This is a genomic window from Pseudomonas sp. GM50, assembly GCF_000282375.1.
Classification (GTDB): Bacteria; Pseudomonadota; Gammaproteobacteria; order Pseudomonadales; family Pseudomonadaceae; genus Aquipseudomonas.
On the sequence record NZ_AKJK01000105.1, the window covers coordinates 1 to 53,880 of the forward strand.

The 53,880-nt window shown below is 61.2% G+C and carries 26 protein-coding genes; 11 read left to right on the plus strand and 15 right to left on the minus strand.

Going from position 1 to position 53,880, the window contains the following annotated elements:
* On the plus strand, positions 1 to 424 hold a 424-nt coding region (locus PMI30_RS31825; RefSeq protein WP_238542029.1), incomplete at its 5' end, for a hypothetical protein.
* A gap of 45 nt (positions 425 to 469) precedes the next feature.
* Here PMI30_RS31825 and PMI30_RS05160 read toward each other — a convergent pair.
* Positions 470 to 1,795 (minus strand): aminotransferase-like domain-containing protein, encoded by a 1,326-nt coding sequence (locus tag PMI30_RS05160; RefSeq protein ID WP_008013484.1) that lies wholly within the window; start codon positions 1,793 to 1,795, stop codon positions 470 to 472.
* Positions 1,796 to 1,884: 89 nt separating this feature from the next.
* Here PMI30_RS05160 and PMI30_RS05155 point away from each other — a divergent pair, with 89 nt between their 5' ends.
* Entirely contained in the window at positions 1,885 to 2,514 is a 630-nt protein-coding gene (locus PMI30_RS05155) for a LysE family translocator (protein WP_008013486.1), read from the plus strand.
* Between the two features lie 26 nt (positions 2,515 to 2,540).
* Positions 2,541 to 2,870, plus strand: a complete 330-nt coding sequence (locus PMI30_RS05150; RefSeq protein WP_008013488.1) for an antibiotic biosynthesis monooxygenase family protein — start codon at positions 2,541 to 2,543, stop codon at positions 2,868 to 2,870.
* A gap of 37 nt (positions 2,871 to 2,907) precedes the next feature.
* Here the strand turns inward: PMI30_RS05150 and inhA are convergent, their stop codons facing one another.
* A complete protein-coding gene (gene inhA, locus PMI30_RS05145) occupies positions 2,908 to 3,594 on the minus strand; it encodes an isonitrile hydratase (RefSeq protein ID WP_008013489.1) in 687 nt (228 codons plus the stop codon).
* A gap of 91 nt (positions 3,595 to 3,685) precedes the next feature.
* Here inhA and PMI30_RS05140 point away from each other — a divergent pair, with 91 nt between their 5' ends.
* Positions 3,686 to 4,678: a GlxA family transcriptional regulator gene (locus PMI30_RS05140; RefSeq protein ID WP_008013491.1), complete on the plus strand. Its 993-nt coding sequence runs from the start codon at positions 3,686 to 3,688 to the stop codon at positions 4,676 to 4,678.
* 95 nt (positions 4,679 to 4,773) lie between these two features.
* On the opposite strand, the gene PMI30_RS05135 is transcribed toward PMI30_RS05140, so the two are convergent.
* The 12 genes from PMI30_RS05135 to idi all read right to left on the minus strand — a co-directional run bounded on the left by PMI30_RS05135 (position 4,774) and on the right by idi (position 17,784).
* A complete protein-coding gene (locus PMI30_RS05135) occupies positions 4,774 to 5,163 on the minus strand; it encodes a hypothetical protein (protein ID WP_008013493.1) in 390 nt (129 codons plus the stop codon).
* 463 nt (positions 5,164 to 5,626) lie between these two features.
* On the minus strand, positions 5,627 to 7,450 hold the full coding sequence (locus PMI30_RS05130; protein WP_008013496.1) for a glycoside hydrolase family 15 protein: 1,824 nt from the start codon (positions 7,448 to 7,450) through the stop codon (positions 5,627 to 5,629).
* An 89-nt stretch (positions 7,451 to 7,539) separates the two neighbouring features.
* Complete coding sequence (gene ispG, locus PMI30_RS05125) at positions 7,540 to 8,850, minus strand: flavodoxin-dependent (E)-4-hydroxy-3-methylbut-2-enyl-diphosphate synthase (protein WP_008013498.1); 1,311 nt, start codon at positions 8,848 to 8,850, stop codon at positions 7,540 to 7,542.
* A gap of 24 nt (positions 8,851 to 8,874) precedes the next feature.
* On the minus strand, positions 8,875 to 9,804 hold the full coding sequence (ispH, locus tag PMI30_RS05120; RefSeq protein WP_008013499.1) for a 4-hydroxy-3-methylbut-2-enyl diphosphate reductase: 930 nt from the start codon (positions 9,802 to 9,804) through the stop codon (positions 8,875 to 8,877).
* 39 nt (positions 9,805 to 9,843) lie between these two features.
* Positions 9,844 to 10,884 carry an aromatic ring-hydroxylating oxygenase subunit alpha gene (locus tag PMI30_RS30905; RefSeq protein ID WP_081501305.1) on the minus strand — a complete coding sequence of 347 codons (1,041 nt, stop codon included), beginning with the start codon at positions 10,882 to 10,884 and terminating at the stop codon, positions 9,844 to 9,846.
* Entirely contained in the window at positions 10,859 to 11,908 is a 1,050-nt protein-coding gene (locus PMI30_RS05115) for a terpene synthase family protein (protein ID WP_008013502.1), read from the minus strand. Before PMI30_RS05115 ends, PMI30_RS30905 begins: the two co-directional genes overlap by 26 nt.
* Before the next feature lie 3 nt (positions 11,909 to 11,911).
* On the minus strand, positions 11,912 to 12,847 hold the full coding sequence (locus tag PMI30_RS05110; protein WP_008013504.1) for an SAM-dependent methyltransferase: 936 nt from the start codon (positions 12,845 to 12,847) through the stop codon (positions 11,912 to 11,914).
* Complete coding sequence (locus tag PMI30_RS05105; protein ID WP_008013506.1) at positions 12,844 to 14,019, minus strand: Rieske 2Fe-2S domain-containing protein; 1,176 nt, start codon at positions 14,017 to 14,019, stop codon at positions 12,844 to 12,846. The genes PMI30_RS05110 and PMI30_RS05105 overlap by 4 nt, the downstream gene beginning before the upstream one ends.
* Before the next feature lie 130 nt (positions 14,020 to 14,149).
* Positions 14,150 to 15,097 (minus strand): SAM-dependent methyltransferase, encoded by a 948-nt coding sequence (locus PMI30_RS05100; protein WP_008013508.1) that lies wholly within the window; start codon positions 15,095 to 15,097, stop codon positions 14,150 to 14,152.
* On the minus strand, positions 15,060 to 16,955 hold the full coding sequence (gene dxs, locus PMI30_RS05095) for a 1-deoxy-D-xylulose-5-phosphate synthase (protein ID WP_008013510.1): 1,896 nt from the start codon (positions 16,953 to 16,955) through the stop codon (positions 15,060 to 15,062). Before dxs ends, PMI30_RS05100 begins: the two co-directional genes overlap by 38 nt.
* Before the next feature lie 51 nt (positions 16,956 to 17,006).
* Entirely contained in the window at positions 17,007 to 17,204 is a 198-nt protein-coding gene (locus PMI30_RS05090) for a hypothetical protein (protein ID WP_008013511.1), read from the minus strand.
* A 16-nt stretch (positions 17,205 to 17,220) separates the two neighbouring features.
* Positions 17,221 to 17,784, minus strand: coding sequence for an isopentenyl-diphosphate Delta-isomerase (gene idi, locus PMI30_RS05085; RefSeq protein WP_008013512.1), 564 nt, complete (start codon positions 17,782 to 17,784; stop codon positions 17,221 to 17,223).
* A gap of 342 nt (positions 17,785 to 18,126) precedes the next feature.
* Between idi and PMI30_RS05080 the strand changes: the two genes are divergently transcribed.
* Positions 18,127 to 19,299 carry an MFS transporter gene (locus PMI30_RS05080; RefSeq protein WP_008013513.1) on the plus strand — a complete coding sequence of 391 codons (1,173 nt, stop codon included), beginning with the start codon at positions 18,127 to 18,129 and terminating at the stop codon, positions 19,297 to 19,299.
* A gap of 181 nt (positions 19,300 to 19,480) precedes the next feature.
* Here PMI30_RS05080 and PMI30_RS05075 read toward each other — a convergent pair whose 3' ends face one another.
* Entirely contained in the window at positions 19,481 to 20,614 is a 1,134-nt protein-coding gene (locus tag PMI30_RS05075) for a cupin-like domain-containing protein (protein WP_008013514.1), read from the minus strand.
* A 142-nt stretch (positions 20,615 to 20,756) separates the two neighbouring features.
* Between PMI30_RS05075 and PMI30_RS05070 the strand changes: the two genes are divergently transcribed.
* The 6 genes from PMI30_RS05070 (at position 20,757) to PMI30_RS05055 (ending at position 53,703) form a co-directional block, all read left to right on the plus strand.
* Positions 20,757 to 21,494, plus strand: a complete 738-nt coding sequence (locus tag PMI30_RS05070; RefSeq protein ID WP_008013515.1) for a thioesterase II family protein — start codon at positions 20,757 to 20,759, stop codon at positions 21,492 to 21,494.
* Between the two features lie 248 nt (positions 21,495 to 21,742).
* Entirely contained in the window at positions 21,743 to 30,454 is an 8,712-nt protein-coding gene (locus PMI30_RS0129960) for a non-ribosomal peptide synthetase (protein ID WP_008013516.1), read from the plus strand.
* The gene (locus PMI30_RS32245; protein WP_443216318.1) at positions 30,451 to 34,122 is read left to right on the plus strand and encodes an amino acid adenylation domain-containing protein; all 3,672 of its coding nucleotides are present in this window, start codon (positions 30,451 to 30,453) and stop codon (positions 34,120 to 34,122) included. The genes PMI30_RS0129960 and PMI30_RS32245 overlap by 4 nt, the downstream gene beginning before the upstream one ends.
* Positions 34,122 to 47,654, plus strand: coding sequence for a non-ribosomal peptide synthase/polyketide synthase (locus PMI30_RS05065; RefSeq protein WP_008013519.1), 13,533 nt, complete (start codon positions 34,122 to 34,124; stop codon positions 47,652 to 47,654). Before PMI30_RS32245 ends, PMI30_RS05065 begins: the two co-directional genes overlap by 1 nt.
* Entirely contained in the window at positions 47,651 to 50,881 is a 3,231-nt protein-coding gene (locus PMI30_RS05060) for a non-ribosomal peptide synthetase (protein WP_008013521.1), read from the plus strand. The genes PMI30_RS05065 and PMI30_RS05060 overlap by 4 nt, the downstream gene beginning before the upstream one ends.
* Positions 50,882 to 51,222: 341 nt before the next feature.
* The gene (locus PMI30_RS05055) at positions 51,223 to 53,703 is read left to right on the plus strand and encodes a TonB-dependent siderophore receptor (RefSeq protein WP_008013526.1); all 2,481 of its coding nucleotides are present in this window, start codon (positions 51,223 to 51,225) and stop codon (positions 53,701 to 53,703) included.
* The last annotated feature ends 177 nt before the right edge of the window (positions 53,704 to 53,880 follow it).

Genomic DNA, 53,880 nt, shown 5'->3' on the forward strand with positions numbered 1-53,880 from the left:
GCGAGGCTTGCCCGCGAAGGGAGCATCGCGCTGTCTCAAGCAGGACCGCGTCATCGTTCATCGCGGGCAAGCCTCGCTCCTACGGCACAGGAAGTGCTCCAGGGGCACGGATGATCGACCATGGCAAGGATCGCTGCCGACAGGGAGTCGATATGGTCTTGGGAAAAACCCGCTTCGGCGGGTTTTTTTTCGTCTGCAGAAAACTGCAATCTGGTTTCTTGTAGCAGCTGACAGCTGCTACAAATGCAGGTTTCAGGCATTGAATGGTCAATGGCTTACACGTAGCCAGTGGTATGTCGTCTTTTTAAGCTTCACCGATGCGTTTAATCTGGATCCATCAACTGAAGCACAGGACGTGCTCAGGATCACGGATGATCGACCATACGCCAGGATGGCTGCCGACAGGATGTCGCAATGGTCTTGAGAAACCCGCTTAGGCGGGTTTTTTTATGGGCGTCAGAAAAGTCCGTCAGATGTCCACGACTTCACGCAGTGTCTCCAGGGCGCGTTTCAACACGTCGAGGCTGATCGATCCCATGGCCACCCGCAGTGCAGAAGGCACGTGAGTGGTCGTGGCAAAGGGTTCGGCGCTGGTCACCTGCACACCTTTACGTTCCAGCTCGGCAACCACCGTTTCGGCCCGCAAGCCTTCGGGCAATCTGAGCCAAAGGTAGTAGGAACCGGGATGCGCCACCAGTTCGCAATTACTCAGGATTTGCCGAGCCAGGTCCTGTCGCTGCCGGGCGTCCAGGCGTTTTTGCTCTTCGAGGTTGTCGACTTCGCCGCTATCGATCCAGTGGCAGGCCAGTGCGACGGTCAGCGACGGGGTGCTCCATGTCGACACGCGGATGGCTTGTTCCAGCACCGGCATCATCGCTTTCGGTGCAACGATGAAACCAATGCGCAGGCCCGAGGCAACGCTTTTCGACAGACCGCTGATATACAGCGTGCGCTGCGGGGCCAAGGTAAACAGCGGTTTGGGCGCCGGTTCTGCGAGGAATGCATAGGCGCCGTCTTCGATGATCAGAAAGTCGTAGCGTTCGGCCAATTGCACCAGGCGTTCACGGTCGGCGATGGACATCACCGTCCCCAACGGATTGTGCATCGTCGGCATGCTGTAGAGCGCCCGCACGGGGCGCCGCTTGCACAGCGCTTCCAGGGCGTCGAGATCGGTGTGCCCGGCGATTTGCGGCAGGGCTTCGAGGTCCAGCCGATGGGCCTGGGCCAGGGTTTTCAGGCCAGGGTAGGTGAGGGCGTCGAGGGCCAGAATATCTCCCGGTTTGAGCAGTGCCATCAGCGTCACGGCAAGACCTTGCTGAGCGCCGTTGACGATCAGCACCTGATCGCCTCCCACCCGAATGTCCCGATTGCGTAAATGTCGGGCCGCCGTCTGCCGTTCATGTGCCCGCCCGCCCTGAGGCGCGGAATGCAATAGCGCATCGATATCGCCGGAGGCGGCAATCGCTCGCAAACCCTCGCGCAATAACTCGTCCTGACCGGGTACCGACGGGTAATTGAAGGTCAGGTCCACCATGCCGACGCCCAGTGGTTGCTGTTCCAGCCCCAGTCCGCGTGGCAAGGACGTGTCGCGTACAAAGGTGCCACGGCCGGTTTCGCCGACCACCAGGCCGATCGCCTCCAGCTCGTGATAGACCCGCAATGCAGTGGCCAGGGCAATCCGCTCGCTCTGCATCAACGCACGAATGGTCGGCAACTGTGTGGCGGGTGGCAGTTCACCGCTGCGAATCCTCCCGGCGAACTGATCCACCAGGCGTTTGTAGCGAATACGGGTCATGGGTGAGTGCTCTTTGTATCTGGATCAATTTTTTGTTTGTATCAGATTGGCGTTCTAATCTACAGGCTTTCCAGGACGGAGACTTCGCTGTGATTGACCCTGCGACCTTATCGATTTTCGTTGGCGCGGTGATGTTGTTGCTGCTGTCACCGGGACCGAACATGGCCTTCGTGATCAGTCATGGCGCCAGTTATGGCTGGCGTGGTGGTGTGGCGTCAGGATTGGGCATTGGCCTGGCCGATCTGATCCTGACGGCGCTGACTGCGATGGGCGTGACGGCACTGGTTGCCAGCTGGCCGCCGGCCTTCGACCTGATCCGTTATGCCGGGGGCCTGTACCTGCTGTGGCTGGCGTTCAAGGTGTTGCAAAAAACATCGGCCAGCGACACGTCGGATGTGGCGCAGGTGCCGCTCAAGACCCTGCTGATCCGGGCGATGCTCAACAGCCTGTTGAACCCCAAGGCCTTACTGTTTTTCATGGTGTTCCTGCCGCAATTCGTTAACGCGCAGCGGGGGTCGATTGCCGTACAACTGGTGCTGCTGGGCATGGTGTTGACCTTGGTCAGTGGCGTGTTTCACACCCTGCTCGGGGTTTTCGGCAGTACGGTCAGCCGGCTTGTTTCCAGTACTTCGACATTCGCCAAATGGCAGTCATTGGGGCTGGCCGCAGTACTGCTGTTGCTCGCCGTCCGGCTAGTCCTGATGACTCGTCCGGCCTGACTCATTAGCTGAAAAGGAACCTCTGCATGTACATCGCATCGTTTATCTACAAACCCGGGCAACGGGACGAGGAGTTCAACCGGTTGAGCGCGTTGATCGACGAAGTCGCGATCAGCATCGAAGGGTTTGTCGGCACCCAATCCTGGTGCTCGGCCGATGGCGAGTTGGTCAACGCCAGTTACTACTGGCAGGACGAAACCTCTATACGGGAATTCGCCAGCCATCCCAGGCACCTGGAGGCCAAGCGTCAGTACCGCAAGTGGTACGCGGGTTATCAAGTGGTGATCGCTAAAGTGGAGCGGGCTTATGGTGATGACTCGTTCGAGCTGTTTGTGCCCAATGGTCGACCTGAGTGACTGGCTGCGGGGGCGATAGCGCCCGCAGCCGTTTCTTTCACTGGCGGGCGAGTTTCGCCGCTGCACGTTCGGTGATTTCCGAGCGCAATTTCAACGACGCGGCAGCGCGTTTGCGGGCTTCATCCAGCACGCTGACCGGCGCTGTCTCGGGGCTGCCCGAAGCAAACGGTGGTGCCGGCGCGTATTCCAGTTGCAACTGCACCAGTTGCGCCGTGTCCTTATCGAACAATTCAGCCGCCAGGGTCAGGGCAAAATCGATCCCCGCGGTGATCCCGCCACCGGTCAGCAGATTGCCGTCGCGCACCACCCGATCGTTCACCGCAATCGCTCCCAAAACCCCAAGCAATTCGTGATACGCCCAGTGCGTGGTAGCGCGCTTGCCCTTGAGCAACCCCGCCGCGCCAAGCACCAGCGCGCCGGTGCAAACCGAAGTGACATACTTTGCGTTAGCGGCCTGAGCCTTGATGAAGGCCAGGGTTTCGTCATCCTCCATCAACGGCCCGACGCCGCCGCCACCGGGAACGCAGATCACATCCAGCGGCGGGCAATCGTCGAAGGTGGTGGTCGGTTTCAACACCAGCCCGGTACTCGCGGTGACTGGCATCAGGTCCTTCCAGATCAGGTGCACTTTCACGTCCGGCAGCGAGGCCAGCACGTCATAAGGGCCGGTCAGGTCCAGTTGTTGAAGCTGTGGAAACAACAGAAAACCGATCTGCAACGTCATGGCGTTTTTTCTCCTGGTTGGGGTGGACGACTTCACTGTAGGCTCGTAGGATCTGGCGCATACGCCAATAACCCCACGAATTACGCCAAATATGCCTAGCAACCCGAAAACCATTCATGTGCTGGCCTTTGCCAACGTGCAAGTGCTCGACGTCACCGGGCCGTTGCAGGTGTTTGCCTCGGCCAACGACATTGCCCGCCAGCAAGGTTTGCCGCCGCCCTATACGCCGTCCGTGATTGCCAGCGGTGGCGGGGCGGTGATGTCGTCGGCGGGGTTGGCGCTGTTGGCAGAGCCGCTGGCGAAACAGGGCAGTGACACGTTGATCATTGCCGGTGGCTGGGGCGTTTACGCGGCGGCGAAAGACGAGTCACTGGTGGCCTGGGTGCGTGAGCATGCGACGGGGTGTCGGCGGGTGGCGTCGGTGTGCACCGGGGCGTTTTTGCTGGCGGCCAGCGGTTGGCTCGATGGCAGGCGGGTGGTCACGCACTGGACCCGCTGCGAGCAATTGGCGCAGCAACATCCCAAACTACAGGTCGAACCCAACCCGATTTTCATCAACGATGGCCCGGTCTGGACCTCGGCCGGGGTCACCGCGGGCATTGACCTGGCCTTGGCGATGGTCGAGGAAGATCTCGGCCGAACCATGGCTCTGGACGTCGCCCGCCAACTGGTGGTGTTTCTCAAGCGTCCGGGGGGCCAGTCGCAGTTCAGCGTGACCCTGTCCCTGCAAAAGGAAGGCAACCGATTCGACGACCTTCACGCCTGGATCAGCGAAAATTTAACCAAAGACCTCGGCATCCCGACCTTGGCCTTACAGGCCGGCATGAGCGAGCGCAGCTTCGTTCGTCACTACCGCGCCGACACCGGCCAGACCCCGGCGCGGGCCATCGAACTGATTCGGGTCGAGACCGCCCGGCGCTTGCTCAGTGACACCGGTGTGCCGATCAAACGGGTAGCGGTGCAATGCGGGTTTGGCAGCGAAGAAACTTTGCGCCGCAGTTTTCTGCGAGCCATGGGCGTGACGCCGCAAGCCTACCGCGAGCGCTTTTCCGTCAGCCCTCCAGCAGATCCAGTAATGCCTTGAGGGTCGCTTCGGGCGCTTCTTCGGCAATGTTATGCCCGACACTCCAGAGTGGCTGTTTTGAGAGGGCTGATCCAATTCGACCTGAGTCCTTCTCCTCAGACTTCCACGTCCGCGACCTGATTAAAGTACTTCGATCGATCCGGCGTAAACGTCACGGCCATTCTGGTCCTGGAGCAGGTCAACGCCCGTTCTGTGCTCAGATCAATGTCCAGATCTTCTCCGCGCAATCCCTGCCATTGGGCGAGGTATTTCAGAGATCCGTATTTTTCGAGTTTTTTCAGGCTGCGGCTGACGCCACCTTTCCAGCCCAGCACCGGGAGTTCGCCGGTGAGGCATTGTTGGGCGAGGTCGGGGAAGCGGGCGGCGCGTTGGCGGCCGATTTCCCAGCATTTGATCAGGCCTTTGTCATGGCCCTCCCACAATTCATCCCGGTTCAGGCCTGATCGGAGTGGGGTGTCGATGCTGCGATGGATACGCTGAGTCATTCTGGTTCCTTGAATTCGGGTTTTGTTGGACAGCTCCGCTGTACCCGTTGAGCGTGGATGTTAGGGAGGGAAGCAGGCGCTGGCAACAAGGTATTTCCGGATGTAGGAATGCGTTACCGCGTGTTGATTGGACTGGTTTTGTTTAGTGATTGTAGGTTCGGCCTACCTGGTTCTGTGGCGAGGTGGCTTGCCCCTGTTCGGCTGCGCAGCGGTCGCAAAGCCAGCAAATGCGGTGCTTCTGGAGGAATGGGGTTGTGCATTCAAGGGGTCGCTGCGCGCCCCAACGGGGGCAAGCCCCCTCACCACGGAGGGACAGTAGTGGCTGACAGTGCGTGTTTAAGTTCATCGGGCGTAGCCTCGGTCCTACAAAAAACGTCGTAAAAGGGGATATTTCCGACGAGTTTTGGCGGTTGTGGATGATCTTGCAGGAGCGAGGCTTGCCCGCGAAGCAGGCGCCTCGGTCTCAAGGCTGCCAGAAGTTTTTCTCCCCGCTCAATTTCCGATCCAGGAAACTCGCCGCGCTGATCAGCGCCAGATGCGTCAGCGCTTGCGGTGTGTTGCCCAAGTGCCGGGCATGGCTGTCGAACTCTTCGGCATACAGCCCCAGCGGGTTGGCGTACTTCAGCAATTGCTCGAACTCCAGGTGCGCCTTCTCCACTTGGCCGGCCCGGGCCAGGCATTCGACGTACCAGAACGAGCACGCGGCGAAGGCGCCTTCGGTGCCGGGCAGGCCGTCGATCTGGCTGTCGTCATTGCGGTAGCGGTAGACCATGCCTGCGCGCACCAGGGTTTTCTCGATGGCTTCAAGGGTCGCGATCCAGCGCGGATCCTTGGCGCTGACGAAGCGCACCAGCGGCATCAGCAGCATCGAGCCATCGAGGCCGGTGCCGCCGATGTGCTGGACGAAATGCCCGCGTTCTTCGTTCCAGAAGTTGCTCCAGATGTCGGTGTAGATCGCTTGACGGGTCTGGTCCCAGCGGGCGAACGGGGCGGGCAGCGAGCGTTTGGACGCCAGGCGGATGGCCCGGTCCACGGCCACCCAGCACATCAGTCGCGAGTGCAGGAAGTGATACTGCTCGCCGCGCATTTCCCAGATGCCAACGTCTTTTTGCTGCCAGGTTTCGCAGACCTGATCGACCACTTCCACAGTGTGTTTCCAGCCATCATGGGAAATCGCTTCACCGTGCTTGTTGACCAGATACACAGCGTCCATCAGCTCGCCAAAGATATCGAGCTGGACTTGATCGTAAGCCTGATTGCCGATGCGTACCGGCGCCGCGCCGCCATGGCCGGATAGATGCGAGAGTTCGGTTTCCGGCAGTTCCTGACGGCCATCGATGGCGTAGAGGATGTTGAGTTTCATGGGCTTGCCGTGACAATCCCTGACCCGACCGCGCAACCAGCGCGTGTAGGCGTTGGCTTCCTCGACGAAGCCCAGGCGCATGAAGGCATAGACGGTGAACGAGGCGTCGCGGATCCAGGTGTAGCGGTAGTCCCAGTTGCGTTCGCCACCGGGCGTTTCCGGTAGGCCGAAGGTGGCGGCGGCGAGGATGGCGCCGTGTTTGCGTGAGGTCAGCAGCTTCAGGGTCAGGGCCGAGCGATTGACCATTTCCCGCCAGCGACCGCGATAATTGGACTGGCCGATCCAGTCGCGCCAGAACTTCAGGGTGCGCTCCAGGCACAATGCGGCGGCGCCTTCCTTGAAGCGTGCATCGTCAACGCCGCCGAGCAGGAACTCGGCGCCCTGGCCCTGTTCGAGGGTGAACTCGGCAAGCGCTGCATTGCCCTCAATGCTCAAGGGCTGATCCGAACACAGTTGCAGGGCCGGCTGACCGGAGGCCTCGAAATACACACTCTGACCGCGTGCCCGGGCCTTGGTGTGAGCCCGGGCATAGTCATGACGCACGGCACAATGCATGCGGATCGTCGCTTGACCACTGACCACCCGCACCCGGCGCATCAACATCGGCCAATCATCTTCGCTGTCGCCGATGGGCAGCAGGTCGGTGACTTCAACCACTGCGTGATCGCTGAGCCAGCGGGTTTGCAGGACGTTGGTGTCGGGCAGGTAAATCTGCTCGCGACGGGCATCGGGCAGGTCCGGGGCCAGTTGGAAGATGCCGGCTTCGGGGCTGTCCAGCAGCGCGCAGAAGATCGACGGACTGTCGAATTCCGGCCAGCAGAAAAAGTCCACGCTGCCCTTGTCGTTGACCAGTGCGGCGCTGCGCATGTCGCCAATGATGCCGTGGGCGTCGATGGCGCTTTGTCGTTCGGAATGATCAGCCATTACCGCGGAGCTCCGGGAACCGAGGGCCTAACCAGCTGACCGATGCGATCGGGCAGGAGTTCACTGGTGAGTGAGTTTTCTGGCGTCGATCACTTCAAAGACCTGGGATTTTGCAGTTCGTCGGACGCGACTGAAGGAGCAGGCTTCAACAGTTCCAGCAGTCTTGATCGGGCTTGTGGGTGCTGGCCATACCGGGCAGCCACGTAGGCGTCGAGCAACTGAGTGAAGTCCGTTGCAATGCTGCTGCCCTTGAGCGTCATCACCCGCTCGCCGTCCATGTACACCGGTGCCGAAGGATGTCCCCCGGCGCCAGGCAGCGAGATGCCAATGTCTGCCAGGCGGCTCTCGCCGGGACCGTTGACGACGCAGCCCATAACCGCGACGTGCATCTGTTCGACACCGGGAAATTGCCCTTTCCAGGTCGGCATCCGCGCCTGGAGAAAGCCTTCGATCTGCTGAGCCAGTTCCTGAAAGAAACTGCTGGTGGTGCGTCCGCAGCCAGGGCAGGCGACCACTGTGGGCGTAAATGCGCGCAAGCCCATGACTTGCAGAATTTGCTGCGCAACCAGCACCTCACGGGTGCGGTCGCCCTTGGGTTCCGGCGTGAGGGAAATTCGTAGCGTGTCACCAATGCCTTCCTGCAACAGCACCGCCAGCGCGGTGGATGAGGCGACGATGCCTTTGGAACCCATGCCGGCTTCGGTCAACCCCAGGTGCAGCGGAAAATCGCAACGTGCCGCAAGGTTGCGGTACACCGCGATCAAGTCCTGCACATGGCTGACTTTTGCCGACAGCACGATCCGGTCTGCCGGCAAGCCGACGTCGATGGCCCGCTGCGCATTTTCCAGCGCCGACACCACCACCGCTTCACGCATCACCGCATCGGCCTCCAACGGCAGGGCCAGTGCGGCGTTGGCGTCCATCATCCGGGCCAACAGGTCCGGGTCCAGGCTGCCCCAGTTGACGCCGATTCTCACCGGTTTGTCGTAGCGGCAGGCGACCTCGATCATGCTGCAGAACTGTTCGTCACGCTTGGCACCCTTGCCGACGTTGCCGGGGTTGATGCGGTACTTGCCCAGCGCCTCGGCGCATTCGGGATACGTCGCCAACAAGCGATGACCGTTGAAGTGAAAGTCGCCGACCAGCGGCACATTGATGTTGCGCCGGTCCAATAGATCGCGAATGTGTGCCACCTGAGCGGCGGCGTCGTGGCTGTTGACCGTGATCCGCACCAGTTCGGCACCGGCCAGCGCCAGGCTTTCGACCTGCAAAGCCGTGGCTTGGGCGTCGGCGGTATCAGTGTTGGTCATCGCCTGCACAACAATGGGCCCATCGCTGCCCACGGTGACGGGGCCGATGGTGACTTGCCGGGTTTTGCGTCGAGCGATTGCGCTGTCCATGGATTCGACTCCTGTGGTCGCGGCTTACTGACGAGCGATCAACCCGTCGGGAAGGCGGAAGTGAACATGTTCTTCGCGTCCCGGCAGGTTCTCGATCTCGAGCGGGGCGATCCTTTTCAGGGCATCGAGTACGTCGTCGACCATGGCCTCGGGGGTTGAGGCGCCGGCAGTAATGCCCACGGTAGACTTATGTTTGAACCATTTGCGACGAACAGAGTGGCCATCGGCGATCAGGTAACTGGGCTTTCCGGCTTGCGCGGCGATATCACGCAACGTCACGGAGTTGGCGCTTTGGGGGCTGCCGATCACCAGCACCACATCGACGCACTGGCTCAGTTCACGCACGGCCGTCTGGCGATTCTGCACGGCGTAGCAAATGTCACGGATGTCCGGCCCGATGATCCGAGAATAACGCCGCTTGAGTGCCAGGACCACCGCACGGGTGTCATCGACACTGAGGGTGGTTTGGGTGATATAGGCGAGCGCAGTGTCCTGGGTAAACTCAAGGGCTGCGACTTGCGCTTCGGTTTGCACGACTACCACCGGGGCGGGAATGTGCCCCAAAGTGCCGATTACCTCGGGATGATCCGGTTCGCCGATCAGGATCACTTGATAACCTTTGGCGGCGTACTGACGGCCATGGTTGTGCACCTTGGTCACCAGCGGGCAGGTGGCATCCAGTATCTGTAATCCCCGGTCGCGAGCCTCGTTTTCCACCTCTTTGCCAACACCGTGGGCGCTGAATATGGTGACGGCATTGGCTGGCACTTCATTCAGGTTTTCGACGAACCTCGCCCCTTTGGTTCGTAAGTCATCGACCACGTGCTGGTTATGGACGATTTCGTGCCGCACATAGACGGGGGCGCCGTGGTATTCGAGGGCCTGTTCGACGGTATCGACAGCGCGAATGACACCGGCGCAGAAACCTCGGGGTTGGGCGAGGATGACTTTCATGGTGGTTTCTCACGTGACTGACTCTGGCTCCGTGACATTTCAAGTGTGTATGTCGCGGGTAGAAGCAATGAGTGTTTCCGTTACCGTTTGCTTTTCGGGCGCGGCTTCATGGGGCGGATAAAACTGCGTCGCCCAATTGCGGAACATCATGATCGGGCCTTCGTTGACGGTGAGTTTCGGTTTTGCGCCGTAATATCTGTGGTCCCAAATGAATATGTCTTTTTTCAGTTCAGGGGTGAACCAGAAACGGTAAGCCGCTGCTGCCAGGGCCATATTCAATGTGTTTCTGATCCAGCGTGGGAACGTCGAAAGCCTCGTGACCCGAAGCACCATAAAGTCTTGAAACGCCCATTGCTGCGGCCCGATCTGCCTAGGAGTTACCATCAACTTGATCTGCAGACCCAGTCGTTTCTGGGTCAGTTCCGCAACCATTATTCCGAGCCCATAAAGGTTGATTTTGATCTGAGCGGCGAGCCCGAGCACTTCCATGGTGTGCTGGACTGTCAGTTGATGGCCTTCGGCTTCAGGAGGCTGCATTACCGCCTTCAGCCAACCATGAATAGATTCGAAATGGTTCACGTCAAAGGCATTTTCGGTGATGTTCTGGAGGTTGCCACATACGTTGTAGTGACCTCTGAGGGGAGTGGAAAATCCTGCCAATTCAAGGTTGGGCAGTTTCCATATTGCGTGAGGTAAATCGGGTCCTTGCCACACGAGTATCAGTCCGTTCCATTCTTGTACTTGGCGGCGAGCAAGCCTTGCCTGTGGCGGTTTGAGCCTGCCGGGAGTGTGCAGGCAATGACCATCGGCAGCGAAAGCGAAATGATGAAAGGGGCACACAATAGTTTCGCCGACGATCTTTCCTCCCCTTCCGAGATGGGCACCAAGGTGCGGACAAAAGGGTTCGACAGCTCGGGCAACGCCTGACTCCGTGCGGTAAAGCACTAACTCCTCACCCATGAATGGCACCGTTTTCACTGCTTTGGGTTTGAGGTCACTGACGAAGCACAGTGCGAACCAGCCGTTGGGATATGACGTTGATGGAGTTGTCTTTTCATGAGGAAGGTTTGACATTGTCATAATGTGATCCCCCTATGGCTGAATGGGCCGGTGCAGGGTCGGGATCGAGAACAATGAGCCGTGAGCGGGTCCAGTCCCAACCATTACCGTGGCTGTCCACGTACCGGTCGTTTTCCAGCAGCCAGCGTAAATTGCCCGCGCAGATCCGACCCAGGCCATCCAGGTACATGCCGATACGATCGGCATCCGGGCGATCGGCGTAGCGGCGACGCAGCACCTCGCAGAGTTCGACGCGGGTGCGGTCAGCCTTGCGGATGCGTTGGCACAGGATGTCAGCAGCTTCCTGCGGGCTGTGGCCATGCGCAATGCGCAGGCTTTCCATCGCATTGAGGGTCACGCCGATGGCGTGCTCCTTGCGGTGAGAAAGGATGTCGTTGACCAGACCGACGTGTTCGTTGGTGACCCGGATGGCCAACTGCAGTTCGCGGTCTTGCGCCAGTAGCTCGGTCAGATCGAGGCCGTACAGAAACTCGGCCACAGGAAAAGAGGGCAAGAGGCCTGTGTTCCAGTGGCGCAACTCGAGGAATTCGTCGAATGGCAGCACCTTGCCGGTGGCGACCAGCCTGGCTTCTTCCTCCACGCTTTCGAACCAGGCCTGCCACGCTTGGCAATAGCGGCGATACACCGGTGCGGGCATGTGCTGCCGCAGTTTGCCAAAGATGTCCTGTGCGGCAGGGGCGAAAGGATGCCCTTCCAGCAACGCGACTTCACCGTCATGGAACATCGCATGCCGGCCCAGAGGCATATCGTCGATGGCCAGGATCAGGCTTGTCACGCATGAGGTATGGACGAGGCGATCGGCCGGTCCAATAGGGAATATCAGACTGTCCCACATGGGAAGATGAAGCCGCAGGAAGTGAAGTCGCGCGGCCTCGTCGGTGAACGGAAGGAACTCCCGGACCCAGGCGGCATTGAGCTCGTCGATGATGGGATAGTCCGGGTGAATTCTCGGGAGCTCGCTGCAGTGCATCTCCGGGATGTAGAAGCTCACCTCGGACGCAAGGGACTGTGCAGAATGGTTCATGGCTCACTCCTTTCCCTGGCGCCTGCGCGCGATGAAACTGTATGAAGACGCCTTGTTCTTTCGCAAAGCGTCCGAAAAGTTGATTGCGATATCTCGCAGCTCGGAGAAATTGGGATTACTGCTGTCGGGGTAGTGCGCGTCAAGGTTGCCCTTGACGAGCGCGTACCAGCGAAGCACATCTTCGTTGGAGGGGGTGACGCGACTGTCGATAACTTCAAAGCCGTTGTCCTCCAGAGCTTTGTGCAGGCTATCCGGCGTCTTGCGATGGCCGGAGGCGGCGCGATCCACCTTGTCGGGGATGAACGACTGGTAGGTCGCCAAGTCCACGTTGTAGAGACTCTCGGAAATGATCACCGTGCCGTTGGTGCGCATGCGTTGCGCCAGTGACTGCATGGTTTTCTGCAGCACCTGCGGTGTGAAGTGGAAGAGACTGCCTCGGAAAATGGCGAGGTCGTAGGGCAGCTTCGGGTCAGGCAGAGCGCCAATGTCCTTGGCATTGCAAAGGTACAGCCGAATCCGGTCAGCCAAGCTCTTGCGGGTGATCACCTGGCTGGCGTACTCCAACTGAGGGCGGCTGACGTTGACACCGTCAATGCGCTCGCAGTCTGGGTAGCGATTGGCCAGGAAGCTCAGCACAGGCCCCCAGCCGCAGCCGATGTCGATGGCCCTTCGGATGGATTGCGAAGAGACGTCTGCACCAGCCTGTTCGGCCAGCTCGAATTGGTACTCCATGTGCCGCCGCCCGGACGCGTCGAGCGGAAGACTGCACGGGTCCATCTTCTCGTCGAACACGCCGTACTGATACCAGAACTCGTTGCCGATCACCTTCCGCCATTCTTCTGGAGGATCGGCGTAGACGCTTTCGATCTTGCTCTGATAGTGGTCGGCAGTGGTGCTGCGGATGACGTCGATAGCGATCGTACTCTTGTGTACTTTCATAGCGGGCTCTCCTGGAAGAATGGTGAATGCATGAATTCGGTCGATGCGATCGGGGGGATGGAATCTCCTTGCACGTTGGTGGACTGCGTCGGATAGAACCGGGTCGCCCACCGACGAAAGGTTGCGATCCCTTTGTCGCCCGTCATCAGCCGCGGGTGATCGAGGTAGGCGCGTGCGTTCCAGATTGGGTTGTCGGCCTGGGTGAAGGTCACCAGCCAACGTTTCGCGAGGGGAGCCAGCACGGCATATGCCACTTTCCTGATCGGTATGGGCCAGCGTTCGAAGAGCTCGAGCTCCATCATGTCGATCCAGCTCATGGTCCACTTCATCGGCGCGGTCGGGGTGGAATACAGCATCGTGGTGAGGCGAAAACCGATCCGAGTCATCTCACTGACGGCTTGCACATGACCCAGGCCAATCTGCCGCATGCGCATGCGCATCGGCTGCCCCTTCCAACTGGCGGTGAGGGTGGTTTCGAACCAGTAGTCTCCCACCTCATGGGTCATTGCGGGTTCCGTGAGGCCATGCAACCAGCTGAAATGGATCAAGTCGACGCTGTTTTCCCCGGTATCCTGGCAGTAGCCGTTCAGGTCCTGGCTGGTGTGCTGGGAAGGGGCCGCGAACACGCTCAAGTCCCAACTCGGCACTTCCCAGCTTGGAGGTCGGTTCTGGTGGTCGGCCCACACCATCACCGCGCCATTGATTTCTCTCATATGGCGCGTGGTGAGCCACGCATTGGGAGGCTTCGCGCCATTCCCGCTGTGTAGGCAACTGCCATCCAGACCGAAGGCCAGGCCATGGAACGGACAAACCAGCTCTTCGCCCTGTACCTTGCCCCGTCCGAGGTGAGCCCCCATGTGGGGACAATAGGGATCGATGGCACTGGCGCGGCCTGAGGCTGTGCGGTACAGCACCAACTCTTGCCCCATGAATGGAACGGTGAGTACTGCGCCTCGTTCAAGATCGCGGCTGAAGCAGGCGCGAAACCAGCCGTCGGGATAAGGCAGTGGGACGCGCGTGTCCCCAGTGGCGCTACGCTTGTTCGACGTGGAGGTGTCAATCAGATGGGCGCTGGCAGGGCAGATGATCTCGGGCCGCGAGGGCTCGTGGAGGAGGTCCTCCCTGTCCATTTTCGTGACGTCGGACAGCTCTTGTACTGGGATGTCAGACATTTGAACTCCTGTAATGAAGGTCTCTTGATTTACGCGGCGAGCTACTGGCAAGTCGTTGACCATTGAAGCTGACAGCGGACATTTTTTTGGGGGGGCTTTAGTCTTTCTTCCTGCAACGCGGAGCAATTCGCTATTTGGCACGGCGGGCGATCACGCTGTAGGTCGAGAACTGGTCCTTGATCAGCGCTACCGAGACATTCACCGCCATCACGCGCAGTTCTTCCAGCGGCGGCGGTATCGTTTGCGCCGTGAAATGCGTTTCGATGTTCTTCTTGACGTCCATGAACCAGCGCGCGACGTCAATGTTCTCGGGCAGGACGCGCATGTCCTCCACGCTGAGGCCGCTCTGTTCGATGACCTGGCGGAAATATCCCGGTGTCTTGCGATGCTTGCAGGCGAGGCGATCGACGTCGTCGGTGGTGTCCGACTGATAGTGGTCGAGCGGCAGGTTGTAGAGATTGTCGGAGATGATCACGGTTGCGCCTGGCCTGAGCCGGGAAACGAGTTTCGCCATCGAGCGTTCGTAGAGATCATTCGGGAAGTGCGATATGACACCCCGGATCGTGACCAGATCGTAGGGTTCGTCGGCGTCGGGCAAAAAATCTACGTCCTGAGCATTGCAGAGATACAGATTGATCCGTTTGCTCAGCCCATGCTCAGCATGATATTTGGCGCAGTGCTTCAGTTGCCTGGGGCTGATGTTGATACCGTCCAGCCTTGGGCAGGCGGGAAAGCGCTCGGCCAGATACTTGAGACCGAAGCCCCAGCCGCAGCCGACATCGAGGATCCGCTTGACCGATCTAAAGTCGCCGCGATCGTACCCCGCCAGCTTCATCTGCCGGTCGAAATAGCGCAGTCCCGACTCGTCGGGGGAGATTGGCGTCCGTGAGCGCGGGTCGTCGTAGACGCCAAACTGAAACATCAGGCGATCGCCGATCGCCTTGCGCCAGTCCTCGGGGCTGTCACGATAGGTGTACACAACCTTTTCCTGGTAGCTGTCGACGCTGGCCCCTTGAATGACCTGATAGGGCCGGCGAATTTTATGGGCGATAGCAGGCTGCTTCGTTTGCGTGCTCATTAGTCTCTCCTTGTGAATATTCACTTCGTGCTCGTGCCCGCAACGAAACGTCGATCGTTGCGCCGTGGTTGTTGGAAAACTCCATGTCATGCGTGCTCAAAAAAGCCTCTATCGAGCGCGTGATTCCGGACGCATCGAGTCCACACAAACCCAGCACTTTCTCGGGTGCTCCGTGCTCGATAAATTGATCGCCAAACCCCAACTGCAGCACCGGCGGTGAAAAACCGATGGCAGCCAGATGTTCCAGACACGCCGAGCCAACACCCCCCATCACACAACCTTCCTCAATGGTCACCAACAGGTCATGGTCCTGGGCCAATTGCTCAACGAGGGCGCCATCGAGGGGTTTGATGAAGCGCATGTTGGCGACGGTGGCGTCGAACGCTTCGGCGGCTTCAAGGGCCGGTATCAGCATCGAACCGAACGCCAGGAGGGCGATGCGGATACCGGCGTGTTGTGTCGAGGTTCGGCGGATTTCACCTTTGCCCACTGGCAAGGCCTTCAATGCCGATGACGCGGCGATACCGCTACCTGATCCGCGTGGGTAACGCACGGCACTCGGACCTTTTTGGAGGAGAGCGGTGTGCAACATCTGTCGGCATTCGTTTTCATCCGCCGGAGCCATGACGGTCAGGTTCGGTATGCAGCGTAGATAGGCGATGTCGAAGGCACCCATGTGAGTGGCGCCGTCGGCGCCGACGATACCGGCACGGTCGATGGCGAATACCACGGGTAGATTCTGGATCGCGATATCGTGAATCAGTTGGTCGTAAGCCCGTTGCAGGAAGGTCGAGTAGATCGCCACCACCGGTTTCAAACCGTCGGCCGCCAGGCCCGCAGTGAAGGTCAGCGCGTGTTGTTCGGCAATGCCGACATCGAAGTAACGGTCCGGGAAGCGTCGTTCGAATTCCACCAGGCCCGAGCCTTCGCGCATCGCCGGGGTGATGGCCACGATCCTTGGGTCAACGTCGGCTTCGTCGCATAACCAATCGCCGAACACCTGGGTGTACGTGGGCTTGGCGGCCCCCGCTGGATCGATACCCTGTGCCGGGTCGAATTTTCCTGGCCCGTGATACAGCACAGGATTCTCCGCCGCCGGGGTATAGCCATGACCTTTTTCCGTGACAATGTGCAGCAGTTGCGGGCCGCGCAGTTTTTTCAGGGCGTGCAGGGCAGGGAGCAATTCGTCGAGGTTATGACCGTCGATGGGGCCGGTGTAGTTGAAGCCCAAGGCTTTAAAAAAAGTCGCATCGGTTCCTGACCCTTTTACCTGTTTCAGTTTCCCGAAGTACTCGCGCAAGGCACCGACCGGCGGCGAGATCGACATGTCGTTGTCGTTGAGGATCACCAGCAACGGCAATTCCTTGTATAGGCCGGCGTTGTTCATCGCCTCGTACGCCATGCCGCCGGTTACCGCGCCATCGCCGATCACCGCAATGCAATGGCGAGGTTGTGCCTGATTGCGCGCCGCCAGCGCCATACCCAACGCTGCCGAGATGGAGGTGCTGGAATGCGCCGTGCCGAAGGTGTCGAACGGCGATTCGCAACGCCTTGGGAACCCGGAGATTCCACCGAGTTGACGAATGCTCGCCATCGCTTCACGTCGGCCGGTGAGGATTTTGTGGGCGTAGGCCTGGTGGCCGACATCCCACACGACTCTGTCGTTGGGAGTATCGAACACGTAATGCAACGCGATACTCAATTCCACGGTGCCGAGGTTGGCCGAGAGGTGCCCGCCGGTTTTCGCCACGCTATGCAGAATGAACGCTCGTAGTTCGTCCGCGAGAGGGCCCAGGGCGGCGACATGCAGTGCTCGCAAATCAACGGGGCTGTCGATGGTCTTGAGTATTTCGAACATGCTCGATTCCTTTCCTTGAACGTTGTTCCGGTGCGCTCGCTGAAGAGGCATTCAGTGCAAGCGCTTGATGACCAGATCGACTTCATGCAGGCGCGCCGGGGCTTTCTCACTGGCCGGCAACGTATGTTCCAGTGTCAGCGCTGTGCGGTGCAGCACCTCTTGTTTCCAGGCTTCGAACGTCTGGGGTGCGGGCGTCTGGTCAATTTTCGGCAATAGCGTTGCCGAAGCCATCCGGTGGCTGTTGTTCATGGCGTGTCTCTTGTGGTCAGGAGTAGGGAACGGCCTGGCGGCTGGTTTCTGTGAGCTCTGTCCAGGCACTTATCCCGGCAGGCCCGGTGGTCTGGAGTATTCGGCGGAACCAGATGGTGAAGCGCTCGGGGGCAGCGTCAATGCGCTCGGATATTTGCGAAAGCTGCAGCCATTGCCAAGCGTGGGCTTCCTCGGGATTGGCGACGGGGTCGCAATGGCTGATACCGACGAATAGGTGGTCGAACTCGTACTCGATAAGCTGGTTTGAAACCTGTTCGCGGTAGAGCAGGGTGGAGACTTTGCGCAGGGGGCAGGTCATGCCCATTTCTTCCTGCAAGCGGCGTTTTGCCGCCGCCATCGTCCGTTCGCCGGGCCTGGGGTGGCCGCAACAGGTATTGGTCCACAGACCTTGAGAATGGTATTTGCCGAAGGCGCGTTGCTGCAGCAGGAGACGACCGGCCTGATCGAAAATGAAGATCGAAAACGCTCGGTGCAGAAGGCCTTGTTGGTGGGCCTGTAGTTTGGGCGCAAAGCCCTTTTTGCGATCGTGCTGGTCGACCAGAATCAGTAATTCTTCCATAGCAAGACTCCACTATTGTGTCTTCGCTACTGGGCGTTACGGCTGACCAGACTATCTAGAGAAATTCAGACGGTGTTCATGTTGAGTTCGAATCTAGTTGGCGGTTTTGTGTGCGGCAAGTTTTTTTAAGAAAACCTAGCAGAAATATCAGGGTGAATCGGAAATGTGACAGCGCCTATATGTTCTCGGTTCTACCGGGTCTATTGGTGAGGCCCGCTGGGTAGGTCGCGAGTCGATTGCCCTTCTGTAGACATCGGTGAAGGTTCGGGCGGTGCTCGGACGATCTTTAGATCCGCAAAGGTTTATGGCACCGTGCACGTCCAGAAAGGACGTGAGGATGTTATGGCAAACCCCTACCGCGAGCTATTCCACGCCCCAGGCGCACGCGCCTTTGTGCTGGCCGGCATGATCGCGCGCATGCCGATTTCAATGACTGGCATTGGCTTGATCACCATGCTTTCGCAGCTGCAGGGCGGTTATGGATTGGCCGGCTCCATCGCGGCGACCTTTGCCTTGGCCACGGCGTTTTGTGCGCCGCAGGTTTCGCGGTTGGTGGACCGTTTTGGTCAAAGCCGGATCTTGCCGGTGTCGGCACTGGTCGGCGGCGGGGCGCTGTTGATGCTGTTGCTGTGTACCCGCTTGCAGGCGCCGCACTGGACGTTGTTTGCGTTTGCCGCACTGGCCGGTTGCATGCCGAGCATGTCGGCGATGGTGCGGGCGCGCTGGACCGAGTTGTATCGCGGTCGCCCCGAGTTGCAAACAGCTTATGCGCTGGAATCGGTGCTGGACGAGGTGTGCTTTATCGTCGGGCCGCCGCTGTCGGTGGGGTTGTGCGTGGTGGCGTTCCCGGAGGCGGGGCCGTTGGCGGCGTTGCTGATGCTCGCGGTCGGGGTCACGGCGTTTGTGTTGCAGCGCGGCACCGAGCCGCCGGTGCATCCTCATGAAGAACACCATCAGGGCTCGATCATTCGTTCGAGCGAGATTCAATTGCTGATGCTGTTGATGGTCGCCATGGGCACCATCGTCGGTGTGGTGGACGTGGTCAGTGTCGCCTTCGCCGAGCAGCAGGGCCAACCGGCGGCGGCGAGTATTGTGTTGTCGGTGTATGCCATCGGCTCATGCCTGGCCGGGTTGGCGTTCGGGGTGTTTCGCTCCAAGTTGCCGCTGCCGCAATTGTTCCTCTACGGCGGGGTGGCGACGGCGGTGACCACGCTACCGTTGCTGCTGGCGGCCAATATTTTCGGGCTGTCGCTGGCGGTGTTCGTCGCCGGGCTGTTCTTTGCCCCGACCCTGATTGTGGCCATGGCGCTGGTGGAGCGCATCGTGCCACCGGCCAAGCTCACCGAAGGCCTGACCTGGCTGGTCACCGGTTTGAGCATCGGCGTGGCGATCGGCGCGGCCAGTTCGGGCTGGCTGGTGGATGCGTTCGGTGCGCGCAGCGGGTTCTGGGTGGCAATCGCCGCGGGTGCCGTGGTGTTGGGTTCGGCGGTGCAGAGTTATCGCCATTTGAAATAGCCTGGTGCAATGCAATTCAAAATGTGGGAGCGAGCCTGCTCGCGATAGCGGTCAGGCAGGCGGTATTGATGTTGAAGGTGATGGCCTCATCGCGAGCAGGCTCGCTCCCACAGTGGGGTTATGTGTTGGGCTAAATAACCGGGGCAATGCAAATCCAGGTGCAAGCAAGCCTGCTCCCGGGTTACCAGCCTCTTCCCGAATTCACCCAGAAATTCACCGACAACGAAGTCGACACCGATTCCACCTGATGGAACCAGCCTTCGGGTAGAAACAGCAGGTCGCCGGCCTCCAGGGTCACCCGCAGAAACGTCACGTCCCGCGCGCCGGGGAAGCGCTGGTAATCCGGCGCATCCGGGTTGAAATCACAACCGTCGAGCCCGCCCTGGGGGGCCGTCGACCAAGTGCCGAGGGCTTCGCGGTGATGAGGCGCGGCGAGGGTGAAGGTTTTCTGGCCCCAGACTTGTGCGAACAGGTTGTCGGTATCATCGCGATGCAACGGTGTCAGCGTGCCTTTGGGGCCGATCCAGATGCGTGGCGGGATAAACAGCGCTTGATCGAAATAGGGTGGGTACTTGATCTGCTCCATCAATTGGGCGGGCAGGATATTGTTGCCCATGTACGCCGGTGGTTCGCCATCGGCGCTTTTGACCGCTGGGGTATCCAGCGAGGCGATGAACGCGGCCATGGAGGTTGAGCGGAAATCCCGTTCCGTGGAAAAGGTTTTCTTCACGTAATCGCCGTGTCGGGTGATGCCTTGCAGTTCGGCGAAGTGCACCAGCGATTCTTCGCGGCTGAGCTTGAACAGGGGCCAATCTTGCAAGGCATCGCTGATTACCAGAGGAATGCCGTGAGGCAAGTAGCGAGTCTCGAATTCCAATACCGACAGCTCGCCGCGTGGCCGGCGCTCCACCGAATATTGAGTCGGCAGGCTCGCGGAAACCTTTTCACTGAAACGCGGTGGGGTCGGGTAGCGCTTGTTCATGTCGACCTTTTCCACCACACCGCCCCCATGGCGAGCGTGATCGATGATCTGCGGCAGCATCGTCGCCAGGCCCATGTTGCCGCCGATTTTCAAGCGGCCGCTGGCGAACAGCTCCTCGACGTTGGCCATGCCGCCCATGATCCCGAGAAAGTCCTTTTCCGCGACTTCGATGGTCACGTCGGGGCTGGCATGTCGACCGGCTTCGGTGCGGCTGCTGGCCTTGACCTCGGACCAGTACGCCTGATGCGGGCCGAACACGAATTGAAAAACCCCTTCGATGCCGACGGCACCGGCATTGGCGAACAGTTTGCCCAGGATGGTCTGCAGGTCCACGGCGATGCCCCTTGTTGGTTTTGGTCTGAGCTGGTTTTATCTGAACAAGGGACGATAACCTGCAGCGGAAATTTAACCGGCGCTGACTAATTTGCGCCGCGTCTGGACCGTCCTTCCTTACAGATGACTTTTTGAGGTGAACGTGGTGACCAAGCTGACCTTGCTGTGCCTGCCGTACTCTGGCGCCAGTGCCATGGTCTACAGCCGCTGGCGGCGCAAGTTGCCGGAGTGGCTGCAGCTGCAGCCGGTAGAACTGCCGGGGCGTGGTGCACGGTTCGGCGAACCGCTGCACACCGACATGCGCGCGCTGGCGATGCAATTGGCCACGGAGCTGCGTTCGATGCTCAAGGCGCCCTACGCCTTGTTTGGTCATAGCCTGGGCGCCTTGCTGGCATGCGAGATGGCCCACGCCTTTCGTGCGCTGGGCTGCCCGGAACCGGTGGCTCTGTTTGCCTCGGGAACGGCGGCACCCACGATGCGGGCCGACTACGACCGCGGCTTTGCCGAGCCGAAAACCGATGCGCAGTTGATCGAGCAGCTACGAACGCTCAATGGCACCAGCGAAGAGGTGCTGGCCAATGAAGAGCTGATGAGCCTGACACTGCCGATTCTGCGCGCGGACTTTCTGCTGTGCGGCCGTTTTCAGCCAGTGCAGCGGCCATTGCTCAAGTGCCCGGTGCACGTGCTGGGAGGCAAGGCCGACAAGGCCACCACCGAACAGTTGATCGGCTGGAGCAAGGAAACCCATGGCAGCTTTTCGGTGGACATGCTGGCCGGCGGGCACTTCTTCATTCATGAGCACGAACCCAAGGTGCTACGGGTGATCAAGGATCAGTTGGAGGTTCATCATCGGCGGGGTGCCATGGTTGCCATGGCCTGAATATCCACCCGGTTTCACCCTGTGGGAGCGAGCCTGCTCGCGATAGCGGTCTGACATCCAACCAATGCCGCCTGTCATGGCCCCATCGCGAGCAGGCTCGCTCCCACATTGATCTGCGACCTCCTTGTTTTCCCCGCGTTACCTCCTTTCTGATACTTGTTCTCAAACGCTAATTTTTCTGGTCTGCATTCGTTTTATAGGGACGACGTGCCTTTGTGCTTCCTGCCTACTGATCCGGATGCTAAGAAATGAATGCTGAAGACTCCTTGAAACTTGCTCGCCGGTTTATCGGGTTGCCCCTGGAAAAGCGCCAGATGTTCCTTGCGGCCTTGCACAAGGAGGGCGTGGACTTTGCCCGTTTTCCGATTCCGCAAGGGGTCGAGGCCGAGGATCGGCAGGCGCTGTCCTACGCTCAGCAGCGCATGTGGTTTCTCTGGCAACTGGACCCGCACAGTGGCGCCTATAACTTGCCGGGCGCGGTGCGCCTGACCGGGCAGTTGAACCTGCCGGCCCTGGAGCAAGCGTTCGCCAGCCTGGTGGCGCGTCATGAAACCCTGCGCACGGTGTTCCAGCGCCAGGCGGACGAGACTCTGCTACAAGTGCCGGCCAGTGCGCCGCTGGTGATCGAACAGGTCGATTTCAGCGCATTGCCGGCCCTTGAGCGCGAGCAGGCTGTGGCCGAGGCTGCCCAGCAGCAATCGCTGCTGCCGTTCGACCTTGCCGTCGGGCCGCTGCTGCGGGTCAAGCTGCTCAAGCTCGCCGAGCAGGAGCACGTGCTGCTGCTGACCCTGCACCACATCGTTTCCGATGGCTGGTCGATGAACGTGTTGATCGACGAGTTCATCCGCTGCTACGACGCCCATGATGCGGGCGCGCAACCGCAGCTCGCGCCGCTGCCGATTCAGTACAGCGACTATGCCTTGTGGCAACGTCGCTGGCTGGAAGCCGGCGAGCAGGCGCGGCAACTGGAATACTGGCAAGCCCAATTGGGCTGTGATCATCCGGTGCTGGAACTGCCCACCGATCACCCGCGCCCGGCGATGCCCAGCTATCGCGGCACGCGTTATGAGTTCGGGGTCGATGGTCAACTGGCCGAGCAACTACGCGCCACCGCGCAGAAACACAACATCACCTTGTTCATGCTGTTGCTCGGCGCGTTCAACGCGTTGCTGCATCGTTACACCGGGCAGACCGACATCCGCGTCGGCGTGCCGATCGCTAACCGCAATCGCGGTGAAATCGAAGGCCTGATCGGTTTCTTCGTCAACACCCAAGTGCTGCGCACCCGGCTCGACGGCCAGACCCGCGTGGCCGATTTGCTCAGTGACATCAAGGAAACCGCCCTCGGCGCCCAGGCCCATCAGGACTTGCCGTTCGAGCGGCTGGTGGAAGCGTTGAAGCTGGAACGCAGTCTCAGCCACACGCCGCTGTTCCAGGTGATGTACAACCATCAGCCGCAGGTGGCGGACATTTCCACGGTGACCACTGCGTCGGGCCTGGAACTGGGCGTGATCGAATGGGAAGGGCGCACCACCCAGTTCGACCTGACCCTGGATACCTATGAAAAGGCCGGCCAACTGCACGCCGCGCTGACCTACGCCAACGACCTGTTCGACGCTGCGACCATCACCCGCATGGCACGGCACTGGACCCATCTGTTGCGCGGCATGGTCAACGACAGCCAGCAGCGCATCAGCGATTTGCCGTTGCTTGAAGCCGCGGAGTATCAGCGCATCGTTCACGACTGGAACCGCGCTGACCGAGGATTCGCCGATGATCTGTGCATCCATGAGCTGATCGCCAGGCAAGTCGCGGCCATGCCGGACGCGCTGGCGGTGACCTTCGCGGCAAAACAACTGACCTACGCCGAACTCGACGCTCAGGCCAATCGTCTGGCCCATAAACTGATCGAGGCGGGCGTGGGCCCGGAAGTGCGGGTCGGCGTGGCGATGCAGCGTACCGACAGTCTGCTGGTGGCGTTGCTGGCGGTGCTCAAGGCCGGTGGCGCCTATGTGCCGCTGGACCCGGATTACCCGGCCGAACGAGTGGCCTACATGCTCGAAGACAGTCGCGCCCTGGTGCTGTTGACCGAGCAGGCGTTGGCCGCGACGCTGCCCGTGACTGCGCAAACCCAAGTGCTGCTGATGGATGCCGCCGAGCCGTGGCTGGCCGCTTACCCGAGCAGCTCGCCGGTGACTCGCGTCGCACCAGATAACCTGGCTTACGTGATCTACACCTCCGGCTCCACCGGCAAACCCAAAGGCGTGGCCATCGCCCATCGCAACGTGCTGGCGCTGATCGACTGGTCGCAGTCGGTCTATAGCCGCGACGATATTCAGGGGGTACTGGCCTCGACGTCGGTGTGTTTCGACCTGTCGGTGTGGGAGCTGTTTGTCACCTTGGCCAATGGCGGCTCAGTGATCATCGCGCGCAACGCCCTGGAGTTGCCGCAATTGCTGGCTCGTGATCAGGTGCGCCTGATCAACACCGTGCCATCGGCGATCAATGCCTTGCAGCGCGACGGACAGATTCCGCCGAGTGTGCGCATCATCAACCTCGCCGGTGAGCCGCTGAAGCAGAGCCTGGTGGATGCGTTGTATCGGCAGCCGACCCTCGAGCACGTCTACGACCTCTACGGTCCATCGGAAGACACCACCTATTCCACCTGGACTCGGCGCGAAGCCGGCGGCACCGCCAACATTGGCCGGCCACTCAAACACACCGCCAGTTATTTGCTGGACGCCGATCTGCAACCGGTGCCCCAAGGTGTATCGGCCGAGCTGTACCTGGCCGGCGCCGGCATCACCCGAGGTTACCTGGCACGACCGGGCATGACCGCCGAGAAGTACGTGCCGAACCCGTTCGCCAGCAACGGCGAGCGCCTGTATCGCACGGGCGATTTGACCCGTTATCAGGTCGACGGTGCATTGCAATACGTCGGTCGCATCGACCATCAGGTCAAGGTTCGGGGATTTCGTATCGAACTCGGTGAAATCGAAGCGCGGCTGTTGCAGCAGGACGCGGTGCGCGAACTGGCAGTGCTGGCTCAGGACGGCGCCAGCGGGCAGCAATTGGTCGCCTACATCGTGCCGACCGATGCAGGCGTGTTGACGGGCAATGCCGATGCTCAAGCGAGCCTGCGTGAAACCCTGAAAGCTGCCCTGCGCCAACATTTGCCGGATTACATGGTGCCGGCTTATCTGCTGTTCCTCGAGCAATTGCCGTTGACGCCCAACGGCAAACTCGACCGTAAAGCCTTGCCTGCGGTCGACGGCACTCAGCAGCAACGCGAACACGTGGCGCCACGCTCGGCGCTGGAAAAGTCCCTGGCAGCGATCTGGCAGGACGTTCTGGCCATCGACAACGTCGGCCTGGAAGACAACTTCTTCGAACTGGGCGGCGATTCCATTGTGTCGATGCAGGTGGTCAGCCGCGCGCGTCAGGCGGGCATCGTGTTGAGTCCCAAGGACCTGTTCCAGCACCAGACCATTCGCAGCCTGGCGCAAGTGGCCCGCTGCGGTGAACAGAACCTGATCGATCAAGGTCCGGCCGTTGGCGCGGTGGCCCTGACGCCGGTGCAGCACTGGTTCTTCGAGCAAGCCATTGCGCAGCGTCACCACTGGAACCAGTCGCTGCTGCTGGTCCCACGCGAAACGCTGGAGGCCGGGGCGTTGGATCAAGCGTTGGCGCAGTTGCTCAAGCATCACGACGGTTTGCGTCTGCGATATGAAATGACTGATGCCGGTTGGCAGCAAGCCTATGGCGCGGTGTCCAGCGAGTCGGTGTTGTGGCAACGCTCGGCGCAATCGGCCGAAGAACTGAATGCCTTGTGCGACGAAGCCCAGCGCAGTCTTGATCTGAGTCACGGCCCATTGCTGCGAGCGCTGTTGGTGGACATGGCCGACGGCACGCAACGGCTGCTGTTGGCTATTCATCACCTGGTGGTGGACGGGGTTTCGTGGCGGGTGTTGCTGGAGGATCTTCAGCAGTTCTACCGTCAGGTACGCGACGGCTCGACGCTGACCGCTGCGGCGAAAACCAGTTCCTGCCAACGCTGGGTGGCGCGTCTGCAAAGCCACCTGCCAACGTTGCGCAACAGTGCCGATTATTGGCAGGCCCAACTGCGCGATGCAGCGCAAAACGACTTGCCGTGCGATCGCCCTGACGGCGCACTGCAAAACCGTTTCGAGCAGAAAGTCGAACTCACCTTCGACGCCGAGCGAACCCGCAAACTATTGCAACAGGCACCGGCGGCGTATCGCACTCAGGTCAATGATCTGCTGCTGACTGCGCTGACGCGGGCCGTGTGCCGCTGGACCGGGCAGGGCAGCACGCTGATCCAGCTCGAAGGGCATGGCCGCGAAGACCTGTTCGACGACATCGATTTGACCCGCACCGTCGGCTGGTTCACCAGCCTGTTTCCGGTCAACCTGACCCCGGCCGACGATCTCGGCGCATCGATCAAAACGGTCAAGGAGCAACTGCGCGCGGTACCGGACAAAGGTCTGGGCTACGGTGTTCTGCGCTACCTGGCCGATCCGCAAATTGGCGCCGCACTGGCAGCCCTGCCGCAGCCGCGCATCACCTTCAACTACCTGGGGCAGTTCGACCGTCAGTTCGACGCGGCGGCGCTGTTTGTGCCGTCCAGCGAAGGCAGTGGAGCGGCCCAGGATCCGTCGGCACCTTTGGCCAACTGGCTAACGGTCGAAGGTCAGGTGTACGGCGGTGAGCTGTCGATGAGCTGGGGCTTCAGCCGTGAGATGTTCGACACCGCGACCATCCAGCAGCTGGTTGATCAATACGCTGTCGAACTCAATGCGTTGATCGAACATTGCTGCACCCTCGAAACCCCACAGGCTACGCCGTCGGACTTCCCGCTGGCGCGCATCACCCAAGTACAACTTGATGCACTGCCGGTGGCCGCCGGGCAACTCGACGACCTCTACCCGTTGTCGCCGATGCAGCAGGGGCTGTTGTTCCACACCCTTTACGAGCAGGCGGCGGGTGAGTACATCAATCAGCTGCGGGTGGATGTGCAAGGCATCGACCCCGAGCGTTTCCTCGCGGCCTGGCAGGCCACTGTCGATGCTCAAGACATCCTGCGCACAGGCTTTGTCTGGCAGGGCGAACTGGAGCAACCGGTTCAGATCGTCCATAAACAGGTTCAGTTGCCGTTCACCGTGCTCGACTGGCGTGAGCGTGGCGATCAGGTTCAGGCCTTGCGTGAACGGGCCGATGCCGAACGCCAACAAGGGTTCGACCTGAGCCAGGCGCCGTTGCTGCGACTGGTACTGGTGCAAACCGCCGCCGATAGTTGGCACCTGATTTACACCCATCACCACATCCTGATGGACGGCTGGAGCAATTCGCAGTTGCTCGGCGAAGTCTTGCAGCGTTACAGCGGTCGCGCGCCGATAGCCACCGGCGGGCGCTATCGCGATTACATCGGTTGGTTGCAACGTCAGGACGCGCAATCGAGCCAGGATTTCTGGAGCGAGCCGCTGGCCTCCTTGCAAGAGCCGACCCGGCTGGCCCTGGTGGTGTCCGGCAACGAAACCCTGAGCGGGCACGGCGATCACTTCCAGACCCTGGAAGTCAGTCGCACCCAAGGCCTTGAAGCCTTTGCCCGGCAACAGAAGGTCACCCTCAACACCTTGGTGCAAGCCGCGTGGCTGCTGTTGTTGCAACGCTACACCGGTCACGAAACCGTGGCCTTCGGTGCCACGGTGGCTGGGCGCCCGGCAGACTTGCCCGGCATCGAGCAACAGGTCGGTCTGTTTATCAACACCTTGCCGGTGATCGGCGCGCCGCGTCCGGATCAGAGCGTTGGCCACTGGTTGCAAACCGTACAGGCGCAAAACCTCAACTTGCGCGAGTTTGAACACACACCGCTGGCGGACATTCAACGCTGGGCCGGGCAGGGTGGCGAAGCGCTGTTCGACAATATTCTGGTGTTCGAGAACTACCCGATTGCGCAGGCGCTGCAACAGGGCGCGGAGCAAGGCGTGGTGTTCGGCGAAGTCGCCAACCTTGAACAAACCCATTATCCGTTGAGCGTCGCCGTGACGCTGGGCCAGACACTGGCGCTGCATTACAGCTTCGACCGGGCGCATTTCTCCACGTCGGCGATCGAGCGCATCAGTGTGCACCTGTTGCAACTGCTGGAGCAGTTCGCCGAGTCGGCCGAACGCAACCTCGGCGAAATCGCCTTGGCCAGCGCCGCCGAACTCGCGCAGCAACAGGCCAATAACCAGCCGCAGCCGTACCCGGTGAATGTCGCCGTTCACCAACGCATCGCCGAACTCGCCGCCCAGCGCCCGGAGCGCACGGCGGTGATCTTCGCCGGTCAGCGTTTCAGTTATGGCGATATCGACCGACGCGCCAATCAGTTGGCCCACGCCCTGATCGCGCTGGGTGTCGGCCCGGAAAGCCGGGTCGGCGTGGCCTTGCCGCGCAGCGAAGGGGTGATCGTCGCGTTGCTGGCGGTGCTCAAGGCCGGCGGTGCCTACGTGCCGCTGGACACCAGCTATCCCCGTGAACGCCTGGCCTATCTGATTGAGGATTCGGGGCTGGCATTGTTGCTGACCGATTCTGCTGTTTCTGCGCAGTTGCCGGTGGAGGACTCGGTCCCGGTGCTGGAGCTCGACCGCCTCGATCTGCGCAGCCAATCCCTCAATGCGCCCAAGGTGCAGCTCGATCCGCAGAACCTCGCTTACGTCATCTACACCTCCGGCTCCACCGGTAATCCCAAAGGCGTGAGCGTTGCCCATGGCCCGCTGGCGATGCACTGCCAGGCCATCGGCGAGCGCTATGAAATGCGTGACAGCGACTGCGAATTCCACTTCATGTCCTTCGCGTTCGACGGCGCCCACGAGCGCTGGCTGACCAGCCTGACCCACGGCGCCTCGCTGCTGATTCGCGATGACAGCCTCTGGACCCCGGAGCAGACTTACAACGCCATGCGCGAACACGGCGTGACGGTGGTGGCGTTCCCGCCGGTCTACCTGCAACAACTGGCCGAGCATGCCGAACGTGAAGGCAACCCGCCGAAGGTGCGGATCTACTGCTTCGGCGGCGATGCCGTGCCCAACGCCAGTTTCGAGCGGGTCAAGCGCGCGCTCGATCCGGACTACATCATCAACGGCTACGGCCCGACCGAAACCGTGGTCACGCCGTTGATCTGGAAGGCCGGGCGCAAGGTGCCGTGCGGTGCGGCCTATGCGCCGATCGGCAGTCGTATCGGTGACCGCAGCGCTTACGTGCTGGACGCCGACCTGAACCTGCTGCCCCAAGGCATGGCCGGTGAATTGTACTTGGGCGGCACGGGCCTGGCCCGGGGTTACCTGAACCGTCCGGGGCTGACGGCGGAACGGTTTGTCGCCGATCCGTTCAGCGCTGTCGGTGGCCTGCTGTACCGCACCGGCGACCTGGTGCGTCAGCGTGCCGACGGTACTTTCGATTACCTGGATCGCATCGACAATCAGGTGAAAATTCGCGGTTTCCGTATCGAGCTGGGAGAAATTGAAGCGCGCCTGCAAAGCCTCGAAGGTGTGCGCGAAGCCGTGGTGGTCGCCCAGGAAGGCACCGCCGGCAGCGGCAAGCGCCTCGTGGCTTATGTGGTGGCCGACGCGTTCAATGCCGATCGCAGCGATTTTGCCGAAAGCCTGCGCGAACAACTTAAAGCCGCACTACCGGCGCACATGGTCCCGGCCTATTTGCTGCTGCTTGAGCGCCTGCCGCTGACCCCCAACGGCAAACTCGACCGCAAGAACCTGCCCAAACCGGACGTCAGTCAATTGCAGCAAGCCTACGTGGCGCCGCAAAGCGCGCTGGAGCAGCAACTGGCGACGATTTGGCAGGACGTGCTGAAACTCGATCAGGTCGGTTTGAGCGACAACTTCTTTGAGCTCGGCGGCGATTCGATCATTTCGATTCAAGTGGTCAGCCGCGCCCGTCAGGCCGGTATCCGCTTCACCCCCAAAGACCTGTTCCAGCACCAGACCATTCAGGCACTGGCCACGGTGGCGCGGCTTGGCGAACAGGCTCAGGTCATCGACCAAGGGCCGGTGACGGGCGAATTGGCGTTGTTGCCGGTGCAACAGGTGTTCTTCACGCAGGCCATCCCCGAGCGCCAGCACTGGAACCAGGCGGTGATGCTCAAGACGACGCAACCCCTCGACGCTGCGCTGCTTGAGCAGGCGTTGGGCGCACTGGTTGCGCACCACGATGGTTTGCGCTTGAGCTTCGTCGAACAGGCCGAGGGTTGGCAGGCGCAGTACCGCCCGCTGGACAGCCAGACTGATGCGATGGTCTGGGCGGTCGACGTCGCCGACGCCACGGCACTGGAAGCAGTGGCCAACGAAGCGCAACGCAGCCTGAACCTGCAGCACGGGCCACTGATGCGCGCGGTGCTGGCGAACCTCGATGACGGCAGTCAGCGACTGTTGCTGGCGATCCACCATTTGGTGGTGGACGGCGTGTCGTGGCGCATTCTGTTCGACGATCTGCAAACCGCCTACCGTCAACTGTTGACCGGCGAAACCCTGCAATTGCCAGCCAAAACCAGCGCCGCCAAGGTCTGGGCCGAACACCTGCAAACCTACGCCCACAGTGCTGAACTGCGCACCGAACTGGCCTGGTGGCAACAGCAGTTGCAAGGCGCCGAGGTGGCGTTGCCGGCGGATAATCCCCAGGGCGGGCAACAGAACCGGCACGCATTGACGGTGCGCACGCAACTGAACAAGGAACTGACCCGGCAATTGCTGCAAGACGCCCCGGCGGCCTATCGCACCCAGGTCAACGATTTGCTGCTGACCGCACTGGCCCGCGTCATGGTGCGCTGGACCGGCGCCGACAGCACATTGATCCAGCTCGAAGGCCATGGCCGTGAAGAGCTGTTCGACGGCATTGACCTGACCCGCACGTCGGCTGGTTCACCAGCCTGTACCCGGCGAAACTGACGCCAGTCGCTGACCTTGGCGGCTCGCTGAAACAGATCAAGGAACAGCTGCGAGCGATCCCGAACAAGGGCATCGGTTTTGGAGCGCTGGCCCATCTGGGTGACGAGGCTGCACGTAAAACCCTCAGCCAATTGCCGGTGCCGTGCCTGACCTTCAACTACCTGGGCCAGTTCGACGGCAGCTTCACCGAAGCTGACGGCGCGTTGTTCGTGCCGTCCAGCGAAGCGGCTGGCGATGAGCTGGATGCCAACGCGCCATTGGCTAACCAATTGGCCCTCAACGGTCAGGTGTATGGCGGCGAACTGAACCTGGGCTGGACCTTCAGCCGTGAAATGTTCAATGAGGCGACCATCCAGGGTCTGGCCGACGATTACGCACTGGAACTGCAAGCACTGATCGCCCATTGCTGCCAGACCGGAAATCACGGCGTCACCCCGTCGGACTTCCCGCTGGCGCGCTTGAGCCAGGCACAACTGGACGGCTTGCCGCTGGCGCCGCAGTCGATCGAAGACCTGTACCCGCTGTCGCCGATGCAGCAGGGCATGTTGTTCCATGCCGTGTACGAAGAAACCACCGGCGATTACATCAACCAGATACGCCTGGATGTTGAAGGGCTCGACCCCGAGCGTTTCCATCAGGCCTGGCAAGCGGCCGTGGATGCCCACGACATTCTGCGCACGCGGTTTGTCTGGCAGGGCGAACTGGAAACCCCGGTGCAGGTGGTCAGCAAACACACGCAGATGCCTTACAGCCTGCATGATTTGCGCATCCATCCGCAGCGCGATCAAGCCTTGCAGACGCTCGCCGACACGGAACGGCAAAACCTGAGCTTGAGCGCATCGACCTTGTTGCGGTTGGTGATCGCGCGCATCGACGACAACCGTCATCACCTGATCTACACCAACCATCACATCTTGATGGATGGCTGGAGCAACTCGCAGTTGCTCGGTGAAGTGCTGCAGCGTTACAGCGGTCAATTCAATGCCGCTCACAGTGGGCGTTATCGCGATTACATCGCCTGGCTGCAACGCCAGGACACGGCGGCCAGCGAAGCGTTCTGGACTCCGGCGCTGCACGCGCTGGATGAGCCGACGCGCCTGGCCCAGACCGTCGCGAAACCATCGGCGGCTGATAACGTTCAGGGTTATGGCGATCATTTCCAGGTGCTGGATGCCGATCAAACCCTGCGTCTGGGTGAATTCGCCCGGGCTTCGAAAGTCACCGTCAACACCTTGGTGCAGGCGGCCTGGTTGCTGCTGTTGCAACGCTACACCGGTAAAAATACCGTGGCCTTCGGCGCGACGGTTGCCGGTCGTCCGGCCGACTTGCCGGGTGTCGAGCAACAGATCGGTCTGTTCATCAACACCTTGCCGGTGATCGCAAGCCCACGGGCCGAGCAATCGCTCAACAGCTGGTTGCAAGCGGTGCAAGCGCAAAACCTGGCATTGCGCGAGTTCGAACACACTGCGCTGTTCGATATTCAGCGCTGGGCCGGGCAGGGCGGTGAAGCGCTGTTCGACAACATTCTGGTGTTCGAGAACTACCCGATTTCCCAAGCGCTGGAGCAGGGCGCGCCGCAAGGGCTGCGCTTTGGTCCGGTGGCAAGTCTGGAGCAGACCAACTATCCGTTGACCCTGCTGGTGAGCCTCGACACTCAATTGTCGGTGCACATGAGCTATCAGCGCGCCAGTTTTGCATCGGCGACTGTGGCGCAATTGGCGGCTCATCTGCAGCATCTGTTGAGCCAAATGATCGACGCCGGTGAACGCTGCCTCGGCGAGCTGGTACTGCTGGATGAAACCGAGCAGCAGCAAGTCTTGCTGGACTGGAACCGTGCTGACGAAGGTTTCGCCCAAGACCTGTGCATTCATCAGTTGATCGACCGCCAAGTCGCCGCTCAACCAGACGCGCTGGCGGTGACCTTCGCCAGCCAACAGCTGACTTACGCCGAACTCGACAGCCGCGCCAACCAACTCGCCCACAAGCTGATCGAATTGGGCGTGGGCCCGGAAGTGCGGGTCGGCGTGGCGATGCAGCGTTCCGACAGCCTGTTGGTCGCGCTGCTCGCAGTGCTCAAGGCCGGCGGTGCCTACGTGCCATTGGACCCGGATTACCCGGTCGACCGCGTGGCCTACATGCTCGAAGACAGCCGCGCCCTGGTGCTGCTGACCGAGCAGGTTGTTGCGGCAACATTGAACGTGGCGGCGCAAACCCAAGTGCTGCTGATGGACCGGATCGAGCCGCAACTGGCGGATTATCCGCGCATCGCCCCGGTCACCTGTGTCACGCCGGATAACCTGGCTTATGTGATCTACACCTCCGGCTCCACCGGCAAACCCAAAGGCGTGGCCATCGCCCATCGCAACGTGCTGGCGCTGATCGACTGGTCGCAATCGGTGTACAGCCGTGACGACATTCAAGGGGTGCTGGCCTCGACGTCGGTGTGCTTCGACCTGTCGGTGTGGGAGTTGTTTGTCACCTTGGCCAACGGCGGTTCGCTGATCATCGCCCGCAATGCCATGGAGTTGCCGCAATTGTCGGCCCGGGATCAGGTGCGCCTGATCAACAGTGTGCCGTCGGCGATCAGTGCCTTGCAGAGCGCCGGGCAGATTCCGCCGGGCGTGCGCATTATCAACCTGGCGGGTGAGCCGTTGAAGCAGTCGCTGGTCGATGCGCTTTATGGGCAACCGACCGTTGCGCATGTCTACGATCTCTACGGCCCGTCGGAAGACACCACCTATTCCACCTGGACCCGTCGCGAGGCCGGTGGCATGGCGAACATTGGCCGGCCGCTCAAGCACACTGCCAGTTACTTGCTGGATGCGGACCTGCAACCGGTGCCTTTGGGCGTGTCCGCCGAGCTGTACCTGGCAGGCGCCGGCATCACCCGTGGTTACCTGGGCCGGCCGGGCATGACCGCCGAGAAGTACGTGCCGAACCCGTTCGCCAGCAATGGCGAGCGCCTGTACCGCACCGGCGATTTGACCCGTTATCAGGCCGATGGCGTGCTCGAGTACCGAGGGCGGATCGACCATCAAGTGAAGATCCGCGGTTTCCGCATCGAACTGGGTGAAATCGAAGCGCGCCTGCTGGAGCAACCGGCGGTCCGCGAAGTGACGGTGTTGGCGCAGGAAGCCTTGGGCAGTCAGCAACTGGTGGCTTACGTGGTCGCGCCGCAACTGGACCTCACTGCCGCCGACGATCAGCAGTCTTTGCGCGACGAACTCAAGGCACGGCTCAGGGAATCCCTGCCGGAGTTCATGGTTCCGGCGCACCTGTTGTTCCTCGCCAGCCTGCCGCTGACACCCAACGGCAAACTCGACCGCAAGGCGTTGCCGACGGTGGAGACCAGTAATTTGCAGGTGCGTTATGTCGCCCCGCAGAGCGAGCGCGAGCAGCAGGTCGCGGCGATCTGGCAGCACGTACTGCAAATCGAGCGGGTCGGCTTGCTGGATAACTTTTTCGAACTGGGCGGCCACTCGTTGTTGGCCGTCAATGTGGTTTCACGCCTGCAACTGGAACTGGGCCTGAAACTGACCCCACAACTGATTTTTCAACACCCCGTACTCACGGATTTCGTCAGCAGTCTGGCAACCGCAGGTGAGCAGGTCGATACGTTGAAACTGAGCAAGCTGGACGCCCTGCTTGACGAAATGGAGGAAGCTTGATGGATACCAATGTCGCTTTGAAGATCGCCCGGCGCTTCATTACTTTGCCGCTCGACAAGCGCAGGGTCTATCTGCAGAAGATGCTTGAGGAGGGTGTTTCGCCGGCGAACCTGCCGATTCCCGAAACACAGTCGCAGTTCGATCCAGTGCCGCTGTCCTTTGCGCAGGAGCGCCAGTGGTTTCTCTGGCAGATGGACCCCGACAGCGCCGCCTACAACATCCCCAGTGCCATGCAGTTGCAGGGCGAGCTCGACGTATCGGCGCTCGAACGCGGTTTCAATACCCTGATTGCCCGTCATCAAAGCCTGCGCACCACATTCCAGCAGCAGGATGAGCGGGCGGTGCAGGTGATTCATCCGCAGATGAGCCTGACCGTCGCCGTGCACGAACTGGATGAAAGTCCCGGTGCCCTGTCGCCAGAGGCGCAGATTCAGGCGTTCGTGGCTGAACAGGCCGGGCAGCCTTTCGATCTGATCAACGGGCCGTTGTTGCGCGTCAGCCTGTTGCGCCTTGGCGCACAGGAGCACGTGCTGACCCTGACCCAGCACCACATCGCCTCGGATGGCGCATCGATGCGGGTCATGGTCGACGAGTTGCTGCAGCTGTATGGCGCCTACCGCCAGGGCCATGAACTCGCTTTGCCGGAGTTGTCGATCCAGTACGCCGACTATGGCATCTGGCAACGGCACTGGATGGAAGCCGGGGAGCGCGAGCGGCAACTGGACTACTGGCAGGCGCACTTGGGCAGCGAGCATCCGGTGCTGGAATTGCCCACCGATTACCCGCGCCCGGCGGTCCAGAGTCTGCGGGGGGGCCGTCATGAACTGGCGTTGCCGCCGGCACTGGGCGAGCGTTTGCGGGCCTTGGCCAAAAGCGAAAACGTCACGCTGTTCATGCTGTTGCTGGCGTCCTTCCAGACCTTGTTGCATCGCTACAGTGGCCAGGTCGACATTCGCGTCGGCGTGCCGACCGCTAACCGCAACCGGGTCGAGACCGAGCGGCTGATCGGCTTTTTCGTCAACACCCAGGTGCTCAAGACCGAGTTCGATGCACAGGCCACATTCAGCACGCTGCTGGCCCAGGTCAAACAGACCGCGATGGCCGCCCAGGCGCATCAGGACCTGCCTTTCGAACAACTGGTCGAGGCCTTGCAGCCGGAACGCAGCCTGAGTTACAGCCCGCTGTTCCAGGTCATGTACAACCACCAGAGCACTGGCGCCAGCCAAAGCCGGCAGGGCGCGGGCGAGTCAGCGTTGACGATCCGCCACTTGCATCAGCCATCGCGCACCGCGCAATTCGACCTGACCCTGGAAACGTTCGACGGCCCCGAGGGCCTCGGTGCACAGCTGACCTACGCCACCGACCTGTTTGACGGCGCGACCATCGAACGTCTGGCACGGCATTGGCAAAACCTGCTGGGCAGCCTCGTTGCCGATCCGCGGCAGCGGGTGGGCGAACTGGCCCTGCTCGACGAAGTCGAACAACAGCAGGTGCTGGTGGACTGGAACCGCAGCGCCGCCGAATACCCGACCGACCGTTGCATCCATCAATTGATCGAAGCCCAGGCCCTGCGCACGCCAGAGGCCACGGCGCTGGTGTTCGAAGGGCAATCGCTGAGTTATGCGCAACTCAATCGCCAGGCCAACCAGTTGGCGCATCGGCTGATCGAACTGGGCGTCGGCCCGGATCAATTGGTCGGTATCGCCATCGACCGCAGCCTGGAAATGCTGATCGGTCTGTTGGCGATTCTCAAGGCGGGCGGTGCCTACGTGCCGCTGGACCCGCAATACCCTCAAGACCGTCTGGCGCACATGATCGAAGACAGCGGTCTGCAACTGCTGCTGACCCAGGCGCATTTGATCGGGCAATTGCCGATTCCGGCTGGCGTGCAGACCCTGTTGCTCGACCCGCAAGGCGAACACGCTCGCGGTTACAGCGAAGCCGATCCGCAGGTGTCGATTAGCGGTGAACACCTGGCGTATGCGATTTACACCTCCGGTTCCACCGGCAAGCCCAAAGGGGTGATGGTGCGCCATCAGGCGCTGGTGAACTTTGTGGTGAGCATGGTCAAGGAGCCGGGCATCGATGCCCAGGATCGCATGCTGTCGCTGACCACATTCTCGTTCGATATTTTTGGCCTGGAAATCTACGGCCCGCTGCTCAGCGGTGCCCGTGTGGTGCTGGTGGACAAGCAGACCGCCCAGGATCCACAAGCGCTGCTGGAAATGATCCGGCAACAGGAGGTCACGGTGGTGCAAGCCACGCCGTCGACCTGGCGCATGTTGCTCGACCACGAACAGGCTCCCATCCTCCAGGGCTGTAAATTCCTCTGCGGCGGCGAAGCGCTGGCCGATGACCTGGCCCAGCGCATGCTTGGCCTGGCAGGGCAGGTCTGGAACCTTTATGGCCCGACCGAAACCACCATCTGGTCGGCGGCCTGGCAGCTGACCCGCGAGCAGCGCCAGCCGTACCTCGGCAAACCGATTGCCAATACCAAGCTGTACATTTTGGGCGACGATCTGGCGCCGAACCCGGCGGGTTCCATTGGCGAGCTGCTGATCGGTGGCGACGGCCTGGCCCGTGGGTATCACGACCGTGCGGCGATGACCGCCGAACGCTTCCTGCCCGACCCGTTCGGCAACGGCGCGCGGCTGTACCGCACAGGCGACCTGGCGCGCCATCGTCACGACGGCGTGCTCGAATACATGGGGCGCATCGACCATCAAGTGAAGATCCGCGGTTTCCGCATTGAACTGGGCGAAATCGAAGCGCGTTTGCTGGAGCAACCAGCGGTTCGCGAAGTGGCAGTGCTGGCGCAGGAAGCCCTGGGCAGCCAACAACTGGTGGCCTATGTGGTCGCGCCGCAACTGGACCTCGATGCCATCGACGATCAGCAGTCTCTGCGCGATGAACTCAAGGCGCGGCTCAAGGAATGCCTGCCGGAATTCATGGTCCCGGCGCATGTGCTGTTCCTCGCCAGCCTGCCGTTGACGCCCAATGGCAAGCTCAATCGCAAGGCGTTACCGGCGGTGGATGCGAGCCAGTTGCAGGCACGTTACGTCGCCCCGCAGAGCGAACGGCAACAGCAAGTCGCCGCCATCTGGCAGGACGTGCTGAAGCTGGACCGCGTGGGCCTGACCGACAACTTCTTCGAGCTGGGCGGGCACTCCCTGCTGGTGACCCAAGTGGTGTCGCGGGTACGTCGGGTGTTGGACATCCAGGTACCGTTGCGCAGCCTGTTCGAGCACAGCACCTTGGAGGATTTCGTCCAGGCACTGGGCGCCGAAGCCGAATCAGACGAACAGTCACCGGCGATGACCCGGGTCGATCGTGATCAACCGCTGGCGTTGTCCTTTGCCCAGGAGCGCCAATGGTTCCTATGGAAAATGGACCCCGACAGCGCTGCCTACAACATCCCGACCGCACTGCGGATGCGCGGCGAGCTGGACAAAAACGCACTGCAACAAAGCTTCCAGGCGCTGGTGGAGCGCCACGAAAGCCTGCGCACGGTGTTCGTCGAGGAAGATGGCCGCACCTGGCAGGTGATCCGTCCGCAAGGTCGCGTGAGCTTTGTCGAACAACGTCTGGCCGTCAGCGATGAAGCGAGCATCAAGGCCTTTGTCGAACAGGAGACGCAACGCCCGTTCGATGTGCTCGACGGTTCGTTGGTGCGCTTCGTCCTGCTGCAAGTGGGCGAGCAGGATCACGTGTTGGTGCTGACCCTGCACCACATCGTCTCCGACGCCTGGTCGTTGCAGGTGATGATCGATGACCTGATGGGCCTGTATTCGGCGATCAGCCAGGGCCGGCCAGCCGAACTGCCGGCGCTGGCGGTGCAGTACGCCGACTATGCGGTCTGGCAGCGTCAATGGATGGCCGCCGGTGAACGGGATCGGCAATTGGCGTACTGGACCGAAAAGCTGGGCAGCGAGCAGCCGCTGCTGGAGTTGCCACTGGATCATCCGCGTCCGGCGCAACAAAGTTTCCGCGGCGCGCGTCTGCCGATCACCCTCGACGAATCCCTGAGCAATGCATTGAGGGCATTGGCCCGGCGCGAAAACGTCACCCTGTTCATGCTGTTGCTCGGTTCGTTCCAGACCTTGTTGCATCGCTACAGTGGTCAGGCCGACATCCGCGTCGGTGTGCCCATTGCCAACCGCAACCGCCTGGAAACCGAGCGTCTGATCGGTTTCTTCGTCAACACTCAGGTGCTGCGCGCCGAGTTCGACGGCCATCTGACGGGCGCTCAACTGTTGCAACAGGTGAAGCAGACGGCCATGGCGGCGCAGATGCATCAGGACTTGCCGTTTGAGCAGTTGGTCGATGCCTTGCAACCGCAACGTAACCTGAGCCACAGCCCGCTGTTCCAGGCGATGTTCAACCATCGCAGTGAAGCGGCGTCAACGCTGGCCGAATCCTTGCCGGGCATCGAGCTTGCAAATCTCAGTTGGGAGCACCGCACCGCGCAGTTCGACCTGACCCTGGACACCAGTGACAACCCGCAAGGCCTGCACGCCTCGCTGACCTACGCCACCGATCTGTTCGAGCCATCGACCATCGAGCGCATGGGCCGGCATTGGCTGAATCTGTTGCGGGGCCTGGTCGCGGACATCAACCGGCCGATCGGGCAATTGGCATTGCTCGATGACCAGGAGCGCCAGCTGACGGTCGTCGACTGGAACGCCACCGCCGTCGACTACCCGTTGAATCGCAGCGTGCATGCGTTGATCGAAGAGCAGGTTGGTAAAACCCCGCAGGCGTGTGCGCTGGTGTTTGCCGAACAACGTTTGAGCTACGCCGAGCTCAATGGCCGAGCCAACCAACTGGCTCACGCGCTGATCGAGCAGGGCGTCGGCCCGGATGTGCTGGTGGGCATCGCGGTCGAGCGGTCCGTGGAAATGGTCGTGGGCCTGTTGGCGATTCTCAAGGCCGGCGGTGCCTATCTGCCGCTGGACCCGGAATACCCGCAGGAACGCCTAGCCTACATGTTTGAAGACAGCGGCATTCAGCTGTTGCTGACCCAGAGCCACTTGCTTGAGCAATTGCCGATCCCGGCAGGCATTCGCAGCCTGGTGCTGGATCAGGACGGCGACTGGCTGGAAGGCCGCAGCGACGCCAACCCGGGCGTCGACCTGGATGGGGAAAACCTTGCCTATGTAATCTACACCTCGGGCTCCACCGGCAAACCGAAAGGCGCGGGTAACCGTCATTCGGCGCTGGTCAATCGTCTGTGCTGGATGCAACAGGCCTATCGACTCGACGCCACGGACAGCGTGCTGCAAAAGACCCCGTTCAGCTTCGATGTGTCTGTCTGGGAGTTCTTCTGGCCGCTGTTGACCGGTTCGACCCTGGTGGTGGCCGCGCCGGGTGTTCATCGTGATCCGGCGCAGTTGATCGAACTGATCACCGCACAACGCATCACCACACTGCACTTCGTGCCGTCGATGTTGCAGGCGTTCCTGCAAGACCCTTTGGTGGGCGAGTGCACCAGCCTGACCCGGATCGTGTGCAGTGGCGAAGCCCTGCAAGTGGATGCACAGCAGCAAGTGTTTGCCAAGTTGCCCAATGCCGGTCTGTACAACCTCTACGGCCCGACCGAAGCGGCCATCGACGTCACGCACTGGACGTGCATCGAGGAAGGTCGCGACAGCGTGCCGATCGGCCAGCCGATCGCCAACCTGGGCACTTACATTCTCGATCACGAGTTGTCGCCGGTGCCGGTGGGTGTGATCGGCGAACTTTACTTGGGCGGCGAAGGCCTGGCCCGGGGTTATCACCGCCGTGCCGCGCTGACTGCCGAGCGGTTTGTCACCAGTGCCTTCGGTGACGGCCAGCGTCTGTACCGCACCGGCGACCTGGCGCGTTATCGCGCCGACGGGGTGATCGAATACGCCGGGCGCATGGACCATCAGGTGAAAATCCGTGGCCTGCGCATCGAATTGGGCGAGATTGAAGCGCGCCTGGCCGAACACGACGAAGTCCGTGAAACGGTGGTCATCGCCCAGGACGGCACGCTGTTGGTGGCGTATGTGGTGCCGGCCCGCGACGCACTGCTGCAGGCCGACGATGACGTTCGCAACGCCGTGCAGCGCAGCCTCAAGGAACACTTGAGCCAGACATTGCCGGACTACATGGTCCCGCAGCATTGGCTGTGGCTGGAAAAAATGCCGGTCAGCCCCAACGGCAAACTGGAGCGCAAGGCGTTGCCAAAGGCCGACACGACGGCCAGCAGCAAGGCGTACACCGCCCCGACCACTGCCATTGAAAAGGCGTTGGTGGACATCTGGCAAAGCGTGCTGGGTCGGCCGCAGGTGGGTATCAGCGACAACTTCTTCGAGCTGGGCGGCGATTCGATCATCTCGATTCAGGTGGTCAGCCGTGCGCGTCAGGCGGGGATTCATTTCAGCCCCAAAGACCTGTTCCTGCACCAGAACGTGCAAAGCCTAGCGGCGGTGGCGACCCTCGGCGACAGCGGCTTGAGCATCGATCAGGGCCCGGTCACCGGCGACACGCCATTGCTGCCATTTCAGCAGTTGTTCTTTGAACGCGAGATGGCCGAGCCGCACCACTGGAACCAGTCGGTGCTGCTCAAATCCGCCAAACCGTTGCATGCCCAACACCTGGAGCGTGCGTTGCAGGCACTGATCACGCATCACGATGCGTTGCGCCTGGCCTTCACCCGTCAGGGCGACAACTGGACCGCGCAGCATCGTTCCCTGGCCGAGCAACAGGCGCTCTGGCAACAGTCGCCGTTGCTGTGGACCGCCGAGGTCGCCGATGCGCTGGCGCTCGAACAGTTGGGCGAGCAGGCCCAGCGCAGCCTCGAACTGGCGAGCGGCAATCTGCTGCGCGCGGTGCTGGCGAACATGGCCGATGGCAGTCAGCGTCTGTTGCTGGTGATCCATCACCTGGTGGTCGACGGCGTGTCCTGGCGCATTCTGCTCGAAGACCTGCAGCAGGCTTACGAGCAGTTGCAGGCCGGCGAAGCGCTCAAATTGCAGGCCAAGACCAGCGCCACCCAGGCCTGGGCGCGACGCTTGCAACAACATGCCGACAGCGCGGTGATGCAGGCTCAGCTGACGTTCTGGCAAGGGCAATTGCAGGGTTCACGCAATGATTTGCCCTGCGATCGACCGCAGGGTGAGTTGCACAATCACCATGCCTTGCATGTGCAAACCCGTCTGGACAAAGAGCAGACCCGCCAGCTGTTGCAAGAGGCGCCGGCGGCCTATCGCACACAGGTCAACGACCTGCTGCTGACGGCGCTGGCGCGGGTGATCGCGGACTGGACGGGCGACGCATCGACCCTGATCCAGCTCGAGGGTCATGGTCGCGAGGCGTTGTTCGACGAACTTGACCTGAGCCGCAGCGTAGGCTGGTTCACCAGTCTGTTCCCGGTCAGGCTGACACCGGCAGCGACTGCGCAGGACTCGATCAAGACGATCAAAGAGCAACTGCGGGCGATCCCCGATAAGGGCCTGGGCTTTGGCGCGCTGCGCTATCTGGGCAATGACAGCACCCGCCAGGCGCTGCAAGCGTTGCCCGTGCCACGCATTACCTTCAACTACCTGGGCCAGTTCGATGCCGGGTTCGGCGACGAGGCGGGCGCACTGTTCACCCCGGCCAGCGAATCGGCGGGCGCGCAGCAAAGTCCGCTGGCGCCTCTGGACAATTGGCTGACCCTCAATGGTCGGGTGTATGGCGGTGAATTGAGTATCGGCTGGACATTCAGCGGGCAGATGTTCGATCAATCGACCATCGCGCGGTTGGCGGATGCTTATGCGCGGGAATTGGGGATATTGATCGAGCACTGCTGTCAGGCTCGGCACCAGGGGCTGACACCGTCGGATTTCCCGCTGGCGAGGCTGACGCAAATCCAGCTCGATTCGTTGCCCGTGACGCCACGTCAGGTCGAAGATATTTACCCGTTGTCACCGATGCAGCAAGGCATGTTGTTCCACACCCTTTACGAGCAGCAGGCCGGCGATTACATCAATCAGCTGTGCGTGGACGTCGAAGGTTTGCAGGTCGAGCGTTTCCGCGATGCCTGGCAAGCGGCGCTGGATGCGCACGATGTGTTGCGCAGCAGTTTTGTCTGGGACGGCGAATTGCAGCGGCCACAGCAAGTGATCCACAAGCGCTTGCCAGTGCCGTTCACCTTCCATGACTGGCGTGGGCAGAACGACCTGCCCCAGGCGCTCGAGGCACTGGCTCATGCACAGCGGCAACAGGGCTTCGACCTGCATGAGGCGCCTCTGCTGCGCCTGGTGGTGGTACAAGTTGCCGCCGAACGCTTTCAGCTGATTTACACCAGCCACCACATTCTGATGGATGGCTGGAGCAACTCGCAGCTGCTGGGCGAAGTGCTGCAACGCTACAGCGGCCAGGCACCGGCGATCGTGGCGGGTCGTTATCGGGATTACATCCAGTGGTTGGGGCAACAGGACGCGCAGGTCGCCGAGCACTTCTGGAAGGGCCAACTGGCGAACGTCGAAGCGCCGACCCGTCTGGCCGACGCGCTTGTTTACCGTGGCAACCAGGCTGGCATCGATACGCAGGGTGAGCATGTCCTGACCCTGGACACCGCTGTCACCGGTGACCTCAACACCTTTGCCCGGGGACAGAAGGTCACCGTCAATACGCTGGTTCAGGCCGCCTGGTTGCTGTTGTTGCAGCGCTACATCGGGCAGGACACCGTCAGTTTCGGCGCCACGGTTTCTGGTCGTCCAGCGCAGCTGAGTGGGGTCGAACAGCAGATCGGGTTGTTCATCAACACCTTGCCGGTCATCGCCAGCCCCCGTGCCGAACAACCGTTGGCGCAGTGGTTGCAGCAGGTGCAGGCACAGAATCTGTTGCTGCGTGAGCAGGAACATACGCCGCTGTTCGACATTCAGCGCTGGGCCGGGCAGGGCGGTGAAGCCCTGTTCGACAACATCCTGGTGTTCGAGAACTACCCGATTTCCCAGGCGCTGGAGAAAGGCGCGCCGCAAGACCTGCGCTTCGGCGAGGTGGCCAGGCATGAGCAAACCAACTACCCGTTGACGCTGGCGGTGAGCCTGGACAGCCGATTGACGGTGCATTTCAGCTATCAGCACAGCCGTTTTGCCGCAGCCACCGTGGCGACACTGGCGGCGCAGTTGCAGCACCTGTTGATCCATATGAGCGCCAGCGCCGAGCGTTGTCTCGGCGAGTTGGAGTTGCTGGACCAAGCCGAACAGCAATTGGTACTGCGCGACTGGAACCGCAGCGAAGTCAGTGGCGTCGAGGATCTGTGCATTCACCAGATGATCGATCGTCAGGTCATTGTGCAGCCGCAAGCGTTGGCCGTGACCTTCGCCAACCGGCAGCTGACGTATGCCGACATCGATGCGCGGGCCAATCGTCTGGCGCACAAGCTGATCGAATGTGGTGTCGGCCCGGAAGTCCGTGTTGGCGTGGCGATGCAGCGTTCCGACAATTTGCTGGTGGCGTTGCTCGCGGTGCTCAAGGCCGGTGGCGCCTATGTGCCGCTGGACCCGGATTATCCGGCCGATCGTGTGGCCTACATGCTGGAGGACAGCCGTGCCCTGGTGCTGCTGACCGAACAGACGGTGGCGACGACGCTGGCCACAGGCGCCGACACCCGGGTGCTGCTGCTCGATCAGCTCGAAGCGCCACTGGCGGCTTATCCGCACCACGCGCCGGTGACCGCGGTGACGCCGGACAACCTGGCCTACGTGATCTACACCTCCGGTTCCACCGGCAAGCCCAAAGGCGTGGCGATTACCCATCGCAATGTGCTGGCGCTGATGGACTGGTCGCGGTCGGTGTACAGCCGCGACGACATTCAAGGGGTATTGGCCTCGACGTCGGTGTGCTTCGACCTGTCGGTGTGGGAGCTGTTTGTCACCCTGGCCAACGGCGGTTCGCTGATCATCGCTCGCAATGCTCTGGAACTGCCGCACTTGCCGGCGCGGGAGCAGGTGCGCCTGATCAACACCGTACCGTCGGCCATTGCCGCATTGCAGGATGCCGGGCACATACCGTCAGGCGTGCGCATCATCAACCTGGCCGGTGAGCCACTGAAGCAGAGTCTGGTGGAGACGTTGTACCAACAGGCGAGCATCGAACATGTCTACGACCTGTATGGCCCGTCGGAAGACACCACCTATTCCACCTGGAGTCGCCGCGAAGCCGGCGGCACGGCGAACATCGGTCGGCCGCTCAACGGCACTGCCAGCTATTTGCTCGGTGCTGATCTGCAACCGGCGCCGCTGGGCGCATCGGCCGAGTTGTACCTGGCCGGAGCCGGCATCACCCGCGGTTACCTGGGGCGCCCGGCGATGACCGCCGAGAAGTTCGTGCCGAACCCGTTTGCCAGCAACGGCGAACGTTTGTACCGCACCGGTGACCTGACCCGTTATCAGGCCGACGGCACGTTGCAATACGTCGGGCGTATCGACCATCAAGTGAAAGTGCGTGGCTTCCGTATAGAGCTGGGCGAAATTGAAGCCCGTCTGCTGCAGGCACCGAGCGTGCGACAGGCACTGGTCGTGGCGCATCCAGGCGCGTTGGGCCAGCAATTGGTTGCCTACGTAGTGTTCGATGACCCGGCGCTGGTGCGTGGCGATGCCTCGACTCAGGCCGTACTGCGCGAAGAAATCAAGACACATCTTAAGCAAAACCTGCCGGATTACATGGTGCCGGCGCATGTGCTGTTCCTCGAAAGCCTGCCACTGACGCCCAATGGCAAAATCGATCGCAAGGCGTTGCCGAGCATTGATGCCAGTGCATCGGCCCGGGACTTTGTCGCACCGGTCGGCGAGCTTGAAGAGCAGATTGCGGCGGTCTGGCAGAACGTGCTGGAACTCGAGCGGGTCGGTCGCGAGGATCACTTCTTCGAGTTGGGCGGGCATTCCCTGCTGGCGACTCAGGCGGTGTCGCGCTTGCGCAAACTCACGGGCGGCACGTTGAACTTGCGTGACCTGTTCAACCATCCACGGCTCAAGGATCTGGCGACCTGGATGCGTCAGCAGCAGGACACGCCAGCGACAGGCGCAGGCGCTCGCTCCGTGGTGCTCAAGGCCCATGGCGCCAGGCACAGCGCACCGTTGTCGTTGGTGCAGCGCCGCCTGTGGATCGCCGAGCAACTGTCCGGCGGCTCCTCTGCCTATGGCATGCCGATGGCCCTGCGCCTGCGCGGCGAGCTGTCGGTCGAGCGCCTGTTGAGCAGCTTTGCCGAAGTGGTGCGCCGCCACGAAGTGTTGCGCACCGCTTATATGCAAGACGACGAGGGCGACCCGATTGCGCTGATCGCCGAACATGTCGAACTGGACTTCCCGGTGATCGACCTGTCCGCACTGTCGCGCAGCGCTCAGGAAGAGCAGGTGGCGCAAGCGGTGCTGGACAACGCACGCACACCGATCGACCTGGAACAGGCGCCGCTGTTGCGTGGGCGAATCCTGCACCTGGGGCCGACCGAGCATGTGATGCTGTACGCCATGCATCACATCATTTCCGATGGTTGGTCGATGGGGATTTTGATCAATGAATTGGTGCAAATTTACGACAGCTACGACCGTGCCGAAGACGGCAACCTGACGCCACTGCCGGCATTGGAGGTGCAATATTCCGACTTCGCGCTGTGGCAGCAGGCGCTTGAGCAGCAAGGGGTCCTGGGGCAACAGGCGGCGTACTGGAAAGACCGGCTCAGTGGTTACAGCGGGCAGCTGCTGCTGCCATTGGATAACCCGCGCGGCCTGACGCCGTCCTATGAGGGTGACGCGGTGCAGTTCCGGCTTACCACCGGTTTGAGCCGCGCACTGCGCAAGCTGTCCATGGACGCAGGCGTCACGTTGTACAGCACGCTGCTGGCATCGTTCCAGGTGTTGCTGCACCAGGTCAGTGGAGGCGCCGATGTGCTGGTCGGCGCAGACGTCGCTGGGCGCGAACAGCCAGAGCTTGAGCGGCTGATCGGCTTCTTCGTCAACGTGCTGCCGCTGCGTTCGCGGTTCGAAGCGGGTGCCGCGTTCTCGAACTTCCTCGCGCAGACCCAGGAAACCCTGCTCAGTGCCCTGGAGCATCAGGACCTGCCGTTCGACATGATCGTCGACGCCTCGGGCGTGCCGCGACACAAGGGCATGAACCCGTTGGTGCAGGTGTTGTTCGTGATGAACAACCTGCCGGGACGCGTCCAGGCCATGGGCGGTTTGAGCGTGGAAGCGCTGCCGGCGCTCGAGACCCATTCTAAATTCGACATGGCATTGTTCGTTGACGATGAAGAAGGGCAATTGCTGGGTACTTGGCAATTCGCCACAACCTTGTTCGGACACGAGCGCATTCAGTACCTGGTCAAGGCCTGGATAGCCCTGTTGGAACAGATCGTCGCTGATCAGGACATTCAATTGGGAGCTCTCAGTATGCCTGTCGACAACCGCGCGGTGGCTGCCATGCCCGCCGCCGCCCCGGGACCCAAGGCCGACAAACTCGGCAAATTCCTCAAGCGTTCCCAGGCCCCGGTCGCCAAAGTCCGGCCGTCGCCGCTGCGTGAATCCCTGCTGGTTGCACCGCAGAGGTTTCCGTTGCTGCTGGAGCCGAACGAGCCGCACCTGGACGTGATCCAGTGGATCAACCACAACCGGCCATTGATCGAACAGAAACTGGCCGAGCACGCCGGCATTCTGTTCCGCGGCTTCGAACTGGACGGCATTCAGGGCTTTGAAGCCTTTGCCGAAGCGATCCAGCCGGGGCTCTACGGCCAGTATGGCGACCTGCCGAAGAAGGAGGGCGGCAAGAACACCTACCGTTCCACGCCGTACCCGGAACGCAAGATGATCCTGTTCCACAACGAGAGTTCTCATCAGGATCGCTGGCCGCGCAAGCAGATGTTCTATTGCGAGCAGGCGGCGCCCGTGGGCGGTGCGACACCGGTGGTCGATTGCCGGTTGATGTACGAAAAACTGCCGGCGGACCTGCGTGAAAAATTCGAAAACAAGGGATTGCTCTACGTACGCACGTTCACCGACAAGCTCGACGTGTCCTGGCAGCACTTCTTCAAGACCGAAGATCGCGCCGAGGTCGAGGCCCGTTGCCGTGCCGGTGGTATCGAATGGCGCTGGCTCGATAATGATGAGTTGCAAACCCGTACTCCGGGGCCGGCGATCATCCGTCACCCGATTACCGGCGAGAAGTCGTTCTTCAATCAGGTGCAGCTGCACCACATCTATTGGCTGGAGCCGGATGTGCGTGAAGACCTGCTGTCGATGTTCGGCCTGGAGCGGATGCCGCGTCATGTCTATTACGGCGATGGCTCGCCGATCGAAGACGAGGTGATGCAGCGCATCGGTGAGTTGTACGAGGAATGCGCGGTGCGTTTCGACTGGCAAAAAGGCGATGCGATCCTGCTGGACAACATGCTTGTGGCCCACGCCCGTGACCCGTTCGAAGGCCCGCGCAAGATCGTCGTCGCCATGGGTGACATGTTCGACCGCAGTGCCCTTGAAAGCGCACAGACCGCCCAAGGCACCATGAACACCGAGGAAACCGGAGCATGAACGAGGTATCGATGGACGCGCAGGACCTGGGTTACGCCTTGACTCCCGAGCAGCAAGGGCTGCTTGAGCAGCTGCCCAAGGCCCCGGCCTGCAGTGATGCGCTGCACTTGTTGGAAGTAAAAATTACCGGTGCGCTTGACCCGCAGCGTCTGCAAGCGGCGCTGGATGCGTTGTTGGCGCAGCAACCGATGCTGGTGCCGCGCCTGGCCAAGGCGCCGGGCTTCCATGGTCTGCGCCAGTTCGCCGGCGGCGTCGGGCGCTTCCCGTTGACGGTGCAGACACGCCTGGAAACGGCGGCCGAAATCCAGGCTCAAGTCGCCGAATGGGCGGCACGCTCGTTTGTCGTCGGTGAGTCGGAGAACGCTCAGGCGATGCTCTATCGCCAGGCGGACAATCACTGGACCCTGGTGCTGGGTGTTGCCCGGCACTGCGTCGATGAAAGCGGCTTGCGGCTGATTTATCAGCAACTGCTGCTGGCGTATGAGCAGGGTCTGGCCGAGGCCGATGACGAGACCGGGGAATTCACCCAGTACCTGGAATGGCGCAGCGAAGTGGTGCTCGACGAGGATGCAACCAGTGCCCGGACTTACTGGCAGCAGCACCTGCACGGCGCGGATGTCGACCTGTCCACCCCATGGCTGGGCTACCGGGCCGCAACCGCCAAGACATCGTCCGCGACAGCGCTGTTGACCATCGCACTTGAGCCCACGCTGCACAACGCGCTGCAGCAGTTGGCTGGCTCGCTGGCGCAACCGCTGAGCGTCGTGATGCAAGCCGCCTGGTGGCTGCTGTTGGGGCGTCTGGGCGGGAGCGAACAGATACTGGTCGGGGTGCGGCACGACAGTCGTGACGACTACGAGTATTTCTGCGACGCCGTGGGCGTTTTCGAGAAAACCCTGCCGCTGCATTTGTCGATGGCGGCAAGTACTTCGTTCAGCGCCTGGGTCGGTGAACTGGCGGCGCGCCTGGATGAGCACCGTACCTGGCAGGAATACTGGTCACCGGAACTCGCACCCGCGGCGGCCAGACCGGCCTATGGTTTCGCGGTCTGGCGTGCACCGCAGCCCCAGACTTCTAGCACACTGCAGTGGACACCCGTCCAGCGTCCCGTTGCTCGGGAAACTCAATTTGAACTGATGCTACAACTCGAACCGGGCGAATCGGGCCGCCTGCATCTTCATTACGCCACGCAGCGTTATTCGCTGATGGCTGTCGAAGGGCTGATGACGCAGTTCAGCGTATTGCTGGCGAGTATCGTGGCCAGTCCTCAGGCCGAGCCGGGGCAGCTGGCCTTGCTGGGGGCCGCCGAGCAACAGCGTTTGCTGGCAATCAACCTGCCACCCCGGCCGCTGGTGGATGGCCGCTACCTGCCACAGCGCATTGCCGATTGGGCTCATGCCACACCGGACACCGTCGCGCTGACCGACGCGCAGCAACAGATGAGCTACGGGCGTTTGCAGGCCAATGTCGAGGTGTTGGCCAAGGCTTTGAAAGCCCAGGGCCTGGCCCGTGGTTCGATCGTCGCGTTGGCGTTGCCGCGCTCGGCCGATCTGGTGGTGGCGATGCTGGCGGCTTGGCGTGTCGGCGCGGCGTATCTGCCGCTGGACCCGCAATGGCCGATGGCGCGTCAGGTGTTGATGCTGGAGCAGGCCGGGGCCGATTTGTTGCTGGTGGATGTCGCGCAAGTTGATCAGTGGCACGGTCATCCGTTGAGCGTCTGCACGCTGAATCAATTGCACCAGTCGGCGGACCTGTCGGCACCGGCCATCGAGTTCGATACACAGGGCAGCGATGCGGCCTATGTGCTGTTCACTTCAGGCTCCACGGGTGTACCCAAAGGCGTAGTGATCGAACATCAACAGTTGCTCAATTACACCGCTCATGCCAGTCAGGCCCTGGGGCTGGATCAGTGCAAACACGTTGGCTTCACCTCTACCGTGGCGGCGGACCTGGGTAACACCGCATTGTTTGGCGCCTTGTGCAACGGCGCTACGTTGCATGTGGCCAGTGACGAGCAGATGCAGGACGGCCGGTTGTTTGCCGACTACTTGAAACAGCAGGCTATCGATTGCCTGAAGATCGTTCCCTCGCACCTTGCCGCGCTGCTCGACAGCGACAGCCCGCAACTGCCATCCACGCTGATTCTCGGCGGCGAACCGATCGCCCCGGCGCTGCTCGAGCGTATCGCTCGGTTACGCAGCGATTGCCGGGTGTTCAACCACTACGGCCCGACGGAAGCGACGGTGGGTGTGCTGGTCCATCCACTGGTGCTGGACGGTGGAACTCAAGAGACTGGCGCCCTCAGTCAGGTGCTGGGTAACAATCAGGTGTATGTCCTTGACGACCATCTGCAACTGGCTCCGGTCGGGATGTTGGGCGAACTGTACCTGGGCGGCGCGCAATTATGCCGTGGTTACATCAATGCCGAGGCCGATGCGCAGGTGTTCATTCAGAGCCCGTCCAATCCTCAGGAGCGTCTGTATCGCACCGGAGATCTGGCGCGCTATCGTCCAGATCTGGCGATTCAGTTGCACGGTCGGCGCGACCAGCAAATCAAGGTGCGTGGGTTCCGTATCGAGCTGGCGGAGATCGAGGCCCAATTGCTGAGCCTGCCTCAGGTCGCTGAAGCACTGGTGTTGCCAGGGGCGACGGCTGAGCAGGGGATGCAGGCCTTCGTCGTGCCTCAGCAGCCACCGTCGCCGGCCTTGCTTGAGACTGTTCGCAGTGAACTGGCCCAGCGTCTGCCCGCGGTGATGCTGCCGCAGCACATGCAGTTCATCGAGCGTTTTCCACGCCTGGCCAATGGCAAGATCGACCGCAAGGCGTTACAGCAACTCGGCGCAAGCCTGGCTGACGATGACGGTCAGGCGCCACGGGATGCCCTCGAGCAATTGCTCGCGGCACGCATGGCGCAGCTGCTGGGTGTTGAGCGTTTGGGCATCGATCGGGATTTCTTCGCCGCCGGTGGCCATTCGTTGTTGGTGATCAAACTGGTGGCCGGTATTCGCAAGTTGTTGCAGTGCGAAATCCATCCCGGTGTGGTGTTTGATCATCCGACCGTGGCCGGTCTGGCATTGGCATTGAGATCGCGGGAAAGCAGCCCCGGTCAACTGGAGAAACTGGCCCGGACGCGGCTGCGGCTGGACAGCATGAGCCCGGAAGAAAAAGCCTTGTTGACGGAAAAAGCCCGGCAACTGCAAAACGCCAAGGCTGCACAGAACAGCTGAGAGCCCCGCAAATAAAAGGCCGACGCCCAACGCGTCGGCTTTTTTTTAAATGTGTCGTTAATGATAAATAAACTCATTCCGGTTTCTGCGCGGTGCTACGTCTTACTAAGGTATGCAGACAATTCGGGTCGGGCAGGGTAGCCCCAGGGTTCGGGTTTGTAGGGCAGAACACGATTTTTCCGTTGTCCAGAGAGATGACCTGTGCCCGGGGAGGGGCCGGGTCGACCGCCAGCTGACGTGCTGCCCAGAGGTGGCCGACAGAGCGGTTTACGTGTTTGGGCAGCGTGGGCACTTGGTGGCCCATCGGTCTTATCCACTTCTAACGAATAATAGAGAGCACGATGTCAGCAATTCATGAGTTGAAACCTCTGTTCAAGGCTTTGATCGTTTCCCGTACGCTTCGCTCGCGTCATTCGCTGGCCGGTCTGGGCATGGCCTGTCTGATGCCGTTCAGCGCGCAGGTCTGCGCCGAAGAGATCGCCGTCAACATTGCCGCGCAGCCCTTGCCCCAGGCGTTGCAAGCGTTTGGCGAGCAAGCCAACCGGCAGGTGATCTACAACGCCGCCGACATGGCCGGCCTGCGCAGCAACCGCGTCAGCGGCAAACTGAGCGCCGAAGCGGCCATTGCCGAACTGCTCAAGGGCACCGGCGTGCGCTACAGCTTTGAAGGCAACACGTTGATGCTGGTACGCGGCAGTTCGACCCAAGGTCTGGAACTGGGTGCTACCACCATCAGCGGCCAGCAGTTGCAGTTGGGCGCCACCACTGAAGGTTCCAATTCCTACACATCCAATGCCGTGACCATCGGTAAGGGCACCCACACCCTCAAGGAAATTCCGCAGTCGATCACCGTGATGACGCGTAAGCAGATGGATGACCAGAACCTGGTCGATCTCAAGGACGCCGTCAACCAGACCACCGGCGTGGTCGGCCTGCAGGGCGTCGGCGAAGGCATGATTCTATCGTCGCGTGGTTTCCAGATCGACGACTGGCAGTACGACGGTGTGCCGATCCCGCGTAACACCTATTCGCTGGGCAACTGGGCGACCCAGGACCTGATCTTCTATGACCGCCTGGAAATCCTGCGCGGCGCCTCCGGCCTGCTGCAAGGCACCGGCAGCCCCGGTGGTGCCATCAACCTGGTGCGCAAGCGTGGCCAGAGCACACCGACCGTGACCCTGACCGGCAAGGCCGGCTCCTGGGATCACTACGGTCTGCAAGTGGACGCCGGCGGCCCGCTGAACCAGGCCGGCAACATCCGCGGCCGCATCGTCGTCGACGAAGACCAGAGCAACTCGTTCATCGACCACGCGTGGAGCAAGACCCACTCGCTGTACGGCGCCCTGGATATCGACCTGCGTGAAGACACCACCCTGGGCTTCGCGGTCAGCCAATCCAACGGCGAATCGCGCGGCAACATCCGTGGTCTGCCACTCTACGCCGACGGGTCGATGCCGGACGTTTCGCGTTCGACCTACACCGGCGCGCGCTGGAACCGCTCCGAAATCGACGTCACCACCCTCTACGCCGATCTCGAGCACCGCTTCAACGATGATTGGGCCCTCAAGGTCGGCACCGTGTACATGACCGAAGACAATCAGTCGAAAAACCAGCGAACCCAAAGTCCTGGCGGTCTCTTGCCGGATGGCAGTCGCGTGCAATATGCCGACTTCGTGACCGATTTCCAGTCCACGAAGGCCGGTCTGGACGTGAACCTGACCGGCAAGTTCGAAGCCTTGTCGATGCAGCAGGAAGTCATGCTGGGCGGCAACTTCTCTCAGCTGGAGACGGATGATCGCTTCGCCCGTACCTTCAACAGCAGCAGCGACACCATCTTCGACATCGACAATAACCGTCCGGACATCAGCTACGACAGTCTGCTTGCCGCAGGCGGCCAGGGCACCCTCAGCAAATACGATATCCGCCAGAAAGGCCTGTACGGCACCTGGCGCGTCAAGCCGGTTGACGATCTGACGCTGGTACTGGGTTCCCGGGTTAGCTGGTACGACTTCAGCTACAAGTCGAAAACCGAAAGACAATCCGGTATCACGCCCAACGCTCCAAGCACCGGAACTGAAACCGGAGAGGTCACGCCCTACGCCGGTATCGTCTATGACCTGAGCCGCCAATGGGCGGTGTACGCCAGCTACACTGACGTGTTCCAGCCGCAAACCAACCGCGATACCAGCGGTAAGGTGCTCAAACCCATCATCGGCACCAACTACGAAATCGGCCTCAAGGGTGAGCTGATGGACGGTCGGGTCAATACCTCCCTGGCCATCTTCCGTTACGACCAGGAAAACCGTGCCGTCAACGACATCGCCGGTGGTTTGGAGTGTGCTGGCTCGTACTGCTCGATAGCCTCGGGGAAAGTTCGTAGCCAGGGTGTCGACGCGGAAATCAGTGGTGAAGTGACGGACAACCTGCAGCTGTTCGCGGGCTATACCTACAACACCACAAAATACCTGGAAGACCTGACCAACGAAGGCAGCGTCTTTAGTACCTGGACGCCGAAACACATGCTGCGCGTGTGGGGCAACTACCAGTTCACCGGCGACTGGAACCGTGTCAGCACCGGTCTGGGCTTCACCACCCAAAGCCACACGCTGGTTTACGATCTTAACAAAGATGTACCGGGTTACACCGTGTGGAATGCCCGCATCGGCTACCAGCTGACGCCGGAGATCGGTTTGGCGGTCAACGCCAACAACCTGTTCGACAAGACGTACATTTCGCCCGCTTACAACCAGCTCAATGGCAACAATAACTTTGGCGACCCGCGCAACCTGATGTTCAGCGTGACGTACAAACCGCAGTTCTGATTGCAAGCGACAAACCCTGAGCCCGGCCCGCATTTTGCGGGCCGGGCTTTTTATTTGCCTGCGATTTGGTGTGCGGACACACAACCCCCTGTGGGAGCGGGCTTGCTCGCGAAGACGGCAGCACAGTCAACATTAATGTCGCCTGACATACCGCTTTCGCGAGCAAGTCGGATCGCC

What these genes read in the sequence shown, in the direction of transcription:
- PMI30_RS05160 (WP_008013484.1), bottom strand. Translation starts at nt 1,795, where the DNA reads ATGACCCGTATTCGCTACAAACGCCTGGTGGATCAGTTCGCCGGGAGG.
- PMI30_RS05150 (WP_008013488.1), top strand. Translation starts at nt 2,541, where the DNA reads ATGTACATCGCATCGTTTATCTACAAACCCGGGCAACGGGACGAGGAG.
- inhA (WP_008013489.1), bottom strand. Translation starts at nt 3,594, where the DNA reads ATGACGTTGCAGATCGGTTTTCTGTTGTTTCCACAGCTTCAACAACTG.
- PMI30_RS05140 (WP_008013491.1), top strand. Translation starts at nt 3,686, where the DNA reads ATGCCTAGCAACCCGAAAACCATTCATGTGCTGGCCTTTGCCAACGTG.
- PMI30_RS05135 (WP_008013493.1), bottom strand. Translation starts at nt 5,163, where the DNA reads ATGACTCAGCGTATCCATCGCAGCATCGACACCCCACTCCGATCAGGC.
- PMI30_RS05130 (WP_008013496.1), bottom strand. Translation starts at nt 7,450, where the DNA reads ATGGCTGATCATTCCGAACGACAAAGCGCCATCGACGCCCACGGCATC.
- ispG (WP_008013498.1), bottom strand. Translation starts at nt 8,850, where the DNA reads ATGGACAGCGCAATCGCTCGACGCAAAACCCGGCAAGTCACCATCGGC.
- ispH (WP_008013499.1), bottom strand. Translation starts at nt 9,804, where the DNA reads ATGAAAGTCATCCTCGCCCAACCCCGAGGTTTCTGCGCCGGTGTCATT.
- PMI30_RS30905 (WP_081501305.1), bottom strand. Translation starts at nt 10,884, where the DNA reads ATGACAATGTCAAACCTTCCTCATGAAAAGACAACTCCATCAACGTCA.
- PMI30_RS05115 (WP_008013502.1), bottom strand. Translation starts at nt 11,908, where the DNA reads ATGAACCATTCTGCACAGTCCCTTGCGTCCGAGGTGAGCTTCTACATC.
- PMI30_RS05110 (WP_008013504.1), bottom strand. Translation starts at nt 12,847, where the DNA reads ATGAAAGTACACAAGAGTACGATCGCTATCGACGTCATCCGCAGCACC.
- PMI30_RS05105 (WP_008013506.1), bottom strand. Translation starts at nt 14,019, where the DNA reads ATGTCTGACATCCCAGTACAAGAGCTGTCCGACGTCACGAAAATGGAC.
- PMI30_RS05100 (WP_008013508.1), bottom strand. Translation starts at nt 15,097, where the DNA reads ATGAGCACGCAAACGAAGCAGCCTGCTATCGCCCATAAAATTCGCCGG.
- dxs (WP_008013510.1), bottom strand. Translation starts at nt 16,955, where the DNA reads ATGTTCGAAATACTCAAGACCATCGACAGCCCCGTTGATTTGCGAGCA.
- PMI30_RS05090 (WP_008013511.1), bottom strand. Translation starts at nt 17,204, where the DNA reads ATGAACAACAGCCACCGGATGGCTTCGGCAACGCTATTGCCGAAAATT.
- idi (WP_008013512.1), bottom strand. Translation starts at nt 17,784, where the DNA reads ATGGAAGAATTACTGATTCTGGTCGACCAGCACGATCGCAAAAAGGGC.
- PMI30_RS05080 (WP_008013513.1), top strand. Translation starts at nt 18,127, where the DNA reads ATGGCAAACCCCTACCGCGAGCTATTCCACGCCCCAGGCGCACGCGCC.
- PMI30_RS0129960 (WP_008013516.1), top strand. Translation starts at nt 21,743, where the DNA reads ATGAATGCTGAAGACTCCTTGAAACTTGCTCGCCGGTTTATCGGGTTG.
- PMI30_RS05065 (WP_008013519.1), top strand. Translation starts at nt 34,122, where the DNA reads ATGGATACCAATGTCGCTTTGAAGATCGCCCGGCGCTTCATTACTTTG.
- PMI30_RS05060 (WP_008013521.1), top strand. Translation starts at nt 47,651, where the DNA reads ATGAACGAGGTATCGATGGACGCGCAGGACCTGGGTTACGCCTTGACT.
- PMI30_RS05055 (WP_008013526.1), top strand. Translation starts at nt 51,223, where the DNA reads ATGTCAGCAATTCATGAGTTGAAACCTCTGTTCAAGGCTTTGATCGTT.